General features: G+C 45.5%; 55 protein-coding genes and 1 tRNA gene (2 of these 56 running past the window's edge). 2 read left to right on the plus strand and 54 right to left on the minus strand.

The window, feature by feature from the left end:
- The 4 genes from KQI22_RS01080 to KQI22_RS01095 all read right to left on the minus strand — a co-directional run.
- On the minus strand, nt 1–844 hold the 5' portion of the coding sequence (locus KQI22_RS01080; RefSeq protein WP_216550231.1) for a sensor histidine kinase. 194 nt of this gene lie to the left of the window's left edge; only the first 844 of its 1038 coding nucleotides appear in the window; its start codon is at nt 842–844; the stop codon falls past the left edge of the window.
- 8 nt (nt 845–852) lie between these two features.
- On the minus strand, nt 853–1539 hold the full coding sequence (locus tag KQI22_RS01085) for a response regulator transcription factor (RefSeq protein WP_216550232.1): 687 nt from the start codon (nt 1537–1539) through the stop codon (nt 853–855).
- 85 nt (nt 1540–1624) lie between these two features.
- The gene (gdhA, locus tag KQI22_RS01090) at nt 1625–2971 is read right to left on the minus strand and encodes an NADP-specific glutamate dehydrogenase (RefSeq protein ID WP_216550233.1); all 1347 of its coding nucleotides are present in this window, start codon (nt 2969–2971) and stop codon (nt 1625–1627) included.
- A gap of 152 nt (nt 2972–3123) precedes the next feature.
- On the minus strand, nt 3124–4221 hold the full coding sequence (locus tag KQI22_RS01095) for a PPC domain-containing protein (RefSeq protein ID WP_216550234.1): 1098 nt from the start codon (nt 4219–4221) through the stop codon (nt 3124–3126).
- Nucleotides 4222–4457: 236 nt separating this feature from the next.
- Between KQI22_RS01095 and KQI22_RS01100 the strand changes: the two genes are divergently transcribed.
- The gene (locus tag KQI22_RS01100; RefSeq protein WP_216550235.1) at nt 4458–5300 is read left to right on the plus strand and encodes a LytTR family DNA-binding domain-containing protein; all 843 of its coding nucleotides are present in this window, start codon (nt 4458–4460) and stop codon (nt 5298–5300) included.
- 42 nt (nt 5301–5342) lie between these two features.
- On the opposite strand, the gene KQI22_RS01105 is transcribed toward KQI22_RS01100, so the two are convergent.
- The 10 genes from KQI22_RS01105 to leuC form a co-directional block, all read right to left on the minus strand.
- On the minus strand, nt 5343–6368 hold the full coding sequence (locus KQI22_RS01105; RefSeq protein WP_330623207.1) for a Gfo/Idh/MocA family protein: 1026 nt from the start codon (nt 6366–6368) through the stop codon (nt 5343–5345).
- A 156-nt stretch (nt 6369–6524) separates the two neighbouring features.
- The gene (locus KQI22_RS01110) at nt 6525–7826 is read right to left on the minus strand and encodes an SH3 domain-containing protein (RefSeq protein WP_216550237.1); all 1302 of its coding nucleotides are present in this window, start codon (nt 7824–7826) and stop codon (nt 6525–6527) included.
- A gap of 258 nt (nt 7827–8084) precedes the next feature.
- A tRNA-Arg gene (locus KQI22_RS01115) sits at nt 8085–8156 on the minus strand.
- Nucleotides 8157–8261: 105 nt separating this feature from the next.
- Nucleotides 8262–9131 (minus strand): deoxyribonuclease IV, encoded by an 870-nt coding sequence (locus KQI22_RS01120; protein ID WP_216550238.1) that lies wholly within the window; start codon nt 9129–9131, stop codon nt 8262–8264.
- Between the two features lie 17 nt (nt 9132–9148).
- Nucleotides 9149–10144 carry a Holliday junction branch migration DNA helicase RuvB gene (ruvB, locus tag KQI22_RS01125; protein ID WP_216550239.1) on the minus strand — a complete coding sequence of 332 codons (996 nt, stop codon included), beginning with the start codon at nt 10142–10144 and terminating at the stop codon, nt 9149–9151.
- Between the two features lie 38 nt (nt 10145–10182).
- The gene (ruvA, locus tag KQI22_RS01130; RefSeq protein ID WP_216550240.1) at nt 10183–10797 is read right to left on the minus strand and encodes a Holliday junction branch migration protein RuvA; all 615 of its coding nucleotides are present in this window, start codon (nt 10795–10797) and stop codon (nt 10183–10185) included.
- A gap of 18 nt (nt 10798–10815) precedes the next feature.
- Entirely contained in the window at nt 10816–11304 is a 489-nt protein-coding gene (locus KQI22_RS01135; RefSeq protein ID WP_253293448.1) for a Gx transporter family protein, read from the minus strand.
- 13 nt (nt 11305–11317) lie between these two features.
- Nucleotides 11318–11689, minus strand: coding sequence for a NusG domain II-containing protein (locus KQI22_RS01140; protein ID WP_216550241.1), 372 nt, complete (start codon nt 11687–11689; stop codon nt 11318–11320).
- A 150-nt stretch (nt 11690–11839) separates the two neighbouring features.
- Nucleotides 11840–12328: a 3-isopropylmalate dehydratase small subunit gene (leuD, locus tag KQI22_RS01145; RefSeq protein ID WP_022004492.1), complete on the minus strand. Its 489-nt coding sequence runs from the start codon at nt 12326–12328 to the stop codon at nt 11840–11842.
- 13 nt (nt 12329–12341) lie between these two features.
- Complete coding sequence (gene leuC, locus KQI22_RS01150) at nt 12342–13604, minus strand: 3-isopropylmalate dehydratase large subunit (RefSeq protein WP_216550242.1); 1263 nt, start codon at nt 13602–13604, stop codon at nt 12342–12344.
- A 256-nt stretch (nt 13605–13860) separates the two neighbouring features.
- Here leuC and KQI22_RS01155 point away from each other — a divergent pair, with 256 nt between their 5' ends.
- Complete coding sequence (locus tag KQI22_RS01155; protein WP_216550243.1) at nt 13861–14754, plus strand: LysR family transcriptional regulator; 894 nt, start codon at nt 13861–13863, stop codon at nt 14752–14754.
- A gap of 300 nt (nt 14755–15054) precedes the next feature.
- On the opposite strand, the gene KQI22_RS01160 is transcribed toward KQI22_RS01155, so the two are convergent.
- From KQI22_RS01160 to ybeY, 40 genes are all read right to left on the minus strand, one after another.
- Nucleotides 15055–15729 carry a 3'-5' exonuclease gene (locus KQI22_RS01160; protein WP_216550244.1) on the minus strand — a complete coding sequence of 225 codons (675 nt, stop codon included), beginning with the start codon at nt 15727–15729 and terminating at the stop codon, nt 15055–15057.
- A 428-nt stretch (nt 15730–16157) separates the two neighbouring features.
- Nucleotides 16158–17186: a ketol-acid reductoisomerase gene (gene ilvC / locus KQI22_RS01165; protein ID WP_216550245.1), complete on the minus strand. Its 1029-nt coding sequence runs from the start codon at nt 17184–17186 to the stop codon at nt 16158–16160.
- Nucleotides 17187–17269: 83 nt separating this feature from the next.
- On the minus strand, nt 17270–17770 hold the full coding sequence (gene ilvN / locus KQI22_RS01170; protein WP_022004498.1) for an acetolactate synthase small subunit: 501 nt from the start codon (nt 17768–17770) through the stop codon (nt 17270–17272).
- Nucleotides 17771–17889: 119 nt separating this feature from the next.
- Entirely contained in the window at nt 17890–18375 is a 486-nt protein-coding gene (ilvN, locus tag KQI22_RS01175) for an acetolactate synthase small subunit (protein WP_216550246.1), read from the minus strand.
- 32 nt (nt 18376–18407) lie between these two features.
- Nucleotides 18408–20021, minus strand: coding sequence for a biosynthetic-type acetolactate synthase large subunit (gene ilvB, locus KQI22_RS01180; RefSeq protein WP_216550247.1), 1614 nt, complete (start codon nt 20019–20021; stop codon nt 18408–18410).
- 42 nt (nt 20022–20063) lie between these two features.
- Nucleotides 20064–22493, minus strand: a complete 2430-nt coding sequence (locus KQI22_RS01185; RefSeq protein WP_216550248.1) for a homocysteine S-methyltransferase family protein — start codon at nt 22491–22493, stop codon at nt 20064–20066.
- Nucleotides 22490–23389: an RluA family pseudouridine synthase gene (locus tag KQI22_RS01190; RefSeq protein WP_216550249.1), complete on the minus strand. Its 900-nt coding sequence runs from the start codon at nt 23387–23389 to the stop codon at nt 22490–22492. The genes KQI22_RS01185 and KQI22_RS01190 overlap by 4 nt, the downstream gene beginning before the upstream one ends.
- A complete protein-coding gene (lspA, locus tag KQI22_RS01195; RefSeq protein ID WP_216550250.1) occupies nt 23386–23934 on the minus strand; it encodes a signal peptidase II in 549 nt (182 codons plus the stop codon). The genes KQI22_RS01190 and lspA overlap by 4 nt, the downstream gene beginning before the upstream one ends.
- On the minus strand, nt 23927–25051 hold the full coding sequence (gene aroB, locus KQI22_RS01200) for a 3-dehydroquinate synthase (protein ID WP_216550251.1): 1125 nt from the start codon (nt 25049–25051) through the stop codon (nt 23927–23929). The genes lspA and aroB overlap by 8 nt, the downstream gene beginning before the upstream one ends.
- Before the next feature lie 240 nt (nt 25052–25291).
- Nucleotides 25292–25810, minus strand: a complete 519-nt coding sequence (locus KQI22_RS01205) for a cell division protein SepF (protein WP_216550252.1) — start codon at nt 25808–25810, stop codon at nt 25292–25294.
- Nucleotides 25811–25828: 18 nt separating this feature from the next.
- Nucleotides 25829–26527 (minus strand): YggS family pyridoxal phosphate-dependent enzyme, encoded by a 699-nt coding sequence (locus KQI22_RS01210; protein ID WP_216550253.1) that lies wholly within the window; start codon nt 26525–26527, stop codon nt 25829–25831.
- Nucleotides 26528–26557: 30 nt separating this feature from the next.
- Nucleotides 26558–27946: an HlyD family efflux transporter periplasmic adaptor subunit gene (locus tag KQI22_RS01215; RefSeq protein ID WP_253293449.1), complete on the minus strand. Its 1389-nt coding sequence runs from the start codon at nt 27944–27946 to the stop codon at nt 26558–26560.
- Between the two features lie 174 nt (nt 27947–28120).
- Nucleotides 28121–28540 (minus strand): twitching motility protein PilT, encoded by a 420-nt coding sequence (locus KQI22_RS01220; RefSeq protein ID WP_216550254.1) that lies wholly within the window; start codon nt 28538–28540, stop codon nt 28121–28123.
- Nucleotides 28541–28651: 111 nt separating this feature from the next.
- Entirely contained in the window at nt 28652–29635 is a 984-nt protein-coding gene (locus tag KQI22_RS01225; protein ID WP_216550255.1) for a D-alanyl-D-alanine carboxypeptidase family protein, read from the minus strand.
- Nucleotides 29619–30014: a methylglyoxal synthase gene (gene mgsA / locus KQI22_RS01230; protein ID WP_216550256.1), complete on the minus strand. Its 396-nt coding sequence runs from the start codon at nt 30012–30014 to the stop codon at nt 29619–29621. Before mgsA ends, KQI22_RS01225 begins: the two co-directional genes overlap by 17 nt.
- Before the next feature lie 15 nt (nt 30015–30029).
- Complete coding sequence (locus KQI22_RS01235; RefSeq protein WP_216550257.1) at nt 30030–31145, minus strand: FtsW/RodA/SpoVE family cell cycle protein; 1116 nt, start codon at nt 31143–31145, stop codon at nt 30030–30032.
- A gap of 5 nt (nt 31146–31150) precedes the next feature.
- Nucleotides 31151–31366 (minus strand): cell division topological specificity factor MinE, encoded by a 216-nt coding sequence (gene minE, locus KQI22_RS01240; protein WP_022004512.1) that lies wholly within the window; start codon nt 31364–31366, stop codon nt 31151–31153.
- 14 nt (nt 31367–31380) lie between these two features.
- On the minus strand, nt 31381–32172 hold the full coding sequence (gene minD, locus KQI22_RS01245) for a septum site-determining protein MinD (RefSeq protein WP_216550258.1): 792 nt from the start codon (nt 32170–32172) through the stop codon (nt 31381–31383).
- 42 nt (nt 32173–32214) lie between these two features.
- Nucleotides 32215–32877 (minus strand): septum site-determining protein MinC, encoded by a 663-nt coding sequence (locus KQI22_RS01250; protein WP_216550259.1) that lies wholly within the window; start codon nt 32875–32877, stop codon nt 32215–32217.
- Between the two features lie 27 nt (nt 32878–32904).
- Nucleotides 32905–35742 (minus strand): penicillin-binding transpeptidase domain-containing protein, encoded by a 2838-nt coding sequence (locus tag KQI22_RS01255; RefSeq protein WP_253293450.1) that lies wholly within the window; start codon nt 35740–35742, stop codon nt 32905–32907.
- Between the two features lie 25 nt (nt 35743–35767).
- Nucleotides 35768–36286: a rod shape-determining protein MreD gene (gene mreD, locus KQI22_RS01260; RefSeq protein ID WP_216550261.1), complete on the minus strand. Its 519-nt coding sequence runs from the start codon at nt 36284–36286 to the stop codon at nt 35768–35770.
- Entirely contained in the window at nt 36286–37155 is an 870-nt protein-coding gene (gene mreC, locus KQI22_RS01265; protein WP_216550262.1) for a rod shape-determining protein MreC, read from the minus strand. Before mreC ends, mreD begins: the two co-directional genes overlap by 1 nt.
- Complete coding sequence (gene mreB / locus KQI22_RS01270; RefSeq protein WP_216550263.1) at nt 37155–38174, minus strand: rod shape-determining protein; 1020 nt, start codon at nt 38172–38174, stop codon at nt 37155–37157. The genes mreC and mreB overlap by 1 nt, the downstream gene beginning before the upstream one ends.
- Complete coding sequence (gene radC / locus KQI22_RS01275) at nt 38175–38864, minus strand: RadC family protein (RefSeq protein ID WP_216550264.1); 690 nt, start codon at nt 38862–38864, stop codon at nt 38175–38177.
- A gap of 39 nt (nt 38865–38903) precedes the next feature.
- On the minus strand, nt 38904–39143 hold the full coding sequence (locus KQI22_RS01280; protein WP_216550265.1) for a DUF4321 domain-containing protein: 240 nt from the start codon (nt 39141–39143) through the stop codon (nt 38904–38906).
- 91 nt (nt 39144–39234) lie between these two features.
- Entirely contained in the window at nt 39235–40542 is a 1308-nt protein-coding gene (locus KQI22_RS01285; protein WP_216550266.1) for a methionine gamma-lyase family protein, read from the minus strand.
- Nucleotides 40543–40781: 239 nt separating this feature from the next.
- Nucleotides 40782–41735 carry a tRNA (adenosine(37)-N6)-dimethylallyltransferase MiaA gene (gene miaA / locus KQI22_RS01290; protein ID WP_216550267.1) on the minus strand — a complete coding sequence of 318 codons (954 nt, stop codon included), beginning with the start codon at nt 41733–41735 and terminating at the stop codon, nt 40782–40784.
- Entirely contained in the window at nt 41732–43732 is a 2001-nt protein-coding gene (gene mutL, locus KQI22_RS01295) for a DNA mismatch repair endonuclease MutL (RefSeq protein WP_216550268.1), read from the minus strand. Before mutL ends, miaA begins: the two co-directional genes overlap by 4 nt.
- A complete protein-coding gene (gene mutS, locus KQI22_RS01300) occupies nt 43725–46385 on the minus strand; it encodes a DNA mismatch repair protein MutS (RefSeq protein ID WP_216550269.1) in 2661 nt (886 codons plus the stop codon). The genes mutL and mutS overlap by 8 nt, the downstream gene beginning before the upstream one ends.
- A 13-nt stretch (nt 46386–46398) precedes the next feature.
- Nucleotides 46399–47859 (minus strand): tRNA (N6-isopentenyl adenosine(37)-C2)-methylthiotransferase MiaB, encoded by a 1461-nt coding sequence (miaB, locus tag KQI22_RS01305; protein ID WP_216550270.1) that lies wholly within the window; start codon nt 47857–47859, stop codon nt 46399–46401.
- Nucleotides 47860–47912: 53 nt separating this feature from the next.
- The gene (locus tag KQI22_RS01310; RefSeq protein ID WP_305854752.1) at nt 47913–49169 is read right to left on the minus strand and encodes a glutamate-5-semialdehyde dehydrogenase; all 1257 of its coding nucleotides are present in this window, start codon (nt 49167–49169) and stop codon (nt 47913–47915) included.
- Between the two features lie 26 nt (nt 49170–49195).
- On the minus strand, nt 49196–49765 hold the full coding sequence (locus KQI22_RS01315) for a 5-formyltetrahydrofolate cyclo-ligase (protein ID WP_216550271.1): 570 nt from the start codon (nt 49763–49765) through the stop codon (nt 49196–49198).
- Nucleotides 49743–49964, minus strand: coding sequence for a DUF896 domain-containing protein (locus tag KQI22_RS01320; protein WP_216550272.1), 222 nt, complete (start codon nt 49962–49964; stop codon nt 49743–49745). The genes KQI22_RS01315 and KQI22_RS01320 overlap by 23 nt, the downstream gene beginning before the upstream one ends.
- A 419-nt stretch (nt 49965–50383) precedes the next feature.
- Nucleotides 50384–50983, minus strand: a complete 600-nt coding sequence (locus KQI22_RS01325; RefSeq protein ID WP_216550273.1) for a type IV toxin-antitoxin system AbiEi family antitoxin domain-containing protein — start codon at nt 50981–50983, stop codon at nt 50384–50386.
- Between the two features lie 174 nt (nt 50984–51157).
- Nucleotides 51158–52000 carry a glutamate 5-kinase gene (gene proB, locus KQI22_RS01330; protein ID WP_216550274.1) on the minus strand — a complete coding sequence of 281 codons (843 nt, stop codon included), beginning with the start codon at nt 51998–52000 and terminating at the stop codon, nt 51158–51160.
- Between the two features lie 86 nt (nt 52001–52086).
- Nucleotides 52087–53724, minus strand: coding sequence for an NAD(P)/FAD-dependent oxidoreductase (locus tag KQI22_RS01335; protein WP_216550275.1), 1638 nt, complete (start codon nt 53722–53724; stop codon nt 52087–52089).
- A complete protein-coding gene (locus KQI22_RS01340) occupies nt 53725–54993 on the minus strand; it encodes an NAD(P)/FAD-dependent oxidoreductase (RefSeq protein WP_216550276.1) in 1269 nt (422 codons plus the stop codon).
- 112 nt (nt 54994–55105) lie between these two features.
- Entirely contained in the window at nt 55106–55831 is a 726-nt protein-coding gene (locus KQI22_RS01345) for a hypothetical protein (RefSeq protein ID WP_216550277.1), read from the minus strand.
- A gap of 55 nt (nt 55832–55886) precedes the next feature.
- Nucleotides 55887–57494 carry a hypothetical protein gene (locus KQI22_RS01350; protein ID WP_216550278.1) on the minus strand — a complete coding sequence of 536 codons (1608 nt, stop codon included), beginning with the start codon at nt 57492–57494 and terminating at the stop codon, nt 55887–55889.
- Between the two features lie 13 nt (nt 57495–57507).
- Nucleotides 57508–57671, minus strand: partial view of an rRNA maturation RNase YbeY gene (gene ybeY / locus KQI22_RS01355; protein WP_216550279.1) — the end only. Its footprint extends 334 nt past the window's final position; the window shows 164 of its 498 coding nt (coding positions 335–498); its start codon lies beyond the right edge, outside the window — the gene reads right to left on this strand; the stop codon is at nt 57508–57510.

Genomic DNA, 57671 nt, shown 5'->3' on the forward strand with positions numbered 1-57671 from the left:
GGATTCCACAGCCATTGTCTGCCACAACGATCTGTACAGCACTCGCCATGCATTTCCAACTGATCGTGATCCGATCACCTTCCTTTGTATGATCCAGTGCATTTTTCACCAGATTTCCAACCGCTTCCAAAATCCAGTCCCTGTCACAGAAAAATGTATCTGTATCATTACCGGACAAAAGCAGCGTTTTCTTTTCCTGCTCTGCCCGGTAGGCAAATTGCAGCCTGATATCCTGCATCATATCTGCGATCTGTTCCGTTGCTTTCTCCAGTATGATCGAGCCTGCATCCAGTCTTGTCATTTTCAGCAGGTTCTGCACCAGTGTCTCGATCCGGTCAAGCTCCTGTTCCGACAGAGAGGCAAATTCCTTGATCTGGGATTCTTCCTCCGCTTCCTCCTGTAAAAGTCCATTATAAATATTCAAAGCGGCAAGCGGCGTTTTTAACTGATGTGAAATATCGGATATGGTATTTTTCAAAAACACCTTTTCTCGTATTTCTTTTGTGGCATGTGCATTTAAAACCGCTGCGAGTGAATTGATCCCATGAAACAGCTTGTACAGTTCCCCCTCCTCATCACAGTCGATCCGTGCGGTCGTATCACCATCCAGATAAGCGCGGATCTGTGCCTGTGCCTGCTCCAGCTTTCGGTTCTGCCTTGTAAAATAGCAAATGCTGACCATATCGGTCAATGCCGCACCTGCCAAAACAAGCAGGAAGATCCAGGCAGAAAGCCTGTGACAGTCTATCCAGAACATTCCCTCTGCACCTATAAAAAACACGATCCAAATGCCTGTCACGGCAAAAAAGAACCTTTTTATCTCTTTATCTACAAATAATTTCATACGCGCCCTCAATCCAGTACGTTCCATTTATACCCCATACGTCTGACCGTTAACAACATCTGCGGTTCTCCCGGATCATCCTCGATCTTCATACGGAGCCGCCGCATATATACCGTCAGCGTACTGTTATCGATATAGTTGCCATCGCAATCCCATAGCTTTTCCAGAATCTGTTCTTTCGTCAGTACCACATTCGGATTTTGCATAAAAAAGCACAACAGCTTGTACTCTGCTGCGGTCAGGTCCAGTAGCTGTCCGTTTTTAAAGGCCTGTCCCTGCAAAAGCTGCAGGTGAATGCCATTTGATGTGATCTCGGTAGCAACACCGCCAAAATCCTTTGCCCGTCTTAAAAGTGCATGGATCCGTGACAGCAGAACGCCCAGCTTAAACGGCTTTGTCATATAGTCATCGCCGCCCATATCCAATCCCATGATGATATCCATTTCCTCATCTGAGGCAGTCAGAAAAAGGATCGGTACTTTGGAAGTCTGTCTGACTTTTTTACAAAAATCAAATCCTGTACCGTCCGGCAAGGATACATCCAGGATCAGCAGATCATAGCTTCCCATATTCCATGCCTGTTCTGCTTCCTTCTGTGTCCTGGCAACCTCCAATATATAGCCCTGCTTCTGCAAAGCAAAGGTCAGTCCTGTAATCAGGCTGATGTCATCTTCAACCAGTAATAATTTACTCATATGTTTTCCTTTATATAAAAAGTCCCGAAAACATTACATTCCCGGGACTTTTCTTCCTATATGCTTTTCAGCTTTCGCTTACTGATTAGACAATACCCTGAGCCTTCATAGCCTCTGCAACCTTTAAGAATCCGGCTACGTTAGCACCTACAACATAGTTGCCTTCCTGACCGCACTTCTTAGCTGCATCATCCAGATTGTGGAAGATGTTAACCATGATACCCTGCAGTTTTGCATCAACTTCTTCAAATGTCCAGGAAAGTCTCTCGCTGTTCTGGCTCATTTCCAGAGCGGATGTAGCAACACCACCGGCATTACTTGCTTTACCTGGGCAGAACAGGATTCCGTTCTCCTGCAGGTACTGTGTAGCTTCTAATGTAGTAGGCATGTTAGCACCTTCAGCTACTGCGAAGCATCCGTTTGCAACAAGCGCTTTTGCATCATCCAGATTTAATTCGTTCTGTGTTGCACATGGAAGAGCGATATCGCATTTTACATTCCATACGCCATGCTCGCCGTTCTTCTTTTCATGATACTCTGCGCTCTTTCTTGCTGCAGCGTACTCTGTCAGACGTGCACGTTTTACTTCTTTGACTTCCTTCAGAAGTGCTACATCGATTCCTTCCGGATCATAGATCCAACCTGTAGAATCAGAACATGTAACAGGCTTAGCACCAAGCTGCTGTGCTTTCTGGATTGCGTAGATTGCAACATTACCGGCACCTGAAACAGCGATTGTCTTGCCCTTGATGTCCTTGCCGTTGCACTTGAGCATTTCTTCTGTTAAGTATAATAAACCATATCCTGTAGCTTCTGTTCTTGCTAAAGATCCGCCGTATGTAAGACCTTTACCTGTTAAAACGCCTTCATATAAGTTGCGGATTCTCTTATACTGACCATACATATAACCGATCTCACGTCCGCCAACACCGATATCACCGGCAGGAACGTCTGTATCAGCTCCGATATGTTTGCAAAGCTCTGTCATAAAGCTCTGGCAGAATGCCATAACTTCTCTGTCTGATTTGCCCTTAGGATCGAAATCAGAACCACCTTTACCGCCGCCGATCGGAAGGCCTGTTAAGGAGTTTTTGAAGATCTGCTCAAATCCTAAGAATTTGATAATACCAAGGTTTACGGATGGATGGAAACGAAGACCACCCTTGTAAGGTCCAATTGCACTATTAAACTGTACACGGAAACCGTTGTTTACCTGAACCTGTCCCTTATCATCTACCCAAGGAACACGGAACATGATTATTCTTTCCGGTGTTGTTAATCTCTCTAATAAAGCGTTCTTTCTGTACTCTTCTTCGTTTGCTTCTACAACTGTACGAAGAGACTCTAATACTTCTTTGACTGCCTGGTGGAATTCAGGCTGAGCTGGGTTCTTTGCAATAACCAGTTCAATGACTTCATCAACATATGACATTTTCAATGTCCTCCTTTGGTTTAATAATATACATGAAATGGACCCCATTGCCCAAGCAATATTATAAACGATATTTTTTAATTGTACAAGAGAATAATTGTATACATGTATAATTATTCTGCATTTTTTTACAATTTTCTATGTATTTTTTTCTATTTTACAACTACCGTCTTTGCTTTTGACCATGCGGAGGTATATTTTTTGCCATTGATCATTTTATATGTGCGGATCCTTACATAATATTTCTGGTTCTTTTTCAGCTTTTTGATCGTTACCGTTTTCTTGGAGGCTGCTATCTTTTTTGTCTTTGCCTTTTTAAATTTCTTGTTTGTGGCATAAGACAGCTCATAACCGCTGACATTTTGTTTTTTCCATGTTGCGGTAAATGCTCTGTTTCCTTTTTTCACTTTGGTAAGCGTGGTACCGATCGGTGCCACGGTTTTGACATTCAGCTTGTATTCATACTGATCATCACTGTAATTGAAGATCTGGATATAATAAGTACCTGTGTATGGTGCAACCACATTCTGGTTGGTACCGTAATCCTTCCAGGAGTTTCCAAGCTGTGCATCCTTGTCCAGAAGATAGGCAAGTGCCAGCTTCTGCAAAGGCCCGATACTGACCTGATAGGTCCATCCCTTTTTCAGTTCCACCCGGTATACATCACACATGTCCCTGTACTGCTCGGAAGCAACATTGGAAAAGCCGTCGCCAAGCTGTCCTGTATACTGTTTGTCCGTCTGGATCCTGGTTGCAGTTTCTTTTGTGTTATTGTATTCCTTTTCAAAACAGTCTCCCGCCTGAAAATCAAAGCTGTACGTCGATATCTGTAAGCCGCTGTTCCAGTACTGCATGTCTTCCTTTATATAATAAGTACCTGCGGTAAGACCGCATTTCCACTGCGCCGTCAGTCTCTCATCTACTTCATCCCTATAAATTGTGATACATTTTCCACTCGCATCATATAATGTAAAATCCATGGCTAATATACCAAAATTCTGGTTGGTCGTCTTTTGAATCTTTGCTGTCAGCTGCCCGTCTGACCGAAGTACCATCTTTGCAATAAACGGTGTATCATTCTCTCCCCATGCATGAGTCCCCCTCGCTGTTTCTGATACAGCAACTGCTCTCTGCATTTCCTGCATCGTCAAATCTTCTTCCTGTGCATAAACCTGTCTGCCGCCTGCAATACCAAACAATAGTACGCAAACAATCATAACCAGTGCTTTTTGTAATCTTCTCTTTTTCATTTCATGCTCTCCCTATCATGTTATTGATAGAATAATCCTATCGTATCCTGCAAAAATCTACAAGTAAAAAAATGGTAAAGCCTTGTCTAAGGCAACCAAGCTAACAAAATATGCGCGAATATAGTACAAAATTGCCCTTTCTTGATTGTTCTTCCAAAAAAACTTGTATTTCCACGAAAACTTGTCTACAATGAATAAGTATGCTGAAAAAGCTTATTTAAGAAAGGAAATACAACATGGACACCAGAAAAATCGTTCAGAATTCAGTTGATATTTTAGTAAAATATTATGAAAATAACATCAAGCCTTTTGAAGATGCCATGGATGATGACATTCTTTGGATCGGACCACTGCAGGGACAGATGATCCGTGGGAAAAAGAATTTAGTAGATACTTATGCATTGGAAGAACATAATCTGACCTTTGACGTATTTGATATGCAGGCTTCTGTCGTCTATTCCACCAAGCAGCATTGTGAAGTGCTTCTGACCTTTATTGTCGACACACATTATTCAGATCAATCCGTCGTACGTTGCAATCAACGAATCTTATTATCCTGGCAGCATTATATCGACCATACGGAATCCGGCAAGCGGATCAGCCATGACCTGATCCATAACTGCTTTATCGCAAATGCGATTCCGGCAGATACCAGAGATACCATTTATCCGGTTCATTTTACAGACTTGCCGTTCTCACAGGAATTTACTGTTGCACCAAACGGCAAGCATATCACGCTGCTCGGCAAACATAAACAACAGTTATACTTACTGGACAAGCAGATTGTCCGTATCCAGAGCTACAAACGTGGCAGTAAGATCTACACACTGGATGGCACTTTTGAGTCAACCGAAGCTCCATCCCGTATTTTCAACGAATATCCGGATGTATTTGTGCGTGTACACAGTATGCATCTTGTCAATCCGATCTACGTACAGTCAGTGCGCAGATTCGCACTTCTTCTGCAGGACGGAACAGAGCTTCCGATCCCGGAGAAAAAATATACGGCCGTCAAACGGGAAATCGCGGAACGGCTTGGCATTTCCAAATTACCTAAGACAAAAAAACAGGAAGCGTAACGCTTCCTGTTGCTTCCCGTTTTCTTTTTATCCCTGTCTTTTTCAGTTCTGCTCTTCTGTCTGTCCATCCTCTGTTTCACACGGATAAATAAGTCCGATTTTTTCCCGGATCTCATCCATGGCATGCATCAGCCGCAGGGTTTCCTCATGCGGCATCGCCTCACAGGATAATGCTTTCCTCTTTAAAGCATCTCTGCAGGCAAGTACTTCATATTCATAGCCCGAAATCTGCTTTGGACACTTCTTGTACTGGATCTTTTTATAATTGGCATCATATACTGTCATGGACTGGTAATTATTGATATTTTCTATGACCATATATCCTTTTGTTCCCTGAATGATACCAAGTCTGTCACTGACTGCCACCATAGAGCTGTTCAATACTGCCATTCTGCCATCCTTATAGGTCAACGTTATGCTGTCCTGTGTATCGATACCGTCTTTGACCACTGCAGATGCATCAATTTTATCAATATCATTACCAAACAGCATGTATGCAAAATTCAGTGGATAGATACCAACATCCAAGAGTGCACCGCCTGCCAGCTTCGGATCAACCAGTCTCTCTTTTTCCGTCATTTCATAGCCCAAATTTGCTGTCAGAAGCTTAGGCTGTCCGATCACACCTGAATCCAATGTCTGTTTGATTGTCTCATACATCGGTAGATAACGAACCCAGATTGCCTCCGTGATAAATACGCCTTTTTCTTTTGCATAATCCAAAAGTTCCTGTGCCTGCGCCGCATTTACACAGAACGGTTTTTCTACAAGCACCGGTTTTCCGTAATCAATACACATTTTTGCATGTGTCAGATGCAGCGTATGCGGCGTTGCAATATAAACGAGATCCAGCTTTTTATCCTGCAGCATTTCTTCATAACTGCCATATGCTTTTGTCATACCATGCTCAAATGCAAATGCCTGTGCTTTTTCCAGACTTCTGGATGCGATCGCATATGCTTCCACACCTCTTGTTTTACGCAGTGTTTCCGCCATGATCGCAGCAATCCTGCCTGCTCCGATAATACCCACTCTCATTTTTGCCATCTGTTGTACCTCCTGTTTTATGGTCTGTTATATCTTTTTTTATTTCATTCCCGTTTCTGCTTTTATTTTATCTTTTTTTCCTGTATAACACAAGAAAACGCAGGTAAAAATCCTGCGTTTTCCATAATTTTTATAATTCGGTTTTATTTCATCATTGTGTGAAAAATGCACAGCCTGTTATTCCACAAATTCAGTCTTTACATAACCTGTCTGTCCGTTAAAGGAAATCTTGCACCAGCCGTCAGCCTGTTCCATGATCAGATCATAATGCTCACCCTGATATGCCACACCAATCTTATCTGAAGTTTCAGAAGAAGATTTTCTGACATTGACGGTTTCCTTGATCGTAACTTTTCCTTTTGCCGTCAGACTTGTTGTTCCTGCAGTTTCTGTCTGGCTGTCATCTGTCTGGGTTTCTTCCTGTGGTTGCTCTGCGGAAGCATCTGTTGCACCTGCAGCCTGTAAATATTCACTCTTTACATAGCCATCCCCGCCGTTGTAACTGATACGGCTCCAGCCATTCTCTTTTGCTTCATATCTTGTTACGGTTTCGCCCATGGCGATCTGTCCGATCCTGTCGGCATTTTCGCTGTCAGAGCTTCTGACATTGACGGTATCTGTAGCAGTTACCTGCTCTTCCATTACATTTTCTGCCGGCTGTTCTTCTGCAGGCTGCTGCTCCTGTGCAGCATCAGTCGCATCTGTTGCTTCTTCCGTATTACCCTCTGCCTGTGCCATTGCCTGGCTTACTTCTTCATCCAGCTTTGCAGACAGGTTGTCCATGAAGCTGCTCAAATCTGCATCTGCATCAATGGCTTCTGCATATTTTGTCTCTACCATGCTGAACAGATCAACTACATCATCCTGTGCCACGATAGACTTGATATAAGCAGTTGTATTGTCGTCCAGATCTCCGTCACAGATATACAAGCTGCCATCTTCTCTCGGGCAGATATATAAGGTTGTCAGACCCGGAGCCAGTGTATTGATATCTTTAAACTTGATCTCATAATAAGCAAATGCCACATAAGAATTGGTCAGCGGACCCGGTTTTGTGTAAACCTTGATATTGTCAAATTCGTCAATATAAGCACTTTCTTTTTCAATCTTGATCAGGTCTTCCTGTGCTGCAGTATCTTTCATGGCAGTGATTGCTGCCGTATCACCTGTTGTCATAGCGGCAAAATACTGATTTACAAGTGCATTGACATCTGCGTATGCATCTTCTTCCAGCGCTACGTCAGGTACTGTATAATCCGGTGCACCGGCTGTCTGGTTCTCGCTGACGGAATCTGTTGAGATTTCATTATCTGCACCGCCATCCTCTTTCTTTGAACAGGATACCGCAACAATGATCACAACGATCAGAGCGATCAAAATTGCAATAACGGAATAAAAAGTTCTGGAATATACCTTGTCTTCCTTTAAACGTTTTCCAAGTTTCTGGAAATAAAGGGAAAGTTTATTATCTGATTTCATATCATTCACTCCTAACTAAGAGGCTTCTTTCATCCTCCCGTATCCGGGATTTCTATTTGCTCTTACTACTACGGGATGCGCAGCATCATAATTGCCTTCGGCAATGGCTGCGCAAAGTAGTAAGGCATCCTCCCGTATCCGAGATTTCTATTTGCTCTTACTACATACGGGATGCGCAGCATCATAATTGCCTGCGGCAATGGCTGCGCAAAGTAGTAAGGCATCCTCCCACTTCGTGGGTCCCTCCTTACTACATAGCGTACCCAAGAGGAATCGAACCCCCATCGGCTGAACCGGAATCAGCTGTTTTATCCGTTAAACTATGGGTACAAGGTGTAACGTGTATTTGTTACAATTTTGTTACACAAGTGGTATCATAGCACACTTTTTCTCAAATAGCAAGTAACATCAGCCAGCACACAAAATCTTCATAATTTATGCCTGCAGTAAAAGCTGTATTTCCTCTTTATAAGGTGGAATTGTCTTTTTTGTTTCTCCTTCCGCACAAAGATACGGTGTTTCCAGAATTTTCGGAATCTGCAAAAAGCGCGGATCATGCACTACTTTATATAATGTATCAAAACCAATCTCACCTTTTCCGATATTGGCATGGCGGTCTTTCTGTGCCCCGCATGGATTCATGCTGTCATTGATATGGAACACTGCGATCTGGGAAAGCCCGATCACTTCATCAAACTTTTGGAACACACTCTCGTAGTCATGCACCAGATCATATCCCGCATCGTGGACATGACAGGTATCAAAGCAGACTCTGAACCTGTCTTTTTTCTGTACGCCGTCATAGATCATCCGAAGTTCTTCAAACGTCCGTCCGATCTCTCCGCCTTTTCCCGCCATTGTTTCGAGTGCGATCAGTACGTCACTGTCATCCTCCGCAAGTACTGTATTGAGCCCTTTCACAAGCTGTGCAATACCCGCTTCCGGCCCCGCACCCAGATGAGAGCCCGGATGCAGCACAAGGATTTTACTCTGAAAAGCCGCCACACGCTTCAACTCCTGTGCCAGAAATGAAACACCAAAGGTATACGTATCCGGCTTTACGGTATTTGCCAGATTGATGATATAAGGCGCGTGAATAATGATCTCCTTTACGCCGCATTCCTTTGCATAGGCAAGACCCTCTGCCAGACGAAGCTCCGATACATCCTTCCGCCGCGTATTCTGCGGTGCTCCCGTATAGACCATCAGTGCATTGGCACCATAGCTTTCCGCCTCTTTGACGGAACCTAAAAACATTTCTTTCCCGGACATCCCCACATGGGAGCCCAATATGATTTCACTCATGTTTACTCCTTATCCTGTCAGGGTGTTTCCCTGTGAAAATGTGCATACGCCGCATCTGTTACCACACGTCCTCTTGGCGTCCGGTTGAGAAGCCCGTTTAAGATCAGATACGGCTCATAAACATCTTCAATCGTGCCTGCATCTTCCCCGGTCGCTGCGGCAAGTGTATCCAGTCCGACAGGACCACCACTGAATTTATCGATCATGGTAAGCAGGATATTCTGATCGACATGATCCAGTCCCAGCTTATCCACGCCCAGCAGATCCAGCGCGGTATCTGCCACCTTTTTCGTGATCACGCCATCGTATTTGACCTGCGCAAAGTCTCTAACACGCTTTAAGATACGATTGGCAAGACGCGGCGTTCCGCGGCTTCTTCTGGCAAGCTCGTAAGCGCCGTCTTCTTCTATCTCTACCTCCAGAATTCTGGCAGAATGCAGGATGATCTGTTTGAGCTCTTCCACTGTATAAAATTCCAGCTTGTGGATCACACCGAATCTGTCACGCAGCGGTGCTGTCAGAAGCCCGGCTCTGGTCGTCGCCCCGACAAGTGTAAACCTGGGCAGATCCAGACGGATCGATCTGGCACTTGTTCCTTTTCCGATCATAATATCGATCGCAAAATCCTCCATTGCCGGATATAACACTTCTTCTACCTGTCTGTTCAGCCGGTGGATCTCATCCACAAAAAGGACATCCCCTTCCTGCAGATTGTTTAAGATTGCCGCCATTTCGCCCGGCTTTTCGATTGCAGGCCCACTTGTTACTTTGATATTCACGCCCATTTCATTGGCTATGATCCCCGCAAGCGTTGTCTTACCAAGTCCGGGCGGTCCGTATAAAAGGACATGATCGAGGGAATCCCCACGCTGCTTTGCCGCCTCAATAAACACCTTCATATTTTCCTTGGCTTTTTGTTGACCAATATAGTCATCCAGAAGCTGTGGACGCAGTGTTTCTTCTACCTTGCTGTCCTCCGGTGTGAAATTTGTCTCTATGATTCTACCAGCCATCTTATCTTTTCTCCGTCATTTCTTTCCTAATAAATATATTACATAAGATATTTCAATGCAGCCTTTAAAATATCCTCCACATCCACATCCATATCCGCATTTGGATCTGCCTGTTTCACTGCCTTTGCCGCATCCATACTGCTATAGCCAAGTGCAGTCAGAGCTTCTATCGCATCCTTACGGTTATTCGGCTCTGCGCTTCCCACAGATTCATCCGCAAGCTGTCCCAGCAGCGTATCTGCCTGATAATCCAGTTCTACCTTGTCCTTCAGCTCCAGTACAAGGCGTTCTGCTGTCTTTTTGCCAATACCCGGTGCTTTGGAAATTGTCTTGATATCCCCCGCGTAGATCGCATAGCGCAGATCCTCCGCTGAAAATGCAGACAAAATGGAAGCTGCCCCTTTTGGTCCTATTCCGCTGACTGTGATCAGCTTTTTAAACAGAGACAGCTCATCTTTACTGATGAAGCCGTATAACTGAAACGCATCTTCCTTGACATAGGTGTAAGTATAGATCTTTACTTCACTGCCAAGTGCCAGCATCTGCGATGCCAGCGCACCGCCTGCCAGAATGCGGATCCCCAGACCATTGACATCTACGATCACGCAGTCTTCTTCTATTTCTTCCAAAATACCTTTTACATATCCGATCATATATTCTGTTCCTTACCTTTATCTTTTTATGATATCCCGTCTGTCATACATTAGCTGTCCCAGAATCCCGTTACAAAGTCCTGTTATCATGCCCATGAGCAGCAGATACGGCAGATAATACCACATGGCTGTTCCAAGGAGTACAAGTGCCACCAAGAACTGCCCTATATTATGAAAAATACCGCCCAGCACACTGACCGCTCTGATGGGAAGCCGCCGCTTCTTTGCCAGCCACATGACCAGAAAGCTGACCGTTGCGCCCGCCAGACTGTATAGAATGCTGAACAGATTGCCAAATAAAAAGCCCGAAAGCAGAATGCGGAGCACATTCACGCAGATTGCCTCTTTTGCGCCCATCAGGTAAAGCAATAACAAGACCACCATATTGGGCAGACCCAGTTTCGCGCCCGGAATGCCTACAAAAACGGGCAGGATACTTTCTATATAAGACAAAATCATGGCAAGTGCCACGCACAGTCCCAAAACCGTTATTTTCTTTGTCTGCAATTCACTTTACCTCTCATGCATCCAACTGTTTTTCACCCGCACCTGTTATCTGCACGATAAGCTTATGCGGCAGACAGATAATGCTCTGCCCGTTTTGCGAAATTGCCATGGAACGGACACAAACCTGATTTTTGCAGTCGGAAGCCGTTACGCTTGCCTGCCCGTCTTTGATCGTCAGTTCATTATAGCCGTACTCTGTTTCTATTCGGATCACCTGTTCCTGTTTGAGGCTGTATGAACCGTAACTTTCTCCGTCCACTGTCACCACGACCTGTGCTGCTCCATCCGTGCTGAATGCATTTTGTACGGCGATCAGAAGCCCTGCCAGCAGCAGAACAAAAATACAGATTGTCATTGTCGGATGCTTTTTTATCATCTTTTTCATACTTGTTTATAGTACCATGTTCCCATGCATTTGGCAATGATTACAGCGCATTTTATCGAGCATATGTTCGATTTTTTCAAAACAAAAGGCAGGCTCCAGTCAAATGGATCCTGCCCTTCTTTTCCTGATATAGATCTCCAATATACGATTTTATTTCTGGTTGATATAATTTACAAGTCCCTGTGCAGCAATGATCTTCTGCATAAACGGCGGGAATGCCTGCCCTTTATACTCGGTTCCTTTCGTGCGGTTGTAGATCATACCGGTATCAAAATTGACCTCTACCGTATCGCCTGCTTCAATATTCTTGACTGCTTCCGGGCATTCAATGATCGGAAGTCCGATGTTGATCGCATTGCGATAGAAAATTCTGGCAAAGGTCTCTGCAATAACACAGCTGACACCAGCCGCCTTGATGGCGATCGGTGCATGCTCACGGGAAGAACCACAGCCAAAGTTTTTATCTGCTACGATAATATCTCCTTTTTTTACTTTCTTGACAAACTCTGTATCGATATCTTCCATACAATGTGTGGCAAGTTCTGCAGGATCTGAAGAATTCAGGTATCTTGCAGGAATGATTACGTCTGTATCTACATTATCTCCGTATCTGAAGACTGTTCCGATTGCATTTTCCATTTTCATATCCTCCTTACAGTTTCGCCGGATCTGAAATATGTCCGGTAATTGCGCTTGCTGCTGCGACTGCAGGAGAAGCCAGATAAATTTCACTTGTTACATGTCCCATACGGCCTACAAAGTTACGGTTAGTCGTGGATACACATCTTTCATTTTCTGCCAGAATACCCATATAACCGCCCAGACAAGGTCCACAGGTTGGTGTGCTGACAACACCGCCGGCTTCGATAAAGATCTTTAACAGACCTTCTTCCATTGCCTGCAGATAGATTGCCTGTGTAGCAGGAATCACGATAAGACGCATACCCTTTGCTACCTTTCTGCCCTTTAAGATCTCAGCCGCACATCTCAGATCGTCGATACGTCCGTTTGTGCAGGAACCGATCACTACCTGATCGATCTTGAGCTCCGGATCGATCTCATCGATCGTATGTGTATTTTCCGGCAAATGAGGGAATGCAACCGTTGACTTTAATGTACTCAGGTCAATGGTATACTCCTCATCATAAACCGCATCCTCATCTGCTTCGTAAACGGTATATTTCTTTGTGGAATGTTCTTCCATATAAGCGATCGCTTTTTCATCAACCGGGAAGATACCGTTCTTTCCGCCAGCCTCGATCGCCATATTGGCAATGGTAAATCTGTCATCCATGGAAAGATTTTTGATGCCTTCTCCGACAAACTCCATGGATTTGTAAAGTGCACCGTCTACACCAATCATTCCGATAATATGTAAGATCACATCTTTGCCGCTGATATACTTATTTGGCTTACCGACCAGATTGAATTTGATCGCTCCCGGTACTTTAAACCATGCTTTTCCTGTTGCCATACCAGCAGCCATATCTGTAGAACCGACACCTGTTGAGAAAGCACCAAGTGCACCATACGTACAGGTATGGGAATCCGCACCGATGATCACATCGCCCGCAACTGTCAGACCTTTTTCCGGCAGAAGCGCATGCTCAATCCCCATCTGTCCGACTTCAAAATAATTGGTGATCTGGTTACGATAAGCAAACTCTCTGACGCATTTACAATGCTCAGCAGATTTAATATCTTTATTCGGTACAAAATGATCCGGAACAAGTGCGATCTTATCCTTATCAAATACACCGTCCACTTTCATTTTGCTCATTTCCTTGATCGCAACAGGGCTGGTAATATCGTTTCCAAGTACCAGATCAAGGTTAGCTTCGATCAACTGTCCGGCTTCTACCTTGTCAAGACCCGCATGCGCTGCAAGTATTTTTTGTGTCATTGTCATACCCATTGACATATCCTCCTACCTTATCCGCATTGTGTCACGCCTATCCGACAGGACAGGTTATGCCACTTTTCTTTGTATACAGTATAACAGATAATATACTATAATCCAAATACATATTGTTTATATTTACTATGAATTATATTTATGATACACTGAAATCAAGATGCCGGAGGCAAGCGCCACCAGTTTAGATGATACGCTTTCCTGATAATCTGCGAAAGCACTCTATGAACCGGTCATAAGCACAGAAAGGGAACACATGGAAAACAATTTAAACTTATACTATATTTTCTATACCGTAGCACTGCATAAAAACATTTCAGGTGCAGCCAAGGAACTGTATATCAGCCAGCCTGCGATCTCAAAAGCGATCTCCAAGCTGGAGCAGAGCCTGAATGTCATTCTGTTCCATCGTTCTTCCCGCGGCGTTACGCTTACCATGGAGGGAGAACTTCTTTTTGCACAGGTACAGACGGCATTTTCCGCGATCCGACATGGCGAGGAACAGCTCAAGAAAGTAAATGAGCTTGGTATTTCCCAGATATCCATCGGTGTCAGCATCACGCTATGTAAATATGTGCTCCTGCCCTATCTGCAGCAGTTTGTCAAAGACAACCCACATATCAAAGTTACGATCACCTGCCATCCGACGATGGAAACGCTGCGCGATATTGATAATTCCGTTACAGATATCGGTGTTGTCGGAATCCCAAGCCTGCCTAACGGACTGACCTATATCCCGTTCCGTGAAATTCAGGATACGTTTGTCACGACAGACCGCTATCTGGAAAATCTGAAGATCCGCGTCGGAAACGACCGGAAAGCGATTTTAAACAATGCAACATTTATGATGCTGAACAAAGAAAATATTTCCCGTAAATATGTGGATATGTATTTATCCTCCCACCAGATCACCATGGATAACATCATCGAGATCAATACGATGGATCTGCTCATTGAGCTGGCAAAGATCGATCTCGGAATTGCCTGTGTCATCAAAGATTTTGTCAAAGATGAGCTGGATGACCACTCTTTAACAGAAGTGAATCTCGGACGCGCCATTCCCAAACGAAAGCTCGGGCTTGTTTACAAGGACGATACGATCATGACGGATGCAATGAAGAAGTTTATCTCCTATTTTACGGAGTCATAGGGTAAATAATAAATTACAAGTAGATATAAAAAAGAAAACATATGTATGCAATCACGTTTGACTCCCCTGCGATTTGCTCGAAGCATATTTTGCACGCGCTCCGGGCACTTGAACCTCTGTGCATGCAAAATCGGCTTTGCCGATGCACAGAGGCTACATAACGGATTTACATCGTAAATCCGTTACATTTGCAAAAAAGCGGTGTGCGCTCTCCGCTGCGGCAAATGCTTCGCAAATCTCGGTCGTCTACACTATCGATTGCATACATATGTTTTTCTTTTTATATGTTTTCTCTTTTCCTTATATATTCTCAGTATATCGGCAATTCGGGAATCCCATACACCCCCAAAACTCTCCGTAACGACCGTTCCGTTTCTTTAAGGGCTGCTTACATAACGGACACAGCTTTACAGTTACATTTTTATGTCCGTTCAGCTCCTCTCCCATCCGTTCAAACACCTTCTGATTCATTCTGCAGTCTGCCAAAGCTCGATGCGCACCATCTGTAGAAATACCATAGTAATCTGCCAGATCAGATAATTTTCGATGTTTCCATTCCGGGAAACAGACTTTTGAAACACGCAATGTGTCTATGTAGTCGTTTGCTACCGTTTTCCCAAAATACTTTTCGGAATCTCTGCAAATAAACGGGATATCAAATGTATGGATGTTATGCCCCACTAAAATATCCTCTCCTACAAATTCCAAAAAACGTTCCAAAACCTCTTTGCAGCATGGCGCATGACGAACCATCTCATCTGTTATGTTGTTTACCCGTGTTGCATCATAGGGAATTGGTCTGCCCGGATTAACCAGTTCACTGAACTCCTCTACTACTTTCCCGTTACGTACTTTTACCGCTGAAATCTCAATGATCTCATCTTTCGAGGTAAAGATTCCTGTCGTTTCCAGATCGAAAACAACGTAATCCGGTACGTATTTCGTTAATAATTTTCCTTTGTTTTTTCCTAACATATAGCACCTGTTTTAAATAATTTTATTGTTTTGTTTGTTGAACATATGTTCTCTCTATGTTATACTGTTATTGTGTAATTGAAAGGAAAGCAGGATGTGATTTTCCGATTATTAGATGCCCTCTAGTTTTACGAAAGAGAGGGTGATGCCCTATGAACACAATGGAAGTTTTAACTTTGTTGTTAGTAATGTTTGCGGCTCTGTCATACATAGACAATCATAATAACAAAAAGAAATAGCATCCCACCGACCAAAGTTAGATGCTATCTCAAAATAGTTTCGACTGAGGGCAAATCGGATATTACATCCGATTACCTTTCTAAGTAGATTATACACTAGGGCACCTGATAATTCAAGTGCCCTTTTTAGTTATGTTATGCATCTATAATGCATGATGCAACTGCATCTCCTTTCTTTCGTCTGGAGATTTAGTTGTTGATCAGCTTATCGCTTTCGTTGTTCCAGCTGTAAAGCTTACGGATTTCTGCGCCAACCTTTTCTGATGGATGCTCAGAAGCAAGCTTTCTCATTGCTTTGAAGTGAACCTGACGTCCTGCAGGAGACATATCTAATAAGAATTCTTTTGCAAAAGAACCATCCTGGATGTCGGAAAGGATCTGCTTCATAGCTTTCTTTGTATCTTCTGTAACGATCTTAGGACCTGTGATGTAGTCACCGTATTCAGCAGTGTTGGAGATAGAATATCTCATGCCTGCGAAACCTGACTGGTAGATCAGATCTACGATCAGCTTCATTTCATGGATACATTCAAAGTATGCATTTCTTGGATCATAACCAGCTTCGCAAAGTGTTTCGAAACCAGCCTGCATCAGAGCACAAACACCACCACAGAGAACTGCCTGCTCACCAAAGAGGTCTGTTTCTGTTTCTGTTCTGAATGTTGTCTCTAATAAACCGGCTCTTGCGCCGCCGATTGCAAGACCATATGCAAGTGCCATATCAAGTGCTTTTCCTGTGTAATCCTGCTCAACAGCAACCAGACAAGGTGTACCCTTACCAGCCTGATACTCAGAACGTACTGTATGACCCGGTGCCTTAGGTGCGATCATAGTTACATCAACATTTGCCGGTGGCTTGATGCATCCGAAATGAATATTGAAACCATGTGCAAACATCAGCATGTTGCCTGCTTCCAGGTTTGGCTCGATATCTTTCTTGTACATATCAGCCTGTAACTCATCGTTGATCAGAATCATAATGATATCTGCTTTCTTTGCAGCTTCTGCGGCTGTATATACTTCAAAGCCCTGTGCTTCTGCTTTTGCCCATGACTTAGAACCTTCGTAAAGTCCGATAATTACATGGCATCCTGACTCTTTTGCGTTTAATGCATGTGCATGTCCCTGACTACCATAACCAATCACTGCAATTGTCTTACCCTCTAATAAAGACAGATTACAGTCTTCCTGATAAAAAATTCTAGCTTCCTGTGCCATTTTTGTTTCCTCCTAAATTTTTGTTTCGTTTTATGAAAAGCCGCTCTGCGGCTGACCATACATTTTGCTATGTAATGCCTGCCTTATGGCAGATAGGTTACATTTTCCGTACCTCTGCAAAGTGCGGCAATACCGGTTCTGGCAAGCTCCAAGATTTCAAAACCGTCTAACAGTTTCAGGAAAGCATCAATCTTTTCCTGATTACCGGTAAGCTCGACCATCAGACTGTCAGATGCGACATCAATGACCTTTGCACGGAAGATATCCGCCATAGCGATCACGCCCTGTCTCTGGCTTGCATCGGCTCTGACCTTGATCATTGCCAGTTCTCTGTAAACACTGCTTTCCGGCTTTAACTCCTTGATATCCCGTACATCGACAAGTTTTGCAACCTGCTTCTCGATCTGATCCAGAATGATATCATCTCCGCTTGTCACGATCGTGATACGGGTGTATCTCGGATCTGCCGTCACACCGGCGGTGATACTTTCGATATTATATCCTCTGCGGCTGAACAGTCCTGAAATACGGCTTAAAACACCTGATGTATTATCAACTAATATCTGAAATACTTTCTTTTGCATTTGCTTTATACCCTTCCTTCACCATCTCTATGAGCATTGTATCAGCATAAGACAGGCTTTGTCAACGTATGATATCCTTTCATGCATCCCATAACCTGTATTCATAGTTTGGAGTTATATTATTCGTTTTCAGCGCATTTTGGCAGTGCCAGCGTACCGGTTCTTGCCACCTCTACAATGCTGACCGATTTCAGCATCTGGATCAGAAGCTGGATGCGTTCCGGCTCTGCACAGATCTGGATCATCATAAAGGATTTGGACATATCCACGATCTCCGCCTTTAAGATACTGCAGACCTCCATGATATCCTTGCGGTTTGTACGGTTATATTTTACCTTGATCAGCATGAGCTCCCGCGAAATGCTCTGCTCCTCATGGAAAGTACGCACCTTGATGATATCCAGCTTTTTGTTGAGCTGCTTTTCGATCTGCTCGAGTGTTCTCTGATTGCCGCTGGAAACGATCGTCATGCAGGATACTTCCTTATCGTCTGTTTCCCCTACAGCGAGGGAATCAATATTAAAACTTCTTCTGGAAAACAGTCCTGCCACCTTGCAAAGTACACCGGAACGGTTTTCCACCAATACAGAATATATTTTCTTCATAGGAACCTCCACTCTCTTTTACTGCTCATCCTCTATACAAGATCCATCGGATCGATCACAACTTCCATCAGGCTTGCCTTGTCATCCTGCAAAAATGCTTTCAGTTTTTCTTCGATCTGGTCATTTTTCTCTACCAGATAATAAGGCATATCGTAAGCTGCTGCGATCTTGGAAAGATCCGGTGATCCGGTCAGATCTACAACGGAATAATGGTCTTCATACGTAAAATGCTGGTACTGACGCACCATCCCCAGATAATTGTTACGCAGTACAATGACTTTGGAGCGGATTCCGTGCTGACGCATTGTCGCAAGCTCCATCATGGACATCTGGAAGGAACCGTCTCCACAGACTGCAACGACTTCCTTTTCCGGGCACTGATATTTGGCACCCATCGCTGCAGGAATGGAATAGCCCATCGTTCCCATACCACCGGAGGTCAGGAAGTGTCCCTTTTTGACAATATGGTAATTACATGACCAGATCTGGTTCTGTCCGACATCTGCCACGTAAACCGCATCCTCCGGAAGCATCTCTGAGATCGTCCGGATGAAAGCAGCCGGATCCACATATGCCGGGGATGGATTTCTCTTCCGCTGCATCGTTGCTTCATAATAATTCAGCTGTTCTGTCCAGTCTGTGAAATCTCCGGTGATCTCCTGCTCCATCAGGTCTTCAAAGATCGACTTGCAGTCACCGACCAGCGGAATGTGTGGGCCGACGTTCTTACCGATCTCCGCAGGATCCACATCGATATGTACAAGCACTTTGTTGTTAATGATCAGATCCGGCTGATTGACAGCACGGTCTGCCACTCTGGCACCGACCATCAGTAAAAGATCACATTCATTCATGGCTCTGTTGGCATACGGATGTCCGTTATTACCGACCATGCCAAAATACATATCATCCTCTGTCGGCATAACACCGATTCCCATCATCGTGGAAACGACCGGAACCTGATATTTATGTGCAAACTGATATAACACTTCCTTGGCATCACTTAATAACACACCGCCGCCTGCACAGATCAGCGGTCTTTTTGCCTTGGAAAGCTCTTTTGCCACTTTTTTGATCTGTACCATATTGCCCTTTACCGTCGGCTTATAAGTACGGAGTTTTACTTCCTGCGGGTATTTAAACTTGGAAATCGAAGCAAGCTGTACATCGATCGGTACATCGATCAGAACCGGGCCTTTTCTGCCTGTATTTGCGATATGAAAGGCTTCTTTGAAAATACGCGGGATATCTTCCACATCCTTTACCAGATAGCTGTATTTGACAAAGCTCTCCACAGCTCCCGTGATATCCGCCTCCTGGAACACATCACTGCCGATCAGTTCACTGTTTACCTGTCCTGTGATACAAACCATCGGAATGCTGTCCGCAAATGCGGTTGCAATACCGGTGATCAGATTTGTGGCACCGGGACCTGAAGTCACCGCACATACCCCCACCTGACCTGATACACGGGCAAGTCCGCTTGCTGCATGCGCTGCGTTCTGTTCTGTACGCACCAGCACACTTTCAATTTCTGAATCCAGAATGCTGTTATAAAATGGACAGATCGCAACACCCGGATAGCCGAATACTGCTTTTACCCCTTCCATTTCCAGACATTTTACCATTGCATCTGCACCGTTCATGTTCTATCTCCTTTATTCTGCATCTTTTTATAAACTATACTATCAGTCACGCAGTCCCAATACCTGTTTAGCTACCTTGACCGCTTCCGCTGCATCCTTGGAATAGCCGTCTGCACCGATCTCATCCGCATATTCCTGCGTAATGACCGCACCGCCGATCAGAACCTTTGCTGTCACGCCCTGCTCTTTGGCATATTCGATCACGTGCTTCATCTGCTGCATTGTGGTCGTCATCAGGGCAGAAAGTGCGATAATATCCGCATGTTCCTTTTTCGCTGTTTCTATAATGACCTCTTTGGGCACATCTTTTCCGAGATCGATCACACGGAAACCATAGTTTTTCAGCATCAGCGCCACCAGATTTTTCCCGATATCATGGATATCGCCTTCCACTGTCGCAATCACAATAGTTGCCTTCGGCTTACCATCGCTGGCTGCCAGAAGCAGCGGCTGGATATCTTCGATCGCCGTTTTCATGGCTTCTGCACTGGCAATAAGCTGTGGCAGGAAGTAAATCCCTTTATCAAACAGATCACCCACCTCATTGATCGCAGGCAGAAGTGCTTCATTTAAGATCTGCTGTGCTTCATGCTCTTTCAGTGCTGCATGCACCTGATCGATGATCTTTGTCTTATTTCCTTTGAGGACACATTCGTATACTTTCTGGAGCACACTTTTTTCTGCTGCAGGAATCTTCTGTTCCACCGTTCCGGCTGTTCGCTGCTTGCGCTCATTCATAACCTCGATATAGGAAAGATCCGCATCCTGTTTATGTAACAGCAGATCGGATGCCAGCATACAGCTTGTCAAAAGCTCCTGATTCGGATTTGCGATCGCCATGGTCAGACCGTTTGCGATCGCCATGGTCAGAAATGCCGCATTGATATAGCTTCTTTCCGGAAGTCCGAAGGAAATATTGGAAAGGCCACAGATCGTTGCCAATCCCTGCTCCTTACAGTACCGGATCGTTTCCAGTGTTTCCAGTGCCGCATTTTTATTGGCACCGACTGTCGCCACCAGTCCGTCTACCACAATATCTTCTTTTGTAAATCCAAGCTCCAGTGCTCTGTGCAGGATCTTCTGGATGATCTCTTTCTTTTCATCCAGATCCTTTGGAAGCCCCTCATCAGATACCGGAAGCAGGATAAACATTGCTCCGTATTTCTTTGCGATCTGCAGGAGCGGTTCCATCTTTGCACTTTCCATGGAAATGGAGTTGATCAATGCCCTGCCCGGATAATGCCGCAGCACATATTCCTGCACGTCAACATGGGAGGAATCGATACAAAGTGGCAGGCTTGTCTGCATGGAAACATCTTCCATGACCTTCAGAAGCGTTTCCTTTTCATCAATACCGCTCATGCCCATATTGATATCCAGAATGGAAGCTCCGCTTTCCTCCTGCTGGGTCACAAACTCCTCCACCATGGAAAAATCGTTATCGCGGATACACGCCTGAAACTTCTTTTTGCCGGTCGGATTGATCCTTTCGCCGACAATATGGAATCTGTCATCCAGTCCGAATGCCAGTGTTTTCCGTTCACTGGTCAGATAGCGGATCCCTTTATTCTGTACTTCTTCCACCGCCGGCAGTTCCATCGCGCTTGTCTTTTCTACCATGGAACGGATATGGTTGACTGTGGTACCACAACAGCCTCCGAGGAAGGTTGCCCCTGCTTCTACAAGCAGACACATCTCCTTGCCGAAGGTTTCCGCATCCATTTCATAAACTGTTCTGCCCTCGCTGTCCAACTTTGGCAGGCCTGCATTCGGCTTTGCCAGTACAGGGATCTTTGCCACCTGCTTCATCTGCCGGACAACTTCACACATCTGATCCGGCCCTGTCGAGCAGTTCGTTCCAACGACATCTGCGCCAAGTGCCTGTAATACAAGCATGGCTGTCATCGGATCTGTACCGAACAAAGTCTTATTATCGGATTCAAATGTCAGGCTCGCGATCACCGGAAGGGAAGATACTTCCTTTGCTGCGATCAGGGCAGCCCTTGTTTCCTGCAGGCTCATCATCGTTTCTACGACTAAAAGATCCACGCCTGCCTGATCCAATACCCGGATCTGCTCCTTGTAGACATCGATCAGTTCTTCAAAATCCATGTCCCCCATCGGCGTAAGCTGTCTGCCTGTCATCGTAATGTCGCCCGCAACCAGTGCTTTGCCGCCCGCAGCTTGTTTTGCCAGTCTGACAAGTTCTGTATTCATATCGACAAGATGATCTTCCAGTCCGTATTCCGCCAGTTTGATCCTGTTTGCCGTAAATGTCGGTGCATACAGGATATTGGTGCCCGCTTCCACGAAAGCTCTCTGTAATTCTAAGATCGCATCCGGGTGTTCCAGGATCCACTGTTCCGGGCAGACGCCTGTAGGCATGCCTGCCTTCTGCAGGTTCGATCCGGTTGCTCCGTCCAAATAAATGAGTTTGTTTTGATAAAATTCTCTGAATTCCTGTTTTGTCATGATTCAAGTACCGCCAGTAAGTGTTCAAAATAGGGAGGCAATGGTGCATTCACTTCAATGTATTCTCCTGTCCTCGGATGGTGAAATCCAAGGGTCATTGCATGCAGGCACTGCCCTTCACATTTATATTTATCTGATTTTCTGCCATATACCTCATCCCCCAAAAGAGGATGTCCGATAGATGCCATATGAACACGTATCTGGTGTGTTCGTCCTGTTTCCAGTACACACTCCACATACGTGTAATGCTTAAACCGCTGTAAAACCTTATAATGAGTTACCGCAGGCTTACCGTCTGCAGTGATCGCCATTTTTTTACGGTCCTTTTTATCTCTGCCGATCGCGCCTTCGATCGTTCCTTCCTCGTCCTTTAAAACGCCTGTCACGATTGCCCGGTAACGCCTGTTGATCGAATGCTCTTTTAACTGCCTTGCGATCTCATTATGCGCCATGTCATTTTTGCAGATGATGATTGATCCGGTCGTATCCCTGTCGATCCTGTGCACAATACCCGGCCTAAGGACTCCGTTGATCCCGGATAACTCTCCCTTGCAATGGTACATCACCGCATTGACAAGTGTCTGGCTGTAATGCCCCGCCGCCGGATGCACGACCATTCCTTTCGGCTTATCCACCACAAGGACATCTGCATCTTCATATAAGATCGACAGCGGAATGTCTTCCGCGACGATGTCCGGTTCAACTGCCTCTGGAATCTCAAATTCGATCCGGTCGCCTTTCCGCAGTTTATAATTTGGCTTTACGCTTTTCCCGTTTACTATAACCTCGCCGTCCTTCAGTATTTTCTGAAGGAAAGAACGGGTCAGATCCTGCGAATCCGCAAGAAACCGGTCAATGCGCTCTCCTGCCTGATTTTCCGTTATTTCCAGTATCATTTGATCTCATGCACCTTCTTCTGTTTCTGCAGCTGTAAGGAGATAAATTTCAGATCATCCTCTTTGCAGAAAAACAGCACAAAGATAATTAAAATAGCCGTACAGAAGGAAACATACAGATCTGCCACGTTAAAGATTGGGAAATCGATCAGGCTGATATAAAAGAAATCAACCACATAATCCAGTCTGAGTCTGTCGATCATATTACCGATCGCGCCCGCTGCGATAAATGTCAGCAGGATATGCCAGATTCTGTATTTCTTTCCTTCCGGTGTTTTGACCAGTATAAATGCAATGACTGTCAGCATTACGACCGCCGCAAACACGAAGAACAGCTTGCCGTCCTGCAAAATACCGAATGCTGCACCTCTGTTTTCCAGATACTGCAGTTCAAATACGCCCGGCCAGATCTTTATCGCCGGCTGATCCTTCAGATGTGTCACCGCCAGATACTTGGTTCCCTGATCCAGTGCAAGCAGCACCAGGAAACAGCATAGATCCAGCAGCAGTTGTTTCAGTTTCCAGTATTTATTCTTCTTATTCATACTTGTCCTCATCACTTACATAAATTTCATGGATGCCCATACGCAGTTCTTCATCTGTCACTGTATGGTCGATCACCGCTTTTCCAATCTTCTTCAGCAGTACAAATTTGATCTTGCCTGCTTCCATCTTCTTATCACTCTTTGTCAGCTTCAGGATCTCTTCCGGATCCACATCCTCGATCGTGATCGGCAGATTGAACGGAACGAACATATCACGGATCTCATAATATTCATCAAAGGTCAGCATTTCTCTCTTATAGGAAATAAAAGCCGCTGCCACAATACCAAGTGCCACACATTCTCCGTGCAGCAGTTCAAAGTTCTTTGCTTTCTCAACTGCATGCCCGATCGTATGTCCCAGATTCAGGAGTGCTCTGTCTCCCTGCTCGGTCGGATCCTTCTCGACAACCATACGCTTGATATTACAGCAGTTGTAGATCATCAGGCGGATTGTCTCCGGATCCTTGTCATAGATCTCATACAGGCTGTTGATAATCCAGCCATAGAACATACCGTCTTTGATCAGTGCGCTCTTTAGCACCTCACCCATGCCTGCATAGAACTGTCTTTCCGGTAAAGTGGAAAGTGTCTGCAGATTCATATAAACGAGCTTTGGCATATAAAATGCGCCGACCATATTCTTATACTGGGAGAAATCAACACCGGTCTTACCGCCAATGCTGCTGTCTACCTGTGCCAGTAATGTCGTCGGGATCTGGATAAAACGGATGCCACGCAGATAAGTTGCAGCAGCAAACCCTGTCAGATCGCCTACAACACCGCCGCCCAATGCGACAAGCAGATCTTTTCTGTCAAAGTGCTGCTCGATCAGAAAGGTATACAGCTTCTGCACAACCTCCAGATTTTTATTTTCTTCTCCTGCAGGGAATGTGAAGATCTCACATACGCTGCAGATCTTTTCCAGTTCTGCCTTTACAGCCTCTGCATAAAGCGGACCCACATTGGAATCTGTTACAATACAGATCTTATGTGTTTCCAGCTCCAGATCTGCCATTGCTTCCGTCAGATCTGCAAAGGAATCTTCAAATAAAATATTGTAACTGAATTTGCCGTCCTTTGAAACGGGCATACAATTAGATTTTAATTCTGTGATCATTACTTTCTTCCTTCCTCTTTCCTCTCGAAAATCCCGCTACTTCGTAGCGTCGCTGCTTTGCAGCTTTTGATTTTCTCGTTGTACGCTCGGATGAAACCTTCTATAACCTGCTTTGCAGGTTATTGCGCCGTACATTTGCTTCGCAAATATACGACAACGCTTGGTTTCCTTCCTCGCTACAAAAAGAACTTCCTGCCAGATCTGACAGGAAGTTCATTCATTTTCTCAAACTATCTGTTTTTACAGCTCCGGGTTCAGTGACGGTACATCGAATGAGCCAGCTAAGATATCCTGGAAATCACCGGAAATATCTACGCTTGCTGGTGTAATAATGAAGATATAATGAGATATCTTCTGCAGATTACCCTGAATCGCGAAGCAGGAACCTGATGTGAAATCGATGATGCGCTGCGCAACATCTACATCAAGACCTTCTAAATTAAGTACAACCGTACGGTTTGTTAAAAGTGTTTCTGTAATCTCTCTTGCATCTTCTACTGTTGTTGGTTTAATGACACATACTTCCATTCCACTAACCCCTCTTTTCGGCTGTTTCATTGCTGTTACCTTTGGAGACTGCTTTGCTCTCGGCTTTTCTTCCTGATAGTCATCTTCAGGCTCTTCCGTTCTGGCAAAAGGCTTCTTCTTCGGCTTTTCTTCTACATATTCATCTTCCATATCGTAGTCGTCATCATCATAATATTCATCTTCCTGATCGTTTAAGGTCATCTTTTTAATCAATGTATCTAATACAGCCATCTTCTTCTCCTCACACAACTAATTATTTTTCGTATAATCTCTTTCCCCGAAAATGCCGGTCCCTACTCTGACAAAAGTAGCACCCTCTTCGACTGCGACCTCATAATCGCCTGTCATGCCCATAGAAAGAGTATTCATCTTTATATTATCAATGTTTTTATGCTTTATGTCAACAGATAATTGTTTTAATTTAGAGAAATACTGACGATTTTCCTCTGCATTTTCGACATATGGTGCGATCGTCATCAATCCGTTGATCTCAATGCCCGGTAATTTGGCAATTTCTGTCACTAGGGCGATCGTATCTTCCGTCTGTGTGCCAAACTTCGTCGCTTCATTTGCCACATTGACTTCTACCAAGATCTTTACCGTGCAGTTTTTCTTTACTGCCTCTTTACTGATCTCTTCTGCCAGCCTGAGCGAATCCACACTGTGGATCATATATACCTTGTCCACGATATATTTGACTTTATTTCTCTGCAGATGTCCGATCATATGCCAGCGGATATCCTTTGGAAGCTGTTCATATTTATCTACCAGCTCCTGTACTTTATTTTCACCGAAGTCCCTGCATCCGTGCTCATAGATCTCGGAAAGCATCGGAACAGGCTTTGTCTTGCTGACTGCGATCAGCGTTACCTCTTCCCGGCTTCTGCCCGCCTTTGCACAGGCATCATCTATTTTTTTCTGTACAAGATCATAATTTTCCATCAACATATTTCTCTTCCTTTCCCTGCTTACAGATCTCTACTCGTAAATAAAGTCATCCGGATTGACACTGGCTGCGTCCAGTACGATAAAGTCGTATTCGGAAAGACCGTACTGGGTATTGGACTTCACAATAGAATATTCCTCATTGGAATACAGAACCGTGATCGCCGTAAAATCCGCATATCCCTTATTCATATTATAAACACCGACCAGTGATCCCATCTTACTGATGGCATATTTTTCCTGCTGACCTTCCTTGCAGATATAATCGCCGATGTTGAAATCTGTGGTATCCACATAATAGTATTCATCATCTGCCGCATATATGGTCGCATCGATATACTGTGTAGACTGCTTTCCGTTTTCGTCATAGACTTCTTTCAGGAAACCGCCCTTTTTGGAACCGCTTCCCTCTACCTGATAATCCAGTGGGATCATATAAAATTCTTTTTCCACAATCGCACTGTTCGGGATCTTCAACCCCTCTTCCCTGTTATACAGGATCTCCAGATCGATATAACGATCCGCGGCAAACGTGATCATGGAATTGGTAAAATCAAGCTGTACATACGTACCGTCCGCATTTTGCAGGACTGTTACCTTTGCCCAGGAGGTATACTGGTTTTTCAGGAATTTGACATTAACATATTCCTCGGCCTCCAGCTCAGCCGCTCTGGCTGCATCTACCGGGATCACGATCGACCAGTTCTCATTATCCAAAAGCTTGTAGGCTGTGTCTGCCTGTGATACAAGCTGATTGGCTTCCAGCTGCACGGCTGTATATTTGGATTCATCAAAGCAGTCCTTCGTTACCGCGGACGGCTTCAGTGTCTCATAGCCATCAATACCGTAAACGACAACACCACTCTTCGGTGCACAGGAAAATGCGACTGCATCTGTATTGCCCGTCTGGCTCAAATTATTCAGCATATTATAGTTGGACAGCTTCAAAGCTGTGCCCTCCAGCTGATTTTTAAACTGATATACCTTTTCAAAATCCATCTTGGAAAAAGACTTCTGGAATACGATCGCCTGATTGCGGATCTCAGCCAGATCCTGATCAGAAAGAAGTGTTTCCTCTTCCTGAGAAGTGATCATTTCCGCGATTTTGCCGGAACTGTCCAGTGAATACACCAGATCTCCGCAGGCAACATGCTCCCCTTCTTTTGCGAAGAAATTGATATAGCCCGTCCCATTGCAGGATACCGTCGTCTCATCCCTTATGGCGATCCCCTGATATACATTCGGTACGCTTAAAGAACCTCTTGTCACTTCATAGCCGACAATATGCTTATTGTTCATATACAGGATCAGACTGACTACCATATAGATAAACAGAACACCAAATATGATCATTCCGATATTCAGATGTAAAGGGCCTCTCCGATAGTCCCTGATATTACTGATTTTTTTATTCTGTGCCAAGAAAAATTCTCCTCTTTCAGACTCGAAAATCCTGCCGCTATCGCGTCAGCCGTGCTTTGCGCTCTCTGATTTTCTCGTTGTACGTTCGGGCAAAACCAAATACATGCTTCGCATGTGCTTGGTTTTCTTCCTCACTACACAAAAAAGCCTCGGAACTTCCGAGGCTTTGGTTTTCTATAAAGATACGATGATCTTTGATTTTAACGCCTCCGGCAATTCACTCTCATCCATGCTCACGCTCAGGACAAAATCAATGCCGTAATTCTGGCTTATCTTTTCCAACTTTTCAATAACAGGAGTGATGTCCGCACCTTCCAGACATGCGATTTTCAAAAAGCTGTCTAAAAACATCTGTTCCAGATCATGATCCTGTGAAACGATACCACAGATAAAACCTACGAATTCATCGTGATTTGTGATCATATACTGAGAAACATCGATCAGTCTGACTTTATTGTTCAGCTCATACATATGCTTCGTACTCTTATCCAGATATACGATATTGCCTTTCGTTTCCTTTACCTGTAAATTTACTTTCTCTAATAAATGCTTTGTCTTGCCCTTCCCTTTATTACCAACAATTAACTGAACCATATGTAAGCCCTCCTGCCATTTTGATTTCGGTATTTCGTACCTTCTCCGATAAGATCATTATAGTGTATTTGGCTATAAATGACAACCTTTTTATCGGAATCCATACAGCTCTTACCCGGTAATCTTCTGAAGCAATCCGGTCATCTCCTGATAGAGATATTGCCTTTCGCTGCAGTTTAAGATAACGGACACATACTGGTTCCCGGAAGAGTCCTTTGCAAGCAGGATCAGACAGTTTCTGGCTGCTGCAGTCGTCCCTGTTTTTCCGCCGATCACCGTGACACCGTCAGGTGCCTGCGCATCTCCGTTTAAGTACCAGTTTGTAGATGTACAGGAGTACTCTTTCCCATTGCCCTGAGCATCATGATAGATGGTTTCATAGGTCTGCAGATTGATGATCTGTGTAAATTCGCTGTACTGCATGGCTTCCTTAAAGATCAGATACATATCATACGCTGTTACATAATGATCCTCTGCCGTCAGGCCGTGCGGATTGACAAAATGGGAATTGGTCGCACCGATCGCCGCCGCTTCCTTGTTCATCATATCGGAAAAGCCGTCTATGCTGCCACCGACATTTTCCGCAATCAGCACCGCAGCATCATTGGCAGACTGCATAAGCAGTGCATGCAGTGCCTGATCAAGTGTCATCGTATCACCTGTGGAAAGCCCGCAGAGCGTCGCCCCGGATTCATTGATCTTTACATTATCGGATGCGGTCAGCACGGTATCCAGATCTGCATATTTCAGCGCCACAAGCGCCGTCATTACCTTAGTCAGGCTCGCCGGTGCAAGCTGCATATTCTCGTCTTTTCCATAGATGATCCTGTTTTTGCTCAGATCGCATAACACACCGGAAAGTGCCTGGGAAAGATCCACCTCATTTCCGGAAAGCGTCTGCCCGTCGCGCAGGCATAAATCCGCCGCGAAACCGTCTGCTTTATCATCTGCCGTACTTCCTGTCTGTTCGATCCGATATGCGCTTACCGGACTGTCCAGCTCGTATTCCATTGAAACCGCTGCATTGCCGCAGCCGGTCAGCAGAACAGACAGCACCAAAAATGCTGCCAGTCTTTTCTTATTTGTACATCTCACGCCACTCAAGATCTCCTCGATTTAATGATTTAATCAACAGCTCCGCCGTAGCCAGATTCGTAGCCAGCGGAATATTATGCATATCACATAACTTGACAACATTATTGACATCAGGCTCATGCATCTTTGGTGTCAGCGGATCGCGCAGAAAAATGACAAGGTCAATCTGATTGTGCTCGATCTGTGCACCGATCTGTTGTTCTCCCCCGAGATGACCGGCCAGATATTTGTGGACATTCAGATTTGTAACCTCTTCGATCAGGCGTCCTGTCGTTCCTGTTGCATAAAGATCGTTTTTGCTGAGTATACCCCTGTACGCGATGCAGAAATTCTGCATCAGCTTCTTCTTTGCATCATGTGCAATTAATGCAATGTTCATATGTAACCTTCTCTCCTAATTACTGTATTTCCTCACACATTGCAGTCTTACGTTCAATACAAACCCCATACCAATGTAAAGACTGACAAGTGAAGTTAGACCATAACTGACAAATGGGAGCGGAATACCCGTATTAGGTACAATACCGGTCGCAACTCCAATATTCATAAAACTCTGGAAGCCGATCACCGTTGCCATACCCGCAGCGATCAGCACCCCCGCAATATCCTTCGCCTTTCGGGCGATCATCAGACATTCCAGTGTGATCAGAAACAGAAGTCCGACTACCAGACATCCGCCTGCGAATCCCAGTTCTTCCCCGACGATCGCAAAAATAAAATCTGTCTGCGGTTCCGAAATGAAATTGCCGTTCTTTACGGAACTGATCTCGTTATTGTTCAGTCCCTTGCCAAACAGCTCTCCGCTTCCGATCGCCATCTTGGAATTATCCTGCTGGTATCCTTCCGACGTCGAATACTCGGACGGATTCAGCCATGCCAGAATACGTGTCTGCTGATAATCCTTGATCAGCGTCTGATCCGGCTGTAATACCAGTGTCAGGAATATCACAAAAAGCGGAACTGCAATCGCCAGCACGCCGAATATGATCTTATAGCTCAGACCACCCATGAACAAAAGTACACAAAACAAAAGTGCGATCATGATCGTGGTCGAAAGATCAGGCTGCCTGTAGATCAGCAGAAGCGGCGGTGCCAGAAGAACCAGCATGGAAATAATGGTCTTCGGCGAACTGATCGTTTCCTTATGTTTCATAATATACTGTGCATAAAATAAAATCAACAAAATTTTCGCCGTTTCGGATGGCTGGAACCGGATTCCCGCAATGGAAACCCAGCGTTGCGCATTGTTTGACTTTTCTCCGAAAAATTCCACCAAAAGCAGCAAAACAAGATTGCCGATATAGATGATCCAGTAAAAATTCAGAAACGTCGAATAGTCAAACAGCGATATGACTACCATCAGAAACAGTCCCATCACAAATCCGAGGATCTGCTTGCTCTGATAGGAACGATCCGCACTGCCGATCACTAAGATCCCCACTACGGTGATGGCGATCAGCATTATTATTAATTTGAAATCATAATCCCTGACACGGTATTTTTTCAGCATTTTTATCACCAGAATACATTTATTTTTCGTTTGCTCACTTCAATCTCCATCTTCCCCGGATCAATCTGGATATAACGGGATAAAACTTTTGCAATATCCTTCTTTATCATTTCCATCGTTTCCGGTGAACAATTGATTCTGTCTGAAATCAGCAATATCTTCAGTCTGTCCTTCGCTACTTCTTTGGACTTCTTTTTATGAAATAATGATTTGATACGCATTGTCCACCCCTCCTTTACAGTTTCTGAAAAATACCGGTAAAACGAAACCATACCGATTTTTCTTTTTCCAGATCGAGAAGTGGTACTTCCTGCCCCAAAATTCTGTTACTGATATTCATATAGGCTCTTCCGGCTACGGAATTGCCGCAGACAAGCGGTTCTCCATGATTGGTTGATACCACGACCGCCTCATCGTCATATACAGCACCGAGCAGATCCACCGATAAGATATCGACCACGTCTGCCACACTCATCATATCACCACGTTTGATCATATCGTTGCGGAGCCGGTTGACGATCAGATCGATCCTACCTACCTCATACGCATGCAGAAGTCCGATGATCCTGTCCGCATCACGAATGGCAGATACTTCCGGTGTTGTCACCACGATCGCTCTGTCTGCGCCTGCGATCGCATTCTGAAATCCCTGTTCGATCCCCGCCGGGCAGTCCAGAAGTATGTAATCAAACTGTTCCTTCAGCTGTGCGGTCAGTTTTTTCATCTGCTCCGGATTAACCGCTGTTTTATCTCTTGTCTGTGCACAGGGAAGCAGATAAAGTCCGGGATATCTTTTATCCTTGATCAGTGCCTGTTTTACCCTGCAGTTACCTTCCACAACATCAACCAGATTGTAAACGATCCGGTTTTCAAGTCCCATAACGACATCCAGATTCCGAAGCCCGATATCCGTGTCGATCAGGACGACCTTCTTGCCCTGACAGGCAAGTCCTGTTCCAATGTTTGCACATGTCGTTGTTTTTCCGACACCGCCCTTACCAGATGTAATGACAATTACTTCACTCATAGTTTTCCTCCAGCTCATGAAATATTTGTCCCCTGCAGGTCTTTACAGATTCTGCAGTAATTCTTCTGTAAGGTCAAGATCCTCAAAGCAGATCTCGTTCTCTTTTAAATAGGCGATCTGTGGCTTGTCCTTTTTAGACTTACCGAACAGTCCTTTGCTTTTGTATTTTCCTCTGTGCTCGCCGATCCTGACAGATTCCGGTTCCATATGGAGCGCTGCAATAAAATGGGTGTTTCCGTCCACACCTGCATAGGCACTTCCGGAAAGCGTTCCCAGCACGATGATATCTTTTTTGGATACCACGCAGCTTCCTTTTTGGACATCCCCGAGCACGATCAGGCTCTGTTCCGTCTCCAGTATCTTCTTTCCCGACAGGCTTCCGCGGTAAAACTGTGCGAAATCGCCCTGTGCCATTTCCTCCAGGCGTGCCAGCGGACGCTCGAAGCTTTCTTCCTTTTCTTTTTCTACCACACAGACGATATTGACACTGCTTTCCTGTCTGATGGTGTCTAAAATGGCATCTTCCTCTTCCTGCGTATTTTTACGGCCTTCAAAGGTGACTGCCAGTTTGGCTTTTCCGAAAAAGCGTTCGGAATCTTTAAATTTTTCGGAGACTTCCGCCAGAACATCTCCAAAGAGGGCATCTTCCGCAATCACGATTCTGATGCCATTGGGATAGCTCTTGAGTCTGACTATGTCTTTCATGTTTCCACCTCTTTCAGCTTTGTCTGTTTAGTCTCCCGCACTCTGTACCACATTGGTAGATTCTGCAGTACCGGTGATCAGACTGGATTCATCCTCCAGTTTAAAATAGTACTTCACAATATCTTTTGTTACCTGCGCCGCATAATCGGAAGCATATCCGAATGCAATTCTGGTTGCGATCGCAACCTGTGGCTGTTCATATGGTGCATAACATACAAACAGAGCGTGGTTCGCACGTTTCCTGTTTTCCTGCGCCGTACCGGTTTTTCCCGCAACCTGGATCGTCAGATCCTTATAGTAATCTTTATCTTCCACAACCTTTCGCATACCCAGATGAATAGCATCCCAGGTACTCTGCTTCAGATCAACCGTATTCCGCAGTGTCGGCGTATAGTCGGCAAGCAGATTGCCGTCCGCATCTGTCGTTTTGGAAAGCAGGCTCAGGTTATAACAGTTTCCGCTGTTTGCGACTGTTGTCACATACCTTGCCAGTCCAACCGTTGAATAGTTGTTTGTACCCTGTCCGATCGCAGAACGGATTGCATCAAAGTCGGATACCTTTGGTGCACTTTCCGAAATTTCCACGCCGGATTTGTCTGAAAGTCCGAACTGATCTGCATAATAAGCCAGTTTTTCCAGTCCGGTATCGCTATCATAAACGCCGTTGTTACGGCTCAAACGATAACCCACTTCATAAAAGAAATAGTTACAGGAGTGTTCGATCGCTCCCGAAATATCAAGCGGTCCATGAGAACCGTTTGGTGCGATCCAGCATCGCGCCGGCGGACTTAACGTATCCCAGGTTCCTTTACAGGTGATCGTTTCATTCAGTCCCACCACATTATTTTCCAACGCTGTCGCCGCCGATACCATCTTGAAGGTAGAACCCGGTGCAGACAGCTGCTGCGTTGCATAGTTCCACATCGGCTGTGACAGATCATAATAGATCTTATTATAATAATCGGAATCGATCGAATTTGTCAGGCGGTTGTTATCATAGCCCGGATACGTTACAAGGGCAAGCACTTCACCCGTCTGGGTATCCGTTACCACACAGGAACCGGAACACGGATCCAGCGCAAGCTGTGCAGGTGTGATATCCAGATTTTCGATCTTCTCCAGCATAAAGCTGTAGGCGGATTTACTGCCGCTTTGTACTGCCTGCTTTTCTTCGTCTGTGCCATCTATGATATTCTGCTCAAATAAGAGCATACATACCTGTGCACCCGTGATCTGATCATCCAGCAGCATATATTTGTAAAGCCGCTTGTTAAAGTAAGAATCCTTTACCAGATTTTCGTCAATGTAATCGATCAGGCGTGCATAGATCTCTTCGGAATCGGAATACTGGGATTCCAGTGAAAGCTTCGTGATATCGATCCAGCCTTTTGAGATCAGATACGTCAGATATTCCTGCAGACTGATCACTTCGTCCTTTTTCCAGGCAAGATAAGTGCTGTCCTCTTTATCGATCTCATCTGTCATGATCACGCCATTATCTTCCAGCATGGAAACGATCGCAAGCTCATACATCTGATATTCCAGCGAAAGATTATTATAGGTTGTGGCATTGGTCGCAAGCTCTGTATGCAGCATATCCACTACGGAAGCCTGTTTATTTAAAAAAGTCTGATATACTGCCTTTTCCGTATCCTTTGCCGTATCCTTCTGGAAATTACCGGTGTCGATAACGCCATTGTTAAAGAGGGCAAAGTATACATCGTAAATCGGGATCTGCAGCTTACTTGCCGATTCATTTTCGCCGAGTGTAAATTCCTTGATGTTGCGGATCTTGGATACCAGAATACCCGCGATCTTCTGCTCCAGCAGATTATATACCGCCTTCTGCAGATTCATATCGATCGTCAGATAAACATTGTTACCCGCAACCGGTTCTTTCCGGTCACTCGTTTCGATGACCTTACCCATATTATCCACGTAAACCGTTTCGGTTCCTTTGGTACCCTGCAGCGTTGTTTCCATGTACTGCTCAATACCGGATTTACCGACGATATCCGTCAGGGAATATTTCTCATCTTCTTCGGAAAGCTGTGCATATTCATCATCGGAGATCTTACCGATATAACCGATGATATGCGAATAATAGACACTGTCCACATATTTACGGATCGTATCCTCTGTCACGGATACACCATCCAGTACATCCGCATTTTCCATGATCATGGCAACCGTTTCATCCGAAACATCCTTGGCGACGGTTGTTGCGATATATTTCTGATAGCTGTTCAGACTCATGGCATAACGGATTGTTACCATCTGCAGCAGTTTTTCTTTTGTATAACCACTGCCCACGATGAAATCGGATGTTCTGTCATTTGGATCCAGATATTCTCCGATCGCAAACTTCTTCGTACCGGCAAGATAAGAAATCACTTCTTCCGCCGTGGCGGTACGCTCTGCATATTCCAGATCTTCCGTCTTGGATTTTCCGTATATATCTGCCAGAAAACGCAGCAGTGTTTTTCCTTCTACCGTAAATGCATATTGATTGTTTTCATCCAACACAATATCAAAATCATTGATGATCTTGTCATTGTTTTCTTCGATCATATCGATTAGCCGGGAGATTGTTCCGTTCAACTGATCGTTTTTCGTCCTGCCGGACTCGTATACATCTTCTATCGTAACGGAATAAGCCAGTTCGTTATAAGCAAGCAGTTCCCCATTACGGTCATAAATATTACCTCTTGTACTAGCGATCGTACGTTCCTTTCTGATCTTCAGCTTAAAACCGTCCAGGTATTCTTCCCCGTGCACGATCTGAAGAGAAAAGAGGCGATAGATCAAAATGCCTGACAGGCAGGTAAATACAATGATCAGTACAAAGACTCTCGATGTTATCATATTGATCACTGATTCTTTTATCGATTTAAGCAAAACCGTCCTCGCTCCTTTTTTCTGTTCCATCCAGTTTTCCGTTGATCATACGGATCAGCGGATACAGGATCAGTGTTACCAAAACTGTATAGATGATCTCCGGTACTATCACATGCATCAGATAGTGCAGGAAATGGAATCTGCCCCGCAAAAGGAAAAGTAATATGTAGCTGACAAGTCCGTAAGAAAGATCACTGAGTGTGATCAGAAGGATCGGCAGCTTGATATCTTCTTTAAAGAAGATCTGCTTAAAATATCCGTTTGCAAAGCCAAGATACATAAAAATAAGTGCGTAAAAGCATAAAACATTTCCGTAGAAAATATCATATAACAGGCCGGAAAAAAAGCCGACCCAGAGACCACATTTCTGTCCGCACATAAATCCGAAGGTTGCTGTGATGATCACCAGCAGATTCGGTGCGATCCCGCCGAATGCAAGCCACCTGAAAACGGTGGACTGCAGGATAAAACACAGCAGGACTGTTATGACAATAAAAATATTCCGTTTCATCAGTTCTCACCTGCTTCTGTATAAGACGCTTTCTGGTCTGTGATCACAAGAACCTCCTCCAGATGCGCAAAATCAACTGCCGGTGTGATCGTACCGGAGCTTGTCAGATTGTTGGAATCAGACTCGATCTGTGTCACATAGCCGATCAGAATACCCGGAAGGTATTTTGTGCTGATATAGGAGGTTACGACCTTATCGCCTTCCTTGACCGCTGTTTCACCGTTTACAAGCTTGGAGAATGTGATCACACCCTGATCCATCGTCTCCAGATTACCCTGTACGATACAACTGTCTTCTGTGGAAAGCACCATGGCACTGACATTGGAATTGTCATCGATGATCGACATGACCTTTGCCCAGTGATCTCCGACCTCCGTAATGCGGCCGACAAGGCCGCTTCCCGCCATGACATTCATATCCGGCTCCAGCCCGTCCAGACTTCCCTTATTGATCACAAAGGAATGGAACCAGTTACCGGTCTCCTTGGAAACCACGCGGGCACCCACTTTCTGATACTCTGCATATTCTTCATCCAGCTTATATAACTGGCGCAGATTGTTCAGTTCGTATTTGTCCTGCTGCAGAGAATTGTTTTCGATCGTCAGGGCATCCACCTGTGCCTGCAGTGCTTCATTTTCCTGCATGATATCCCGGATGGATTTCAGCTCCTGAGAACGGACGCTCATCCAGGAACCGACCTTACTGATCCCCGACTGAAAAGGCAGGATCACACCGCCCGCAAAGTTGCTGAGCGGAGATGCCAGGAAATCCGTAAAGAAGGTAACTGCCATAAATAAAACACAGACACAAGTCATGATCAGCAATAAGTATTTACTTGGAATCGTAAACTTCTGCCGTTTTCTTCTCATTATTTTCCTCCATTGCCCATTCCTTCGATCGCATAGGCAACTGATTTGTAATTATCATCCTTAATGACACGGGCAAGTCCCAGTGCAACGCTTTCTACCGGATGCTCTGCCACATTGACCTTCAGCCCTGTTCCGCTGGCGATCAGCTGTGCCAGATGGCTGACCTGACAGGCACCGCCCGTCAGATAAATACCCTGTCTGTAAATATCCGCAGCCAGTTCCGGTGGCGTACGCTCCAGAATGACTTTGATATTATCAATGATCGAATTAAAATGCTCTTTTAAGCTGTCCAGTGCAAGATCTGTCGGGATCTCACGCTCGACCGGAAGTCCTGTCACGATATCGCGGCCGTAAACAAGCGCATTCTTTCCTTCCTCTTCCAGAGAAGCCAGAGAAGTTTTCACCTTTTCCGCCGTCTTGCCGCCGATGATCAGGCTGTATTCTTTTCTGACAGCTGCACGGATCGCATCGTCAAATTTCTGTCCGCCGACCTTGATCAGCTTGCTCAGCACGATACCCCCCAGAGAAAGAATGGAGATTTCCGTTGTATCAAAACCGACATCGACGATCAATACACCCTGTGAATTCTTCACGTCGATATCCAGTCCGAGTCCGTCTGCAATAGCCTTTTCCACAACCATAACACGCTTTGCCTTGACATTCGCATTCTTGACAAGATCGTAAAAAGCTCTCTTTTCCACTTCCGTTACATCGGTCGGAACTGCGATATAGTAATCCGCAGGCTTGATACTGCCACCACCCAGATCGGAAATAAAACACTTTACCAGTGTCTGCATATTTTTAATGTCTGCGATCACGCCGTTGCACAGCGGATAGGAAATGTGGATGTTTCCCGGCGCTTTTTCGTACATATCAAACGCCTCATCTCCATAAGCAAACAGGATGTCCTTATTTTCAATCGCGATGATGTTTTTCTGGCAGAAAACCGATTCATCACCTTTTCCGTAAATTTTAATGTTGCAGGTACCAAGATCGATACCGTATGCGCTCGAAGCCATTTATAAAACTCCTTTCTCCTTTAAACTGATATACGTATTATCCCCAATAATAATATGGTCAAGTAACGGAATTTCCATAACCGATGCCGCCTGCCTGAGCCGCTCTGTCAAAAGCAGATCTTCCCTGCTCGGCGTCGGATCTCCGCTCGGATGATTATGCATGATGATCACCGATGTGGCATTACATAAAAGTGCCTGCCGAAATAATTCTCTGGCAGACATAATGGATGAATTAATGTTACCTATAGACAACTCGACATCTTTTATCCTGCTGTCTTTTGTGTCTAAGTAAAGTGCGATACAATGCTCCTTCTCCAGGTGCCTCAGCCGTTCCATATAAGCCTGTGCCACGATCTGCGGATTGCGGAATACCGCATCCTTTTCCACTCTGGCAACTGCCATCCGGCGGGAAAGCTCCGCGATCGCCTTCAGCTTGACTGCCTTGACAAGACCGATCCCTTTCACCTGCATGAGCTGATCGAGCGTCACATGATGCAGTCCTAAAATGCCCTGCCTCTTATCGCAGACCGATAATACTCTGCAGGCCAGTGTCAGGGCATCCTCGCCCCTGGTGCCTGTCCGCAATATGATCGCGATCAGTTCCTCTTCTGTCAGTCCTTCCGCTCCCTGCTGTAAAAACTTATCATAGGGAAGCGATTGTATCGTTCCGTTTTCTTTTGTCTGATACATATTCTGTTTTGCCCCAGACAAGCAGCTCCCATTCTGCTTTTACAGGAAACGATATAAAATAATGGCAAGTACCATTCCGATAATGCTCGCAACCGTGATATGGATCGTCAGACCGAAAGTCAGCACCAGAATGCCAAGATCCAGCACGATCGGCGATGTCAGTCCGAAGCTCTGTCCGTAATTCAGAAAACTTGACGGAAGAAGTTGTCCCAAAAGACCACCTATTACAATTCCTGTCAACATCATCAATAAAAGAGCCCAACTGTTCTTGCTTCTCATGGTATCCTCCACTTCTTTTGTATCATCACACTAGATATATCTTATCACACCCAAAAAAGTATGTATATAAAATTCGTTTATTTTTTTTCGACTAAAAAGTCATTCTTTCGCACTGTTCTTTCGTCAAAATGCCGTCATTTTTCAGGTTTTGCAGTGCTTTCAGCATGCCAAATTTCGCATGCGGGAAGGTCAGTCCGCCCTGCATATATACCGCATACGGCGGTTTGATCGGACCGTCTGCGGAAAGCTCGATCGAAGAGCCGGAAACAAAAGCACCTGCCGCCATGATGACCGGTGCATCATAGCCCGGCATATCCCAAGGCTCCGGTGAAAGGTGGCTGTCCACACTTGCCGCTGCCTGGATTCCCTTACAGAAAGAGATCACAGCCTCCGGTTTTCCAAAGGTAATTGCCTGAATGATGTCAAAGCGGTCTTCTTTGGCATTCGGTACAACAGAAAATCCGAGTGTTTCAAAAATATTGGCTGCAAATATCGCGCCCTTTAATGCACTCGCCGTTACCGTCGGTGCCAAAAACAGCCCCTGATAAAAAGCAGGCAGTACACCAAGAGATGCACCGACCTCTTTTCCCAGTCCCGGAGAAGTCAGTCTGTAGGCAGCATTTTCCACACATTCCTTCTTGCCGACGATATAACCGCCGATTGGTGCCAGACCGCCGCCCGGATTCTTGATCAGAGAGCCGACCACCATATCCGCTCCTACTTCCACAGGCTCGATCCGTTCTACAAATTCACCGTAGCAGTTATCTACCATGCAAAGCACATCCGGTTTGCAGGATTTGATAAAGGAGATCAGTTCGCCGATCCGTTCCACCGATAAGGTTTTTCTCGGTTCATAGCCTTTAGAACGCTGGATCGTCACCAGCTTTGTCTTTTCATGGATCGCTGCACGGATGCCATCGTAATCAAAACTGCCATCCGGCAGAAGATCTACCTGGCTGTAAGATACGCCGTATTCTTTCAAAGAGCCTTTGGAATCACGGATACCGATCACTTCTTCCAGTGTATCATATGGCTTTCCCACAGGCGATAACAGTTCATCGCCCGGCCGCAGATTGCTCATCAGTGCCAGTGCCAGTGCATGTGTGCCACAGGTGATCTGTGGTCTGACCAGTGCATCCTCCGCATGGAACAGATTGGCGTATACTTCTTCCAGTGTATCGCGTCCGATATCGTTATAGCCATAACCGGTTGTACCGAGCAGGCAGGCTTCGCTGACACGCGCCTTCTGCATGGCGCGGATCACCTTCAACTGGTTATATTCCGCCGTTTCGTCGATCGCTGCAAAGCGATCCTTTAAATTTTCCAAAATATGTTCTCCAAATGCAAGCACCTGGGCGTCTATGTCCAGAGAAGCGTACATTTCCTGTAATGTCGTCATGTTGTATCCTCGTTTCTGTATTATATTTTATGATGCCAGGGACAAAAGGTCTAAACCCACATGAGCTTGCTCATAGGTGGGTGAAAGACCTTGGGGCCCGCCCCGATATGAGCATAAAAGTGGGATGATAATCCCACGATATGCGAATATTGGGTAGAATTGCGGGAGTGCGTAGCATGGAGCAATTCGTAGGCATCAAAGTCGTGTGGTTTTGACTCCAACATCATCGGTATCTATCATTACGTATTCATATTCCGCATTTCTTCTACCTTTTCAAGCATAAAAGCAAGCATCTTATCTTCCTGCCCGGCAAAGGCTGTCCGGTCGACCCATGTTACATCACGCTCCCGGCGAAACCATGTCAGCTGCCGTTTTGCAAAATGTCTGGTATCCCGTTTGATCAGATAGATCGCTTCCTCCAGTGAACAATCCCCGCAGATGTAGTCTGCCATTTCCTTATAGCCAAGTGCCTGCATGGATGTGGCAGTGCGCGGTATTCCATCCGCAAGCAGACCTTTTACTTCCTCGTATAATCCTTCTTCTATCATCTGATCGACACGTGCATCGATCCTGTCATACAGCTTTTTCCGATCATCATTCAGCACAAAATAACAGAAGGCATAGGGCGACTTTTTTTCGTGCTCCCTTGCGTTATGCACGGAGATTTTTTCTCCCGTCTGCATATAGTATTCAATGGCACGGATCACGCGTTTGCTGTTATTGGCATGGATCGCTGCAGCAGATTCCGGATCGATCGCCGCCAGCTTTTCATGCATATAAGCATTACCCTTCTGCGCCGCTTCTTCCTCAAGCTGTCTTCTGAGCGCAGAATCCGTTTCTTCTTCCGAAAACGCAATATCATACAAAACTGCCTGAATGTAAAATCCGGTTCCGCCGACCAGAACCGGAATATGTCCCCGCTCATAAATGCCTTTCATTGCTTCCTTTGCCATCTCTGAAAACCGGAATACATCAAATTTTTCATCGGGAGAAAGGACATCGATCAGATGATGTCTGACACCGTCCATTTCCCCGGGCAGGATCTTGGCAGAGCCAATATCCATCTTTTTATACACCTGCACGGAATCCGCAGAAATGATCTCTCCGCCAACCGCTTTCGCCAGTGCGATGGAAAGCTTTGTTTTCCCCACTGCCGTCGGCCCGGTCAATATCAGCATTTCCTTTTTCTTCATCGTTTAAACTTACGCTCCAGTTCATATTTACTCATGGAAATGATCGTCGGTCTTCCATGCGGACAGTTATATGGGTTGTCGCAGGCTAACAATTCCTGCATCAGCACCTTTACCTCCGGCAAGGAAAGCTTCTGGTTACCCTTGACTGCCGCTTTGCAGGACATGCTCGCGATCTTACTGAGCACGGCAAAGGAATCTCCCGCAACCGGTGCCTGCACCAGTTCATCCAGCACAGAAAGCAGCAGCTCTTTTTCTCCGTTTCCATACAGATCAAGCGGAACCGCGCGGATCGCGATCGCATCTTCGCCGAATTCTTCCAGTTCAAAGCCCAGTCTTGTAAAGTGCTCCTCATGCGCCTTCCATGCAGTCTGTTCCTTTGGTGTCAGTGTTACGATCGTCGGCGGTGAAAGCTGCTGGGACGGAATCTCCGTTTTTTCATGCAGCCGTTTCACAAACCGCTCATAATTTACCTTTTCATGCGCCGCATGCTGATCCACATAATAGATCTTATCCGCCAGTGCCAGGATCCAATAGGTATCAAATATCTGCCCGATGATCTCAAAATTCTCTGCCTGCTGTTTTTTCAGGTCATCTTCCGTAAACAGAGCCATCTGCTGCGGTTTTTCAATGATAACCGCCTGCTCCTTTTTGATAATCGGACTTTTCGGTACTTCTTCCGTGTATTCTGCTCTGGTTCCGATGATCCTTGCTGCGGCATTTTCAACCTGTTTTTTCTCCGGTATTGTTGTCTGTGCAGCAGCTTCTGCTGTATATCCTGTCTGCGTTTCCTGCACGCTATTCTGCGCAGGCTGCGCCAGTTCCTCCTCTACCTTCTGCAATGCTTTCTGCACGATCTGCCCATAGGACTGTCCGTAAGAAGAAGTTTCTCTTACCTGCGACTGCGATCTTCTGCCTGCTTCAAACGGCTGCGGAATCTCTCTGGTCAACTGCTTTTCCGCTTTCTTATCCTCTTCCTTTTCGATCTTTGCATCCATGGAAGTCACAAGGGATCTGCCGTTTATCGCCGCTGCGACAGATTCCTGCAGAAACCGGAAGAAGGTCTGCGGTTCATTGATCCTGATATCCATTTTGGTCGGATGCACATTGACATCGATCTTTTCCGGATCGATCGTCAGGTATAAGACGACAAACGGATATTTATGCTGCATCAGGAAAGTGCGGTAGCCTTCTTCCACTGCGGAGCATACCAGCGAACTCTTGATATACCTTCCGTTCACAAAGATCGTTTCAAACGCTCTGTTTGCCCTGCACAGGATCGGTTTCCCCAGAAATCCTTCTACCGAAATGCCGTCCATCTGTGCAGAGATTGGAAGAAGCTGGTTTGCCGTTTCTTTTCCGTAGATCCGGTAGATCACCTCTCTGCTGTCTCCGTTCCCGGAAGTAAAAAACTTTGTCTGTCCGTTTGCTATATACTGAAATGCGATCTGTGGAGCGGACAATGCAATGTGCTGCATAAAATCAGCAATGTAATTGCCCTCTGTCATCGCCGTCTTTAAAAACTTTTTTCTGACCGGCGTATTGTAAAAAATGTTGCGGGCGATCACCGTGGTTCCCTTTGGTGCACCGATCTCTTCGAGTTCCCCCGCTTCTCCACCGTTTATCGTAAAATGCTGCCCGGTCAGTTCTTCCTCTGTCTTTGTGATCAGCTCTACCTGACAGACTGCAGCAATACTGGAAAGTGCCTCTCCGCGGAATCCCAGACTGCTGATATGGGAAAGATCCTCCGCTTCTCTGATCTTACTTGTGGCATGTCTTAAAAATGCCTTGGTAAGCTGCGACTTATCAATTCCGCTTCCGTCATCCGTGACACGGATCATGCTGATACCACCGTCCTTGATCTCCACCGTCACATGCTCTGCGCCTGCATCGATCGCATTTTCCACAAGCTCTTTTACAATGGAAAACGGGCGTTCCACAACTTCTCCTGCCGCGATTTTGTCTACTGTATGATTATCCAGTACATGTATTTCATTCATTTGTGCTACTCCATCTGTTCTTTAACATGTTTTGCAGTTTATAAAGGGTATTTAAAGCATCCAGCGGTGTCAGATTCGAAATATCGATCTGGGAAAGCTCCTTGATTACATCTTCATCCTTCGTCGTGTCAAAAAGCGAGATCTGTGCCAGATCCACCTGATCGTAATGCTTTACTTTCTGTTTTTCCGTCTTTTTGTCCGTCTGGATACACTGTACTTTTTCTGTGATATCATTATCGGAAAGCTGCTGTGCGATCTCCTTCGCCCTGTCAATGACAAGATCAGGAACCCCCGCAAGCTTTGCCACCTGAATACCATAGCTCTTGTCCGCACCGCCCTTTACGATCTTCCGCAAAAAGACGATATCATCGCCCTTTTCCTTGACAGCAATACAGTAATTGTTGACATTGTTCATTTTGCCTTCCAGCTCGGTCAGCTCATGATAATGTGTTGCAAATAAAGTTTTGGCACCAAGCAGCTTTTTATTGCTGATATGCTCCACCACAGCCCAGGCGATCGACAGACCGTCAAAGGTGGAAGTTCCACGGCCGATCTCATCTAAGATCAACAGGCTGTTTGCCGTCGCATTCCGCAGGATATTGGCAACTTCATTCATTTCCACCATAAAAGTGGACTGTCCGCTTGCCAGATCATCCGAAGCACCGACTCTCGTAAAGATACGGTCCACAATACCGATCTGTGCACTCTTTGCCGGTACAAAGCTTCCGATCTGTGCCAGCAGAACGATCAACGCCGTCTGCCGCATATAGGTGGATTTTCCCGCCATATTCGGACCTGTGATAATGGAAATCAGATTTTTACCGCTGTCCAGATAGGTATCGTTGGCAATAAACATATCATTTTTGATCATGCACTCCACAACAGGATGTCGGCCTTCTTTGATATCGATCACGCCCTTTGTCGTGATCTTCGGCTTCACATAATGATTCCGCTCTGCCACATAGGCAAGCGAAGCAAATACATCCAGTCCGGCAATAGCCTTGGCTGTCTGCTGGACTCTCTGCATATTGTCACCAAGTGCATCCCTGACCTGACAGAACAGCTCATACTCAAGCGAATACAGCTTGTCCTCTGCATTCAAAATGGTATCTTCCATTTCCTTCAGCTTTGGCATCGTGTAACGCTCTGCATTGGTCAGTGTCTGTTTTCTGATATAATCCTCCGGTACCTGATCCTTGAAGGAATTGGTTACCTCGAGGTAATACCCGAATACTTTGTTGTATTTGATCCGGAGATTTTTGATCCCGGTTCTTTCCCGTTCTGTGTTTTCCAGCTCGGCAAGCCATTTCTTCCCATCTGTTTTGGCTCTTCGCAGGGTATCCGCATCTTCTGAAAAGCCCTCTTTGATAACACCGCCTTCTTTGGAGGAAAGCGGTGGTTCCTCTACGATCGCCGCATCGATCAGCTCGTACAGATCGGTCAGATCATCGATCTGCTCCTGCAGTTTCTGTAAAAGAGGCGTCTCAAATTCTGCCAGAACCGTTTTGATCGGTGGCAGCATCTGCAAGGAATTGCGGAACGCGATCAGATCCCTCGGATTGGCAGTCTTATAACTGATCTTTCCGAGCAGTCTTTCCAGATCATAGATCGGGCTTAAATATTCCCTGAGCTCTTCTCTGGACATCGGATGTGCCAGCAGGTCTCCGACCGCTTCCTGCCGGAGCACAATATCCGCCTGCTCGATCAGCGGCTGTTCCAGATAAGTACGGAGCAGTCTTGCGCCCATTGCCGTTTTGGTCTTATCCAGCACCCATAACAGGGAACCTTTTTTCTGCTTTTCACGGAGCGTTTCCGTCAGCTCCAGATTCCGCCTTGTGGCACTGTCCAGCAGCATATATTTGCTGGCAATATATGGATTGAGGTGTGTAATATTGGACAGGCTGTTTTTCTGTGTCTCGTATAAATAGGCAAGTGCTGCGCCCGCAGCGATCTGTCCTGCCACAAAATCATCCACACCGAGCGCAGTCAGCGTATTGACCTTAAAATGCTTGCATAACAGCTTCTGACAACTGTCTTCTTCAAAATACCAGGCATCAATTTTATTGACTGAAATACCGAGCCGCTCCCGCAGATCATCTATGCTGTAACCGCTGACTAAAAAATTATCGTTACAGATGATCTCCGACGGAGAAAACTTCACGATCTCATCATTCAGCTTCTTTGTATCGGAAACCTCTGTGACATAAAAATCACCGGTCAGTGCATCTACAACCGCAATCCCGATCTTGTCCTCCGTATAGGCAATGCACATCAGATAATTGTTGCGGCTTTCTTCCAGTGACATCATATTGAGGTTCGTACCCGGTGTTACGATACGGATCACTTCCCGCTTGACAATGCCCTTGGCAAGCTTCGGATCCTCCACCTGTTCGCAGATCGCCACCTTATAGCCCTTGCTGACCAGTTTGGTCAAATAGGAATCCGCTGCATGATACGGAATCCCGCACATAGGTGCACGTTCTTCCTGCCCGCAGTTTTTACCGGTCAGTGTGATCTCCAGCTCCTTGGATGCCACAAGTGCATCATCAAAAAACATTTCATAAAAATCGCCCAGCCGATAAAACAAAATGCAGTCCTTGTACTGCTCCTTTGTCGCCATATACTGTTGCATCATCGGTGTTAAATCTGCCATCTTCTGCCTCACTTTATTGTATCTTGCCTGTATAATAAAATCCGTGACATTCGTCCAGATGTACGTTTACCAGCGTTCCTATCAGATCCTCTCCACCCGGAAAATGTACGATCGTATTGTTGGACATACGTCCTGTCACCAGACTGTCATCCTGTTCGTTTTTCTCCTCTACCAGAACTGTGACCGTCTGACCGAGCAGGTTGCCAACTCTGCTTCTTGCCGTTTCCTGCACGGTTTTCAGTACTTTGTTGAAATTCTCTTTTACTTCTGCTTCCGGTACCTGGTTTTCCATGGCTGCAGCAGGTGTTCCTGTCCGCTTGGAATAAATAAAGGTAAAGGCATTTTCAAACTGCACCTTCTTGATCACATCGATCGTTTCCTCTACATCTTCCTTTGTTTCTCCCGGGAAGCCCACGATAATATCTGTCGTGATCGCAATATCCGGTATTTCCCGCCGGATCTTCAGTGCCAGATCCACATACTGCTCCTTTGTATAATGCCGGTTCATTGCCTTCAGGATCCTTGTCGAACCTGACTGCAGCGGCAGATGCAGATGGCGGCAGATCTTTTTGGAATGCTTCATAACCTCGATCAGCTCATCTGAAAGATCCTTCGGATGGGATGTCATAAAACGGATCCGCTCCAGACCTTTAATCTTTTCCACTTCAGTCAGAAGTTGCGCAAAGCTAACCGGATGCTCCAGATTTTTGCCATAGGAATTGACATTCTGTCCCAGCAGCATGATCTCGATGACGCCATCCTTTACCAGCATCTCGATCTCGCGGATGATATCCTTTGGCTCTCTGCTTCTTTCCCGCCCTCTGACATAAGGCACGATACAATAGCTGCAGAAATTGTTACAGCCAAACATGATATTCGTACCTGACTTGAATTTATACTTGCGGACGATTGGCAGATCTTCCACGATTTCATTGGTATCCTTCCAGATATCAATGATCATGTCATCGGATTCGAGCATTGTGACAAGCAGCTCTGCAAACTTGAAGATATTGTGTGTTCCGAAGATCAGATTGACAAAGCGGTAGCTCTTTTGGAGTTTTTCCACAACACCCTGTTCCTGCATCATACAGCCGCAAAGCCCGATCTTCATTGCCGGATTTTTCTTTTTATAGCCGTTTAAGATACCCAGTCTGCCATACACTCTCTGATCCGCATTATCACGTACCGTACACGTATTGAAGATCACAAAGTCAGACTTTTCATCTTCTCCGTTATCGGCAAATCCCACTTCTGTTAAAATGCCGAGCAGTTTTTCCGAATCTCTGGCATTCATCTGGCAGCCAAAGGTAACCACACAGCAGGTCGGCTTTCTGCCAAGCTTTTCTTCCATATCTGCTACCAGTTCCTTGGCGCGCGCCATAAAATAATATTGTCTTTCAGGCTCAGACTGCGGCGCAGCACCTGCCTGTCTGTAATCTGCCATTTTTTCTTCCAGTACTTCTTTTTGTATCATGTAATATAATCCTTTTCTGCTTTTCGTTATTGTAACCGATCCATCTTTCCCGGTTATTCCCGGATCTGTCCGTTTCCGATGATCGTATATTTATAGGAATTCAGTTCCCGTAAGCCCATCGGACCTCTTGCATGCAGCTTCTGGGTGCTGATACCGATCTCTGCACCAAAGCCGAATTCAAAGCCGTCCGTAAAACGCGTGCTCGCATTGACATATACACAGGCTGCATCTACCCCTTTCAGGAATTTATCCGCAGCTTCTTTATTTTCTGTGATAATGCTTTCAGAATGTCCCGTATTATAGCGGTTGATATGGGCGATCGCTTCTTCGACGCTGTCTACTGTCTTCATGGAAATGATCAGGCTCAAATACTCTGTGCCATAGTCTTCCTGTGTGGCAGCCTTCAAAGCCGGCATTACTTCCCTGATCCCTTCATCCGCACGCATTTCCACCTGCTTTTCTTCCAGTGCTTTTGCAAGCGGAGGCAGCAGTTTTTCCCGGATCTCTCTGTGGATCACAAGTGATTCACAGGCATTGCAGACGCCGATACGCTGTGTCTTGGCATTGACAATAATCTTTACCGCCTTTTCAATATCCGCATCTTTATCCACATAAATGTGGCAGTTACCGGTTCCTGTTTCAATGACCGGAATTGTCGCATTCTCTACAACCGCACGGATCAGTCCCGCTCCGCCGCGTGGGATCAGTACGTCCACATATCCTTTCATCTTCATAAATTCAGCCGTCACCGCTCTGTCTGTTGCTGTGATCAACTGGATCATATCCGGGTTGAACTGGTTTTTCTCCAGTGTTTCCCTGATTACATTTGTTATGGCAATATTAGAATGCAATGCATCAGATCCGCCTTTTAAAATAACGGCATTACCTGCTTTAAAGCAAAGACCGAACGCATCTGCGGTCACATTTGGTCTGGACTCATAAATAATACCGATCACGCCCATCGGTACACTGACTTTCGATATTACAAGGCCGTTTGGTCTTGTGAATTTCTCCAGTACATTACCAACAGGGTCCGGTAATTTCGTAATCTGTACAAGACCTTCCGCAATCTGACCGATCCGTTCCTCTGTCAGTTTTAATCTGTCAAGCAGTCCCTGGCTCATACCTGCCTGGATGCCTTCTCGGACATCCTCTGCATTTGCGGTCAGAATGCTGCCACATTCTTTCTGTAAATTCTGAGCGATTTCAGACAAAACCGTATTTTTCTGTTCTGTTGTCAGTAAAGATGCCTCATACTTTGCTGTTAATGCCTGCTCACCCATCTGTATCAGATCAAATTTTTCTGCCATGTCATCTCATTCCTTTCCTGTATAGATCAGTTATTTTCTATCTGATATACTGCTTTTTCTGTTACAATACATGCGGGATTTCGATCCGTTTCTTCCGTCTCGATCCGGCCCTGTTCCACAAGCTGCAGTTCATACGCGACCGCCACTGTGGAAATCTGTGGATGCGATTCCAAAAATCTGTCATAAAAACCACCGCCGTATCCGATCCTGTTGCCCACTCTGTCAAACGCCGTTCCGGGCATGATGACCAGATCCCCCGGACGCTGCTGCCAGGGTCTCTCCGGCTGTGGCTCCCTGATACCACGATAGCCGCTCACAAGCTGCGAAAGATCCGTGATCTGATAAAACTTCATGTTCTTTCCTTCCACTCTCGGGCAGAACACCAGCTTTCGTTTTCGAAATGCCAGCTCCATAATAGCGTCCGTTTCAACCTCAGAGCCATAACTGGCATAGATCAGGATCTGATCCGCCTGTTCAAAAGCGGGAAGCTCTGCAAGCTGCTTCTTGATCCTATCACTTTTTTTCTTTCTTTCCTCTTTAGAAAGGGCATCCCTTATTGAGAGAATTTCCCGTCTAATTTGCTTCTTCGTTTCCATATTTCTCGCCTAAATTTTCTATCGTACCATCTTCATTGACCATATCAATGTTATTCAGCTGGCTGCGCAGATTCTTTCTGACACTTGCGATATATTCCTGTCTGAGCAGTGCCTGTTCCTTCTTTTCGTCCTCTGTCAGCCCTTCTGCCTGCGATTTATGATAAAGCTCATTGATTCTTTTGATTCTTGATTCTTCCATGTGATTCTCCTGTACCTGCTGTTTCAAAATTGCATCATTATATTATAACAGAAAGTAGCTTTTATGCAAACCATGAAAAAGAATTTCATCGGAACCGAAATGTACACCTGCACATGATACAATATATGCTATTTCCATACATTTTCTTTCGATGACCACATCTCTAAAAATTCATCTTCTCGCAGTATCGCTCCATATACAGGACCGATAAACTGGTCAATCTGTACCAGTACGGAAGAAAAATCTGGTTTTTCAAGTCCCTGTCCGGGATTATAATTATTCCATAGTTTTTGAAGAAATTGCTGGTAGCAGTCATTCTCTTTAAGATAGCATCAAATTTTCTGCCATTGTGCTTTCCAAAGAATATGTATAAATATCGGGTTTCTTAAACCCCTCCAGCCTAGTCGCTCCCATATCTTTTACAGCCACACTCCAACCACCCTTCTTGCTTTCTTTTCTACACCAAGCTTTGAAGCATACATCATTAGTTTCGCAGCATCCTTTTCCTTATCACTGATATACCTTTGGATTACAGTATTAAACACCTCTCCATCCATTGTATTAATATGACGCAGACAATCACAAATAACCCGCTCCCTGTCGTAGATCTTTATCATAATTCCATCTATATTTCCTTCACTTACACCAATATTCAATCTGGACGCTTCGATAAAATGTGGTTTTATGATAGGAAAATCCAACTTATATTTATTTCTTGCTGACTTATTATCTACAGCTATATGCCAGATTCCCGGTACCCGGTCCGCATAGCCATAGTACATTGCAGCTGACATATCACAAATAATTGCCCTGGGAAAAAGCGATGTTATCACTGACACTTCTGTAAAAGCCTTTTCATCCTGCCACTGATAATAACCATACTTGATCTTCTCTACTTTTCCTTGTTCTATTAGATTTTGAAGCAGCTGATAAGAGATACCTTCTCTTGTAAGTTCGCATGTACGCATTATTCCGCCATATTGTTCAAATATTGATTCATAATTTTTTACTATATTCATGCAGATCACCTCAAACAACTTGGTACAAATAGTATTATGTTTTTGTATCAAGTTCTATTATACACAAATGGCGTAAAAAAACAACTTGATACAAAAAGTATTTCCTTTTTGTATCAAGCTGTTTTTCTAGTTCATAATTATTATTACTATATCATGACTCACCAGCAGGAAGCGTTACATATTCTCAATAAACGTCACCAGATCAAAATCTTCGCTCTTATGTGCCTTAAATAAGGTACCGTATTCTCTTCCGTCCATGATGCGGTGAATGATACGGACATCTGCCGCGTTGGCAATGATCATGTCTGCGCCGGAGCTGGTTGCGATCCTGGCAGCGGAAAGCTTCGTGCCCATACCGCCGGTTCCGACACTTGAGCTTGTCCCTTTTCCCATTCCCATAATGGAATCATCCAGCTCGTCTACTACACTGATAAATTCTGCATTCGGATTTTTATTCGGATCATCTGTGTATAAGCCGTCGATATCGGAAAGCAGGATCAGAAGGTCTGCATCGATCAGTGCTGCTACAATGGCTGACAGCGTATCATTATCACCAAACTCGATCTCGAAAGTGGAAACCGTATCGTTTTCATTGACGATTGGAATCGCGCCAAGCTTTAAGAGCTCTGAAAATGTATTTTTGGCATTGAAGCGGTTCAGTGGCTCTGCGATCGTATTTTTCGTCATCAAAACCTGCGCTGCCACATGGTTGTATTCTGCAAAAAGCTTCTGATAGGTCATCATAAGACGCGCCTGTCCGATAGCAGCACACGCCTGCTTCACAGCGATCGGATTGTCTTCTTTGCCGATATGTACCGCCCTTTTGCCGACTGCAATGGCACCACTGGAAACCAGTACCACTTCTTTGCCCTGGTTGGCAAGATTGCAAAGCTCCCGTACCAGAACATCCAGCTTTGTATAATCCAGTCCGCCCGTTTCCTTATGCTGCAATGAAGAAGAACCGATCTTGATGACGATCCTCTTTTTATCCTTGATCTCTTCCCGTAAAGTTCCCATTTTATTTATTTTGCTCCTTTTCTGACTATTTCATTTCCCAATTACTATATCATATCTCCTGAATCCGGTTGACTAAGATTCTGCGATCAGACCATACTGACTGCGATCCGCTCCGCCGTCAGAAGTCCGTCCATGGCAGCACTTGTAATACCACCCGCATAACCTGCGCCTTCGCCGCACGGATAGAGTCCTTTCAGTGAAGATACGCCTTCTTCATCCCGGACGATCCGTACAGGTGATGACGTTCTGCTTTCAATCCCCGCAATGATCGTATCATCTGCGTCAAATCCTTTGATCTTTCTGCCAAACTGCTCCATGCCCTCCAGAAATGCTTCGTTAAGTTTTTCCGGTAAGATCTCTCTTGTATTGGCAAATGCCCACTGTCCTTTGATACGGATGGGAAGGTCTGCCATATCCACAGTCTGTTCTGTACGATCCTCCTGTTTTCTGAAATCCTCCAGCCTCTGCACCGGTATCTTTCCGCTTGCAAGCTGAAATGCTCTTTCTTCCAGTTCTCTCTGGAATGCCACACCACCCAGCGGGCTCTGATCCGGAAAATCTTCCTTTGTCACTGTCATAATGATCGCCGCATTGGCAACGCCGCTGCCTCTGTCATGATAGCTCATGCCATTGACTGCCAGACGTCCCTTTTCGCTGGAAGCATTGACCACATAGCCGCCCGGGCACATACAGAACGAATAAACGCCTCTTCCTTCTTTCGTCTGCGCCGTCAGCTTATAACTGGCTGCACCGAGCGCCTTTCTACATGCTTCGTCCTGTTTCCCGTACTGGCTTTCATCGATCTGCTCCTGGAAATGCTGCACGCGGTAACCAACCGCAAAATCCTTTGGCTGCATTGTAAGAGAAGTTTCTCCCAGCATTTCAAATGTATCCCTTGCGCTGTGTCCGATCGCCAGTACAATATGGGAAGACATTATTTTTTCCGCATCATTCACAATTACACCCGTTACAGTCTGCTTATCCTCTCTTCCCCCGGGCTTTTCAGGCTGCTTACATAGCAGCAGTCCTGTGACCTTGCTTTCAAACCGTACTTCGCCGCCCAGTTCTATGATCGCAAGCCGCAGATTCTTTACCATGTCCATCAGAAGATCTGTCCCAACATGGGGCTTCTGCTTATATAAAATATCCGCAGGCGCTCCCATTTTCACAAACAAAGAAAGCACCTCCCTGCAGCGTCCGTATTTATCCTTGATCAGCGTATTCAGCTTTCCGTCCGAGAAAGTACCTGCGCCGCCTTCCCCAAACTGTACATTGGACGTCGTATCTAACATTCCCGTTTCCCAGAACTTGTCAATGTCCGCCTTTCGCTGCTCCACACATCTGCCACGCTCCAACACAATGGGACGAAGTCCTGCTTTTGCCAGATAGTAAGCACACACGAGTCCTGCAGGCCCTGCGCCGATAATGACCGGTCTGTCCGAACAGATATGTCCTGCAGTTACCGGAAACTGATATTTCTTCTCCGGCGCAGGAAGCACATCTTTACTTTTCACATGTCGAAGCACTTTCTCTTCCGCTCTGCAAGCTACATCCAGAACCAGAGAGTAAAAAAGCGCGGGCTTTTTTCTGGCATCCAGAGATTCTTTCACAATATGTATTTTTTGAATGTCCTCACTCATGCAATGCAGGATCTGACAAACTTTCTTTTCCACATCCTGCATAGTATAAGGGACACCTACCTTACACTGGTTGATCCTGATCATCTAGCGATCTTCCCTTTCTGTCTTCCTGTTTTCTGCTGCGTTTTCTTTTCTTTCATCACAGCAATGCAGTCCTGCAATATAGCCACTCGTCCATGCCCACTGCAGGTTATAGCCGCCGCATCTGCCATCCACATCGATAATCTCTCCGGCAAAATAAAGATCCTTGATTTTTCTGGACTGCATCGTGTCATCGATTTCCGAAACCGGGATACCGCCCATTGTTACCTGCGCCTTATCAAAGCCCGGATAGCCACTCATTTCAAACACAAAGCTCTTGCATAGCTTTGCCAGTTTTTTAAGTTGCTTATTGCTAACCATTTGCATTTCCTGCTGAAAGGATAAAGAAAGTCTGTGCAGCAGCGCACCACAGATCTTCTTGTGCAGAAAAAGTGCCAGCACTTCTTCAACCGGCTGCTTTCCATACTGCTTTTGCAGCCCTGCCAGCATATGTACCAGTTCTTCTTCTCCAAGCTGGGGCAGAAAATCCACAGAAACTGTTATCTTCTTTTTCGCCGCCAGTGCCTGTACCGCCCTGTGGCTTAGCTGAAACACCGGAATCCCGGAAAGAGAATCTTTATTGAGCTGCAGTTCTCCTTCTTCCGTCTGCATCCGTTCTCCGTCCACATACAGGGTCAGCATGGCATTTGCCCTGACACCCGCCAGTTCCTTACATGCCGGATCCTTCGTCAGTAAATATGTCAGCGCCGGATATGGTCTGTGCAGTGTATGTCCCAGACTTTTTGCAAGCGCATAACCGCTTCCGTCCGATCCTGTCTGTGGTGCGGCATTTCCGCCGCAGGCAAGGATCAGCTTGTCAAACCGGTATCGTTCCGTCTTTGTCTTTACAACAAAACCATCCTTACCGGCTGTGATACCTTCTATTTCCTGTTCCGTCTTTACCGTCACACCTTTTTCTTCCAAAAGCAGGCGCAATACATTCAGAACAGTGGCAGCCTGTCCGGTATAAGGATAGCAATACCCGTCTCTTTTTTCACTTGTGAGCATCCCATGGGCTGCAAAAAAAGCACTCGCAGCCTGATCGTCAAACTGCGAAAGGGCATGTGCCACAAAAGAAGGATGATCGCAGTAATAATCATCCTTCGACAGTGTTCTGTTTGTATAATTGCATTTACCGTTTCCGGTAGACAATATTTTCTTACCGATCCTTGCGGTGTGTTCTAGTAGTGTCACATCTGCATGCTCTGCCGCTGTGATCGCTGCCATCATGCCCGATGCCCCACCGCCGATGATTCCAACTTTCTTTCTCATATATCAGCCTGTTCCCAAGATTTCTATTTTTATACTGTCTGTCATTCATTTCTGGCCATCCGTTTTACCGGATTCCAACACAGGTTCCTGCTTATTTTCTTATGAAACCACATTAACTGGAATACGATTCCAGCAGATTGTAGAGTTCTTCCTCTGTCTGGATATATTTACCGTCCATGACTTCTTCCTGCACCGCCTGCGGCAGAGAAAATACTGGAATATCCGTATACAGGATCACCTTTTTCCGATTGCCGTCATACACCGTCAGGTAGCCGTCCTCCGCCACAATACACGCATAGTACAGCGAAGTTGCAATAACCTTTCTGACACTGATCTTTTCCGGTGAAAAAGACTCCAGGGACATGGACAGAAAACCTTCCTCCTGATCCTTCAGGGAAGGGCTCTTCTCGTAATCCTCGATCAGCTTCTCCACCTGTCTGCGGTCTTTTCCGATAAAAGAAGCCGGTAATGTTTCCATCCTGCTTTTTTCTGTCTGCATCGTTTCATCATAAACGATCACTTCATATGCCGTATCACAGGTCAGCGTCTGCATACTTGTCGCAGCCTGCGCCGCTTTTTTATTTTCACCTGCAGCTTCTGCCTGCTTGCTGCCGGCAGATGGGATACTGTTTTCATCCACGCTGCCTGTTGCTTCTCCAAACAGCGTATCATCCAGTTTATTCAGATCCGCCGACTGCTTTTTATAATAGCTTTGCTGTGCATTTCTGACATCCTTTGCCCCGATCAGGTCTTTTGTCAGAAGCTCACTTCCCTTTACCAGTACATAACAGGCAAAGACGATATTGATGAAAATACTGATTCGATAAAAAAGTTTCATAAGACTCTCCTTTTTTATCAGTATTTCCCAGTTTTTTCATCTTATACGTTTGGGATCAGCGTCCCAGCTTTCTTGCCAGAAGCTCCGGCAGACTGCCAAACGGGATCTGACGCCATTCGTGTTTTTGGAATACCCCCAGGAAAATGATCAGAACCTGATACAGCACATAACAGATCACTGCGGAAAGCAGCAATGTCATAATACCGCCCAGACTCTTAAGCAGAAGCAGCTGCATCAAAAAGGCGACCACTCCCGCCAACGCTGCGGAAACAAGCGGAAAGACGATCATCCGCAGAAGATCTGCCCGAAACCGCACTCTTTTGCAGATCATTGCAAATTCTGCCAGCGACAAACATAAAGCTGTCAGAAAAATTGTCTGCAGAAATGCTTTTCCCGCATGCCGCCCGGAACCAGATAATAAGGTAAAGAACCAGAAGCCTGCAAATAATGCCACTACCGTCAGCCCGTTGCAAAGCAGCTGCCGCTGCATAACAGAAAGGAGTTTTCTTGCACAGATCGCAAGTGCCAGAAAAACTGCCATGATACAGCCTGTCTGCACAAGCTGTGTCAGTTCTTTATTTTCATCAAAAAAGGCTGCGCTGACTACATTCGCCTGTGCCAGCAAAAATGCACAGACAGGCAGAATCAGATAAAGAAGAATCTTTCCCATCACTGCCATACGTTCCCGCGCATGTTGGTAATCCTGCTTTTTCAGGATCACACGCAGTTGTCTTGCCAGATAACCGGAAAGCTGCTGCGCATATAAAACAACCGGCATATAAAGGATAAACACCAGAAGTACAAGCGGCATTGTCACATCGCCTTTGTGGAATGCATATACCATACAGACAAATGCCAGTGCAGAAAATAACAGCTCGTGGAACATCTGCGGCAGATACAGCAGCAGATAATCTGTCAGTAGGTTCTTTCTGCTCTCCGGGCTGCGTGTTTCATCTGCCTTCAGCTCAGCGCGGATCGTTCTGCGCAGCAGAAGCATTACAAACAACAGGAATAAAAATCCTAAAAATGCACCGACTGCCAGTCCACCAATCCCGCAGACCGCAGCATAGGCATAGTAATAATCTTCCTGTCTGAAGACTGCGGCTGCTCTCGTTCCCGCGCCGCTGCATACATTTTTCAGGCAGATCGTCGTGATCAGACTGACCAGTGCTGTTACAATGCCTGACAGGCTGCCCGGCAGCGGAATGCTGTTTCCTTCCAGATAGCCTTTCATGCACTGCTGCAGTGCCAGAAAACATACGGCGATCAGACCAACCTGCAGCGGAAATGCATACTGCACAGTTCCAAACAAAGCTCTGGAAAGCGGCTCTGCCAGCAAAAAGCCCGGAACACAGATCAGCAGCAAAACAACCAGTGTCAGGATCATGACCGTATGATACAGTCTGTGCGCATTTCTGCTGCAGTCCCTGCTTTTCTGGAAATAAACCATTCTGCCCAGTACATCGGGAATGACCGCTGCTGTCAGCACAAAGACAAACAAAACCGTAAAAAGCGCTGCAGCGTAAAAGGTGATTCCTTTCTGTCCGATCTGTGCATACAGATAAATCATCTTTATAAGAGCGATCAGCCAGATCACCCAGGGCGCATACATTTTCAAGCCGCCCTGCTTCATATAATTTGCACGTTTTTTTCTTCCGTCCATACTCATTCCTCTTTTATCTTGTTATCCCAAGCTCTTTCAGTATTTCTTCCTGTCTGGCAAACATTACCTTTTCTTCCTCGGGCTCCATATGATCGTACCCAAGCAGATGCAGCATGCTGTGTGTCACAAGAAATGCGAACTCCCGAAGCGGCGTATGCCCATACTCTTCTGCCTGCG

It is taken from the genome of Kineothrix sp. MSJ-39 (assembly GCF_018917935.1).
Classification (GTDB): Bacteria; Bacillota; Clostridia; order Lachnospirales; family Lachnospiraceae; genus CAG-194.

Bases quoted from the DNA above. Each gene is read 5' to 3' on its own strand.
- KQI22_RS01085 (WP_216550232.1), bottom strand. From the start codon at position 1,539: ATGAGTAAATTATTACTGGTTGAAGATGACATCAGCCTGATTACAGGA.
- gdhA (WP_216550233.1), bottom strand. From the start codon at position 2,971: ATGTCATATGTTGATGAAGTCATTGAACTGGTTATTGCAAAGAACCCA.
- KQI22_RS01095 (WP_216550234.1), bottom strand. From the start codon at position 4,221: ATGAAAAAGAGAAGATTACAAAAAGCACTGGTTATGATTGTTTGCGTA.
- KQI22_RS01100 (WP_216550235.1), top strand. From the start codon at position 4,458: ATGGACACCAGAAAAATCGTTCAGAATTCAGTTGATATTTTAGTAAAA.
- KQI22_RS01110 (WP_216550237.1), bottom strand. From the start codon at position 7,826: ATGAAATCAGATAATAAACTTTCCCTTTATTTCCAGAAACTTGGAAAA.
- KQI22_RS01120 (WP_216550238.1), bottom strand. From the start codon at position 9,131: ATGAGTGAAATCATATTGGGCTCCCATGTGGGGATGTCCGGGAAAGAA.
- ruvB (WP_216550239.1), bottom strand. From the start codon at position 10,144: ATGGCTGGTAGAATCATAGAGACAAATTTCACACCGGAGGACAGCAAG.
- ruvA (WP_216550240.1), bottom strand. From the start codon at position 10,797: ATGATCGGATATGTAAAAGGTATTTTGGAAGAAATAGAAGAAGACTGC.
- KQI22_RS01140 (WP_216550241.1), bottom strand. From the start codon at position 11,689: ATGAAAAAGATGATAAAAAAGCATCCGACAATGACAATCTGTATTTTT.
- leuD (WP_022004492.1), bottom strand. From the start codon at position 12,328: ATGGAAAATGCAATCGGAACAGTCTTCAGATACGGAGATAATGTAGAT.
- leuC (WP_216550242.1), bottom strand. From the start codon at position 13,604: ATGGGTATGACAATGACACAAAAAATACTTGCAGCGCATGCGGGTCTT.
- KQI22_RS01155 (WP_216550243.1), top strand. From the start codon at position 13,861: ATGGAAAACAATTTAAACTTATACTATATTTTCTATACCGTAGCACTG.
- KQI22_RS01160 (WP_216550244.1), bottom strand. From the start codon at position 15,729: ATGTTAGGAAAAAACAAAGGAAAATTATTAACGAAATACGTACCGGAT.
- ilvC (WP_216550245.1), bottom strand. From the start codon at position 17,186: ATGGCACAGGAAGCTAGAATTTTTTATCAGGAAGACTGTAATCTGTCT.
- ilvN (WP_022004498.1), bottom strand. From the start codon at position 17,770: ATGCAAAAGAAAGTATTTCAGATATTAGTTGATAATACATCAGGTGTT.
- ilvN (WP_216550246.1), bottom strand. From the start codon at position 18,375: ATGAAGAAAATATATTCTGTATTGGTGGAAAACCGTTCCGGTGTACTT.
- ilvB (WP_216550247.1), bottom strand. From the start codon at position 20,021: ATGAACGGTGCAGATGCAATGGTAAAATGTCTGGAAATGGAAGGGGTA.
- KQI22_RS01185 (WP_216550248.1), bottom strand. From the start codon at position 22,493: ATGACAAAACAGGAATTCAGAGAATTTTATCAAAACAAACTCATTTAT.
- KQI22_RS01190 (WP_216550249.1), bottom strand. From the start codon at position 23,389: ATGATACTGGAAATAACGGAAAATCAGGCAGGAGAGCGCATTGACCGG.
- lspA (WP_216550250.1), bottom strand. From the start codon at position 23,934: ATGAATAAGAAGAATAAATACTGGAAACTGAAACAACTGCTGCTGGAT.
- aroB (WP_216550251.1), bottom strand. From the start codon at position 25,051: ATGATCACAGAATTAAAATCTAATTGTATGCCCGTTTCAAAGGACGGC.
- KQI22_RS01205 (WP_216550252.1), bottom strand. From the start codon at position 25,810: ATGGCTGTATTAGATACATTGATTAAAAAGATGACCTTAAACGATCAG.
- KQI22_RS01210 (WP_216550253.1), bottom strand. From the start codon at position 26,527: ATGTTGATGGAAAATTATGATCTTGTACAGAAAAAAATAGATGATGCC.
- KQI22_RS01220 (WP_216550254.1), bottom strand. From the start codon at position 28,540: ATGGTTCAGTTAATTGTTGGTAATAAAGGGAAGGGCAAGACAAAGCAT.
- mgsA (WP_216550256.1), bottom strand. From the start codon at position 30,014: ATGAACATTGCATTAATTGCACATGATGCAAAGAAGAAGCTGATGCAG.
- KQI22_RS01235 (WP_216550257.1), bottom strand. From the start codon at position 31,145: ATGCTGAAAAAATACCGTGTCAGGGATTATGATTTCAAATTAATAATA.
- minE (WP_022004512.1), bottom strand. From the start codon at position 31,366: ATGCGTATCAAATCATTATTTCATAAAAAGAAGTCCAAAGAAGTAGCG.
- minD (WP_216550258.1), bottom strand. From the start codon at position 32,172: ATGAGTGAAGTAATTGTCATTACATCTGGTAAGGGCGGTGTCGGAAAA.
- KQI22_RS01250 (WP_216550259.1), bottom strand. From the start codon at position 32,877: ATGAAAGACATAGTCAGACTCAAGAGCTATCCCAATGGCATCAGAATC.
- KQI22_RS01255 (WP_253293450.1), bottom strand. From the start codon at position 35,742: ATGATAACATCGAGAGTCTTTGTACTGATCATTGTATTTACCTGCCTG.
- mreD (WP_216550261.1), bottom strand. From the start codon at position 36,286: ATGAAACGGAATATTTTTATTGTCATAACAGTCCTGCTGTGTTTTATC.
- mreC (WP_216550262.1), bottom strand. From the start codon at position 37,155: ATGAGAAGAAAACGGCAGAAGTTTACGATTCCAAGTAAATACTTATTG.
- mreB (WP_216550263.1), bottom strand. From the start codon at position 38,174: ATGGCTTCGAGCGCATACGGTATCGATCTTGGTACCTGCAACATTAAA.
- radC (WP_216550264.1), bottom strand. From the start codon at position 38,864: ATGTATCAGACAAAAGAAAACGGAACGATACAATCGCTTCCCTATGAT.
- KQI22_RS01280 (WP_216550265.1), bottom strand. From the start codon at position 39,143: ATGAGAAGCAAGAACAGTTGGGCTCTTTTATTGATGATGTTGACAGGA.
- KQI22_RS01285 (WP_216550266.1), bottom strand. From the start codon at position 40,542: ATGACGACATTACAGGAAATGTACGCTTCTCTGGACATAGACGCCCAG.
- miaA (WP_216550267.1), bottom strand. From the start codon at position 41,735: ATGAAGAAAAAGGAAATGCTGATATTGACCGGGCCGACGGCAGTGGGG.
- mutL (WP_216550268.1), bottom strand. From the start codon at position 43,732: ATGAATGAAATACATGTACTGGATAATCATACAGTAGACAAAATCGCG.
- mutS (WP_216550269.1), bottom strand. From the start codon at position 46,385: ATGGCAGATTTAACACCGATGATGCAACAGTATATGGCGACAAAGGAG.
- miaB (WP_216550270.1), bottom strand. From the start codon at position 47,859: ATGATACAAAAAGAAGTACTGGAAGAAAAAATGGCAGATTACAGACAG.
- KQI22_RS01310 (WP_305854752.1), bottom strand. From the start codon at position 49,169: ATGGCAGAAAAATTTGATCTGATACAGATGGGTGAGCAGGCATTAACA.
- KQI22_RS01315 (WP_216550271.1), bottom strand. From the start codon at position 49,765: ATGGAAACGAAGAAGCAAATTAGACGGGAAATTCTCTCAATAAGGGAT.
- KQI22_RS01320 (WP_216550272.1), bottom strand. From the start codon at position 49,964: ATGGAAGAATCAAGAATCAAAAGAATCAATGAGCTTTATCATAAATCG.
- KQI22_RS01325 (WP_216550273.1), bottom strand. From the start codon at position 50,983: ATGAATATAGTAAAAAATTATGAATCAATATTTGAACAATATGGCGGA.
- proB (WP_216550274.1), bottom strand. From the start codon at position 52,000: ATGGGAACTTTACGGGAAGAGATCAAGGATAAAAAGAGGATCGTCATC.
- KQI22_RS01335 (WP_216550275.1), bottom strand. From the start codon at position 53,724: ATGATCAGGATCAACCAGTGTAAGGTAGGTGTCCCTTATACTATGCAG.
- KQI22_RS01340 (WP_216550276.1), bottom strand. From the start codon at position 54,993: ATGAGAAAGAAAGTTGGAATCATCGGCGGTGGGGCATCGGGCATGATG.
- KQI22_RS01345 (WP_216550277.1), bottom strand. From the start codon at position 55,831: ATGAAACTTTTTTATCGAATCAGTATTTTCATCAATATCGTCTTTGCC.
- KQI22_RS01350 (WP_216550278.1), bottom strand. From the start codon at position 57,494: ATGGACGGAAGAAAAAAACGTGCAAATTATATGAAGCAGGGCGGCTTG.